The organism is Lysinibacillus sp. (assembly GCF_032093475.1).
Taxonomy (GTDB): domain Bacteria; phylum Bacillota; class Bacilli; order Bacillales_A; family Planococcaceae; genus Lysinibacillus; species Lysinibacillus irui.
Genome location: NZ_DAMDAY010000023.1, coordinates 1 through 41,817, shown reverse-complemented (window position 1 = coordinate 41,817; position 41,817 = coordinate 1). Strand labels below are relative to the sequence as shown.

Below are 41,817 nucleotides of genomic sequence, written 5' to 3'. Positions count from 1 at the left end.
CAGGAACAGCAAAGTTATGTAGCATCAAATTTGTATTCAATTGCGGAAAGTAAAATATTTCCTCATTTAAAAATTAAATCAATCTACTGCAATGAAAAGTTAATAGGTTTTGCAATGTATGGAATAGATTCAGACGATGGGAACTACTGGATTTATAGATTTATGATTGATGAACGTTTCCAAGGACATGGATATGGTAAGACCGCAATGAAATTAATTATTCAAGATATAGAAGGCAGAAATGATTGTACTGACGTAGTATGGCTTGGGTATCAACCGGAAAACGAACAGGGAAGAAGATTATATGCGAGTGTAGGATTTGAAGAAGTAGGAATTGCTCCATGGGGTGAAATGCTGGCTAAATTTAGCTTTTCTTCATGAAGCTGAAGCATGTAGGTAAAAAATAAAATATTATTTTTAGTTTCTTTCATTTTTCGAAGTTAATTTTGCAGGGAGTGAACCATCCTAATTAGATTTTAGCCAAAAAGCCCGAACTATTTACAAAACATTAATTTAATGTTCTGTAAATTGTTTGGGTTTTCAATTTATAGGGATAACTTTTACTTCAACATTTTCTTGTGATATTTATAAGTCAATTGTTTATTTACCGTATATTGGCTGAATCTTTTATTAATTAAATGAATATTGACGTGAAGTAACAAAAAACGCAATATTATTTCTTTGCGTGAACACGCAAAAAGAATGCGTAAGTAAACTTAATTTTGACGGAAAATACGGATTCTGTAGACACCAAATTCCGCTATGCTCAATGAGTACTTTAAGAAATTAAAGTTCATTTTGAGAATAACAGGAGGGGTTTTGTCATGTCTGAGGTTTACCGTAAACTTGTAGATTTTTTCAACTTGTCTGATCCGAACTATATCCGTTTCGTCCGTAAATATGAAGCCAAAACAAAAAAAGAAATTGCTTTTTACTTGTTTATTGGTTTGTTACCCGGTCTGATAGCATATGTTTTCATCTATCCGCTTCGAGAAATGATAATGGCATGGACCGACTTATCAGCTCATTATGTGCAGTTATATGTGCTTGTCCTAATGAGTGCCGGCTGGCATATGCTCGTTCCTTTCCTAATGCTACGATACAAGGACAGACTTTCATTCAAGGAATCACTCGTATACTTAGGCTTCACCAGACTTGATCTGAAAGGGCTGGTATTCGTCTTTCCGATTTTGACGATTCTATTCACGCTTTTATCGTTACCTTATGTAAAATATGTCTATCCACCATTTTTTGAATGGCTGAATGGATTCCCTGCTTTCCATATGGGGGAATGGCATGTTTTTTATCAAGGATACTATGATCCAGCTTTTCCGTTACCGTTATTGCTAATTGGCCTAATTGGAAATTTTATCGGTGAGGAAATTTATTTTAGGGGTTATTTGCTACGTAAAGTGGGACTTCTCAAGTTTGATTGGCTATGGATTGCCATCATTTTTCAACTCTATCACATGTGGCAAGTGCCAATTAACTGGGCGTACGTTCCGTTAGCCATAATGATTCCTGAAGAAATCTTAGTGAAGTTGCGCAAAAATATTTATGGCGCTATCCTGCTGCATTTATTTGTCAATTTTTTATGGGGGATGATTAACATGTATTTAGTGGGAGTTCGATAAGCTCTTAGCATGTCATTCACCTTTACTTTTATGCTCGACTAAGTGATTTATTAGAGTAATATACTTAAAGAGAGGTGAGTGGATTTGCAAAAAATAGCCCGTAAATATAATTTAGCTGTATACAGTTCAGCCTTGTTATTTTTACTTGTTGCAGGTTATATTCATGCCATTACTTTAAAGAATCCATATACTGGTTTAATGTTCCTTGAAGACGGAAACACCTGGGTCGTTGCATCCATCGATCCAGCCGGTAAGGTTAGAGAATGGGACATCCATATCGGTGACAGACTTTTGACGGTTGATGGTCAAAAGCCAGAAATAATGAAATTAGGTAATCGTGCTTATCTGAAGAAATTGGGGGTACTTCAGTTCGAGCGCGAGGGCTTGGGTCGCTTCGAATTGCGTAGTGAATTAGCAATGTCAGAAGTTTATAAAAGTTTGTATGCAGCATGCGTGGAATTGGCGCTGCTCGTTATCGGACTGGCTGCCTATAGGAACAAGCCTGAGTCCTATATGGTGCGTCGTTTTTATGCATTAAATGTATTTATGGCGGCGACGCTGCTCTCGGTCTATTCAACAGAGACTGTGCTTACTGGACTAATATTGCCTGTCGTTGTTAGTTGGTTGCCTTACCTGCTATTTGCTTTCTTCGTTGCCTTCGTATTTCGCACGGTCCCAAGGTGGATTGGTTTAGTAATGGCTGTCTATCAGGTATTGGCAGCAATGTTCGCTGTATATGCTTTACTAGTTTTCTCGCTAGGGGTCATCCCAGGATGGACCAGGAGTGCTCTTCATGCAGCACTGATTGGTACATTACTTGCCCTATTCGTCATTACTATCATATATTGGCGTACGATGGATCGCGCTGAAAAAAATCAGCTTCTTACATTTGTTGCTGCATTGACATTTGGCCTGTTACCTTACCTGTTTTTATATGCGCTCCCTGATCTACTATGGGGGGAATACATAGTGTTGCCGGATATGACATTGGCCGGTCTTATTGTTTTCCCAGCTTCCATCCTAACGTTGTGGACCAGACAAAAGCTGCTAGATATCCGTTTTTATCTCCCTAGTTTAGTTATTAATGGATTATTTTTGGGGATTGCAACTATCCTGATAGCAGCGCTTATACGTTCTAGTGCATCTCTATTAACACTTATATTGTGTGGTGCGTTTATTATTCTCACATTGCTACACCGACTTGGACTTGATAGTTTCAAACGACAGCGGAAGAAACGGGAAAATCTATTGGATCAACAAAGGTTAGAGATGTCGATTAGGCTTGCTGAGCATCGTAATAGCCGTGATCTATTACGAATGCTTGCCGAGCTCGTCCATAGCGTGACAGATATTGAAGGGCTTTGCTTCGTCTGGAATCGGGGAAGTGAAGCTATTATCTATGGAACAGGCCAATTTACCGAGACGCATACCAATTTTAGCCAACCTTCACTAACTGTTTTTGCACAAGTGATGAATCTTGTACAGCCTGATGGAAAGGTCATAGGCTATTTGGGACTTGGTTCAAAAAAAAATAATACTTCTTTTACGCCTGAAGAACTAAGCTTAATCAACAAAGTAAGGCAAGAAACCGTTAGTCTCCTGATGGGTGCTGCTTTACTCGATGAACTAAGAGGAGCGAGAAGTGAATTACCAAAGGAAACCTCAGAATACAGATTGCTAGAAGCCCAGCAGGCAGAGCGAATTCGGTTGTCATATTACTTGCATGATCATGTGTTGCAGAATCTAATTTTTCTTGCTCGCGATTTGGAAGAGTTACACGATACCGAGCGAAGTGACAGGCAGTTAACCGCCGTTTGGTTAAAATGTTTGTACGATACGCAACGTGACATCCGAAAGCTATGCGATGATTTATATCCTCACATCATTGACCAGGCGGGATTAGATGCAGCACTGCTCTGGCTCGCACGCACAGTTAAAGAGAACGGAGGCCCTGCAATTAAGTTGGACAACAAATTGCCAGCTACGTTGCCTCCATTATACAAAATGACACTATTTCGAATTGTTAGGGAGCTTGCAAATAATACGGTTAAGCACGCGAAGGCACAAAAGTTGGAAATTCAGCTATGGGAAAATGATGACGCGTTCTGTGGAAAGGTAAGTGATGATGGCATCGGATTCGATCCAGTACAAGCTAAAGACAGTACTGACTCTAAAGGATTTGGGCTTGTCACAATCAGTAGTCAAGTAGCTCAATTTGGAGGAGGTATCGAGATTGAATCGGAAGCTGAACGAGGTACTATTGTCTTTATTAGACTGCCAAAACTGGGAGGTGAAGCAAATTATGGATCAACCAATCAAAGTTCTGTTACTCGATGATCATCCACTTGTCATGGAGGGATTGAAAAATCGACTAGAGCGTGAGCAGGATATGCAGGTCGTAGAGACATTCAGTGACCCGCTTGAGGTGATTAAACGTATCGGTACATTGAAGCCGGACGTCGCCGTAATTGACATTTCAATGCCAGGTATGACGGGATTTGACTTGGCAGTAGAAATAAAGCGGACTTACGATATGGCAATCAAAATGATCGTGCTGTCGGGTTATGTCTACGATGAATATGTGCAAAAAGCTTATGAGATAGGAATACATGCTTATTTATCGAAGCAGGCGACCTATCCACAAATAATAAATGCCATTCGGCAGAGTATGCTTGGTCTGCGGCTCGTACCGGAAAATATCACTACATTACCGAGAGCTGATCAATTAACACCAACAGAAAAGGCTGTACTAAAGCAAATAGCGCTTCAGAAGACAAATAAAGAAATTGCTAGGGAGCTAGCTATGAGTCAGCGGACGGTAGAATATCATATGGCGGCAATTAACCAAAAGCTTGAGGTGAAGACAAGGGTCGGGGCGGTAGCAAAAGGCTATGAAATGGGATTGCTAGAACGCTTATACGACAGAAGCTAGCATTAAAGTGTTAATTGCTGCTATAGCGATACTTTTTACATTAGATAGTGAATAGTGAAGTAGGAATGAGTATGAGTGCCAAACGGCCCATGGCAACATTAATATAAATTTGTAATAAAGCACATAGTTAGATTAATAATTGAAGAAACGGATTTGGATTAAGAAGAAATCTCCAACTCCGTTTCTCTAAAGAAAAAATTATAGAATTACTTCTTCTCTGTAGTAAAATAAAGTAAGGATATAATTGGAAATGTTATTCCAACCCATAATGCTGTACTCCATCCTCCCTCGGCATATGCCCACCCCCCTATTGCAGATCCAATTGCACCGCCAAAAAAGAAAATAGCCATGAATAACCCATTCAGCCGACTACGAATTTCGGAACTCAACGAGAAAATCTCGCGTTGTCCGAGCACAAGATTTGCGGATACTCCAGCATCCAACAATAACGATGAAACTACGAGAACAGCTATTCCGATGGGTGAACTTGTTTGGATGATAAGTGGCAATAAAAGAGAAATAACAACTGTAAGGAGTGCTATTCCTGTTGCAAGTCTAGTAAAGCCACGATCTGCAATTCGTCCGGCTATGGGTGCAGCTACTGCACCTGCAACTCCAACTAGCGCGAATAATGCAACTTCTTTCTGAGAAAAATGAAACATAGAGCTAGTTAACAGTTGAGGAACTGTAGTCCAAAATAAACTAAAAGATGCAAATACACATGCATGATATGCAGCCCGACGGCGTAATATTGGGGTTGTTCTTAGCAAATGCCACATAGAATAGAGCAGAGCTAAATAGTGAGTGTCAGTTGAAGGCTTTCTTGTAGGTAACACCTTCGCAAGTACGATAGCTAAAATAATAATAGCTATAGCAGATAAAATAAATATGGCATGCCAGCCAAAAAAATCAGCGACTAAGCTCGATAAAGGACGTGATAGCATAATTCCAAGTAACAAACCGCTCATCACATTGCCAACAACTCGCCCGCGTGAAGAATCGGATGCAAGATAAGAAGCAAAGGGGACGAGTACTTGGGTAGCTACCGAGCCTAAACCAATGACAAATGAAGCGGCTAGGAACAACCAAGTTTGTTTAGACAGTGCTGTAATGATGAGAGCAACTGCCGTGATAAGTAAAGATGAGACAACTAACTTCCGATTTTCTAAAATATCTCCTAAAGGCACGATAAATAACAAACCGACTACGTAACCGATTTGTGTTAACGTAACGATAAAGCCAGAACTGTTTGCTGACAACCCGATTGATGAGCTAATTACTCCGACTAAGGGCTGTGCATAATACAGATTAGCAACAATGATACCGCATGCTGTTGCCAACAGGAAAGTTAACCAAGAAGGGATGTTTTTTTCAAATGTTTGTTTAGTTATATTAGGCATACTGAACAACTCCTTATGTGAAAATTTATTGTTTAAACACTAATAATTACAACGCCATGTTGTTTCCTCCCTTAAGTTTTGTTCAATTATAAATACTAAACGTATAGTATATAAAATGATTAACAACATAATATACTGAACGTACAGTTTTGTAAATAGGCAATTCCAACTTTCTGTTTTTCTATATAATTGATATACTGAACTTATAGTTTTTAAATTCCGGAAGAAAGGTGATACTTATAATGGATGGTAAAAGAGGGAGACCACGTAATTTAGAAGCACAAAACTCAATCCTATCAGCATCGTATGATTTATTATTAGAAAACGGGTTTCAGGCTGTAACTGTTGATAAAATTGCAGAATGTGCCCAAGTTAGCAAAGCAACTATTTATAAATGGTGGCCAAACAAGGCTGCTGTAATAATGGATGGTTTTCTTTATGCTGCCTCAGAAAGATTGCCTGTGCCTGACACTGGTTCGGCATACGATGATATACTTATTCACGCCACAAATTTAACGAAGTTTTTGACGAGTCGAGAGGGGACAATAATTAAGCAATTATTAGGAGAAGGACAATTTGATTCCGGATTGGCAGATGCCTATCGTGATCGATATTTTCGCCCTCGCCGACTTGAAGCAGGCAGTCTTTTAGAAAAAGGGGTAGAACGTGGTGAATTGAAAAAAAATATCGACATTGATATATGTATTGATTTAATTTATGGTCCAATTTTCTATCGATTACTTGTGACCGGCGAACCATTAGATGAATCCTATGTACAACAATTAATAGTAAACGCTTTTGAGGGAATTCGTACTATCAAGCAGTAAAAATAGGTTTACTGGAATCTTATTTTCAAACCTTAAAATAGCCGGGGGCACATATATAGTGCAAAACCTTAGTGTGATTATAATAATGAGTGATACCTCTGTAAAACAAACATTTATCTTTACATAAGGGAAACTTCATGCTATGGTATCTATTACTATTATTTACAGAAAAGAGGTGAAAGCAATGATAACAGTTTTTAGAATTTTGTTCGGTAAAAATGCAAAACTTGGAAATCGTTTGGCGTATAAAGGGAGTGGTCTGTCCTTTTTTAAGCCAAATAACCAAACAAAATCAGTTATCGGAGCTTTTTCTCTACAGCAAATAAACTTTAATTCAATGACATAAATAATGTCCTTGATTATTTGTGTAAGATTTTTTAAGCGTAGTAACACCGATAATTGTGTCGGTGTTTTTTTGTGCTTAATTTTATAAAAAAGGTTAGATGATAACTCCCTCAAATTTTACTCAAGCAAAAAAGAGTTAAATTGAAGGGTGAGAAAATATGCAACAAAAAAACAAGTATGCAAGAATTCAAGAGTTCTTAAATCAGAATAATTTCCCTAATTTTAGAATGAACCAAATTACAAATGCTATATTCCAAGGTCGGATAAATAATTTCACTGACATAACGGTTCTTCCTAAATCCCTAAGAGAAATGTTAATAAAGGAGTTTGGAGAATCGATTTTAAATATTGAAGCGTTAAAAGTACAACATTCTGAACAAGTGACAAAAGTTCTATTTGAAATTGTAGGGGATGAAAAAATAGAGACAGTAAATATGAAATACAAAGCTGGTTGGGAGTCATTTTGCATATCCTCTCAGTGTGGCTGTAATTTTGGTTGTAAATTTTGTGCTACTGGAGATATAGGATTAAAACGCAACCTCACATCAGATGAAATTACAGACCAAATTTTGTATTTTCACTTGAAAGGACATTCAATTGATAGTATTTCTTTTATGGGAATGGGGGAAGCATTAGCTAATGTACAAATTTTTGATGCTTTAAATGTTCTTACAAATCCGAGGTTATTTGCTTTAAGTCCTCGCAGATTATCAATTTCGACTATAGGCATTATTCCAAGCATTAAAAAGTTGACTCAAAATTATCCGCAGGTTAATTTGACTTTTTCATTACATTCTCCATTCAATGACCAGCGAAGCAAGTTAATGCCAATTAATGATCAATTCCCTTTATTGGATGTAATGGACACTTTAGATGAGCATATACGGGTGACCTCAAGAAAGGTTTATATTGCGTATGTTTTGTTAGCTGGAGTGAATGATTCTATTGAACATGCAAAAGAAATAGTAAATCTTTTAAAAAGTAGATATAAGAAAGGGAACTTGTACCATGTAAACATCATCAGATATAACCCAACTTTTAGTTCACCTATGAGATTTGAAGAAGTAGGTGAAAATCGTGTTGAAAACTTCTATAAAGAATTAAAGTCAGCAGGAATTAACGTTACGATAAGAAGTCAATTTGGCATAGATATAGATGCGGCTTGCGGGCAATTATATGGAAACTATCAAAAAACAATTACCGAATAAATAAAGGTGAAGGTAATGGTCAGAACTTGGGAAGTGCCATAAAAGCTAATGATCAAGAAGAAAATAGGAATGTTACAGTAGAAAAAAAGTGGATTATAAAAGATACGATGTAATCCAAATTGGATGACCAATAAAAAAACAAGGTGAACTTGGGGGGATATGTTATATAGGTTCATTGCGCTAAACTCCTTCTTATATAACTGTAAAGGAATAAGCTCATTCCTTCTAAAGTATTGAATACGTTTTTTCCTAGAAGATATACTACTTATGCAAGCAGAAATAAAAAGCAATAGGAGGCAATATCAAATTTTTTAGGGTTGTAAGTTCATTTTGATATTGGCCGTGTAACAGCACTTGCGTTAGCGTGTCAGGTTCATCAGGTGCGATTGAAACGTAACCTGAATCAAATCTGGGATATATTTTAGAACATTACGTAGGAGGAACTTACTATGAGATTTCAAGATAAAGTTGTCATTGTAACAGGAGGGGCAAGTGGTCTTGGAGAAGCTACAGCACTTGAATTTGCAAAAGAAGGAGCGAAAGTAGCTATCGCCGATGTTGCAGATAAGGGACAAGCATACTCTGATGAATTGAATTCAAAAGGCTACGATACAATCTTTGTAAAGACTGATGTATCAAAAGAAGACGAAATTAAAAATTTAGTTTCTACAACGGTTGAAAAGTTTGGGAAATTAGATGTTATGTTTGCAAATGCTGGCATTAACATTGAGGCTGATGTACACGATCTAGATTTAGCATCTTGGCAAAAAGTAATTGATATTAATTTAACAAGTGTCTTTCTTTCAGATAAATATGCAATTGAACAATTCCAAAAACAAGGTACTGGTGGAGTTATAATTAATACTGGTTCTATTCATAGTCTAGTTGCACGTGATGGTCTTGCCCCATATTCAGCTTCAAAAGGTGGCATTAAAATGCTAACTCAACAAGTAGCTGCTAGATATAGTAAAGAAGGAATACGTGCAAATGCTATAGCTCCAGGCTATATTGAAACACCGCTTATGAACACATTATCACAAAATGTCATTGATAGCTTGGTAGGTCTTCACCCAATGGGACGTTTAGGTAAACCTGTAGAAGTAGCCAAAACAGTATTATTCCTAGCTAGTGATGATTCATCATTTATTTCAGGCGTAACTTTACCAATTGATGGTGGTTACACAGCTGTTTAATCTTTATAATTAAATACACATTTATCATGAACTGCATCCTACTTGTTAGCTATTAACTAACAATTGGAGATGCAGTTTTTTATTTTCACTTATGATTTAATAGACTCATTGCTAAAAGAAATATTATAGAAAACATCGATTCTAATAAAGGTTTGGGGAAAATTCCTAATTGTTTTTCGAGTCTTTTTTGTACACTAAAATAAAACTAGCATCGATACAAAAAAATTGACGGGTAAAAATTAAATAGATATTATGGATATATTAAGTCCTTAATATGGTGGTGATAAGATGAAGCTAACAAAAGCAACTAATTATGCTCTCCACACAATGCTATTTTTAGCTATTAATCCACCCAATGAGCATATTGGGGTGGCAAAATTAGCTGAACGACAAGAAGTTTCAACGACCTATCTATCTAAAATACTAACAAAGTTAGTAAAGTCAGGAATGATTGAATCTGTCTCAGGTGCAAATGGAGGCTATAAATTAAAAAGGGGATGGGAAAAACTTTCATTACTCGATGTTATAAAGGCCGTTGAAGGTTTGACCCCTATTTTTGATTATTGTTTGAATCATAATCCTGATTGTTTAATTCAAAAGGCGATTGAATCAGCTGAGGAAAAGCTGTTGGATGAATTGGATCACACACTAATTGTCGATCTAGCTAAAAAAATGAAGGAGGCATCACCTATGTAATGGTGATGTTTTTCACCCTAATTGTAGATATTAAAGGTCTTTAATATATTTTATGAAAATGGAGGAAAGCAGATGTATCAATACGATTGTATTATTATAGGCGGTGGGCCAGCTGGTTTAAGTGCCGCTTTAACTTTGGGTAGAGCACGAAGGAAAATACTTTTATTTGATAATGGAACAAATCGAAATCGTGTAACACAGGAGTCCCATGGATATGTAACAAGAGATGGAATAAAACCTCATGAATTTAAAGAAATTGCTATTACAGAATTGCAGTCTTATCCATCTATTTCAATTTCAGATCAGACAGTTATTGAGATAAAAAAAGATGATCAACAATTTGTAGTGAATACATCAAATAATATTTCATATCTGACTGAAAAAATATTATTAGCTACTGGTATACAAGAGGAGTTTCCCATACCACAAATCAGACAATATTATGGTAAGAGTTTATTCAGCTGTCCATATTGTGATGGTTGGGAGCTAAAAGATAAGCCATTAGCTATAATAGCAGAAAGCGAAGCACACATTAATCATATGACCAAGTTGCTGTATAATTGGTCACAGGACTTAATTGTATTTACAAATGGTCATCAACTTTCCGATATCATACAAAATGAATTTCAACGTAAAAAGATAATGGTATATACGGCTATTATAAAAAATTTACATGGAGACGAAGGTAATTTATACAGTATTGAATTGGAAACAGGTGAAAACATTGTAAGAAGTGGTGGTTTCGTAGTTCCAAGTTTTTATCGTCCAAATAATTTGGCTATACAGTTAAACTGTCAAGTTGATGAAAACGGAGGAATTATAACAGACAATGCAGGAAGAACAACAGTGAGTGGAGTATATGTTGCAGGTGAAACTGAAAAAGCAGGACCCTCTTCCTTGATGATTGCCGCGGCTGATGGCTTTAAAGCTGCTACAAGCATAAACTTAGATCTAACATTATTGAGATTTTAAATTAAAAGCTGATGAGTTGAAAATACAAACTCATCAGCTTTTGTTATAAAAGAGGTTTACATTTCTGATCGAAAGTTGTTACCTAGCTCGTTACCCAGACCAAAATAATGTCGGAAATTATAAATAAGAGGACTCCATTTATTGGGGTCGATATGATGATCTTTTATAATAATGTCCGTATGTGCATGTACATGTATCGTTTGAGTTTCAACGATTGCAAAATCCGGAGAATAATTAGGAATGCGTATATGTTTTACCTTTGCCTCAATTTGTATGGGGCACTCCATAATACGAGTAGGAATGACTGTTGTAGACTCAATAGGTGTTAATCCACTAATTGCAAACTTATCTTTTCTATAAGTAAAGCCAATCTGTTTCTTAAAATCTGGCACTATATTTTTTCCTGTATATGGGGCTAACTGTTCTACATTCTCCCATAGAGAGGGATCAGGAATATTAATAACACATTCGGGATGTCGTTCTAAATTTTCGATTGCTTTTCCACCAAGCCCTATACCTAAGACAATACAATCTCCTAATGCCCATGACGAGGATAATGGACTAATATTTACTGTTCCATCCTCATTCAACGTAGTCAGTAAAATTACTGGAAATCCATAATATAAAATTTTTGGGTTAATCATTTTTGTGTTTGGATTCGTTATTTGCATCTTTAGGTCCCCCTACAATCTGTTTTTATTTGCTAACTCATTGTAAAATAGAAATATTTCCATTTGCATCGAAGTGTCGATTACATAAATAACTATATTCTTTAAAGAATCTTAAGAATATGATGAAATTAATAAATCCAGCTACACTGGTGGGGCAGGGTTGCTAGAAAAAATGACTGCTAAAATAATAAATCTGTATTCTGAAGAGTAGTTAAAAAAATTTATGTTAATAATAGTACTAAAAGGACGTTAGTCAAATGTTCTTCAATTTTCTAATTGCATTTGTTCTTCCATGGCTTATTGCTTCCATGCATTTATTTAAAAAAGATAGTTTATTAATCGTATTAGTCGCCCCTTTTTCTAGTGTCCTAGCTTATTTTATAAATACCATGGCTTACAATTTTGGTTTTTGGGAGGTAGCCCCTTTTCCAGAGCAAAAAAATCTTGCTTCATTGCCTTCAGAGTTGGGGATTTACCCTGTATTAGCTTGTTACTTAGTTTTTCTTATAAGAAAGTTTAAAAGGACTTATATGGTTGTTGTAATAATGACCGTAATTACAACATGTTTAGAACAAATTTTTGTTCTTTTCGGGTGGATCATTTATGAAAATGGATGGAATATAGTGTATACATTATTCTCCTATCTGTTGCCCTATCTTGTCGTATATTGTTATTACAGATACTTAACAAAATTATCTATGTTTGAATAAAATTGAACCTATTGTTAACCTGTTTGTTTTTATTTAGAGAATGGTCATCTATTTATAGGATAAAGCCAGGGAGCTCATAGAATGAAGTGAGTTACCTGGCTTTTTCATATGTAGTAATTGATTGGTCGGTTTTCTGTGTAAGGAATAAGAATCTCGTGTTTTCTATTTTTGAGACTTATGACCTGGGTATATTATAACTTTTTTACATATCCAAGTACAAAACCGTTGTTATAAATAGGATAAGAACTATTTACCTACCTATGAAAATGCTACACGAAAAAGAAAATGTAATAATTTGTATTACATTAAATGATATCGGATTACTAAAGTGTTAATTATTGGTATGCCTTTGTTGCGATAGTATAATTTTTACCAAAAAATGTTGTTTCATTACAAAATGTGGATTAAAATGGGTATCAGCTCAAAATGGTTTATTGTGAAACTATTTTAAAATTGAGTTTGAAGTTTCTGATTATTGAAATTATGGAGGAAGAAATGAAAAAGAACTTATTATTATTACTGTCACTTACTTTCGCTATCGCTGTTATTCTTAGTGGATGTGGAAAAAGTGAGGAAGAAGCGAAGAAAGACAATGATGCGAAAAATACGCAAGAGGAACAAGGACAGGAAAAAGAACATTCAGATAAAAATGAGGAAGATAAGAAAGAAGAAGAACCAACTAAGGAATCAGCAGATATTACTTCTTTAATCTCTTATATGGAAGAGGAAACACAAGGGACAGCAAAAGTTCTTTATGAAAATAAAGAGCCACAAGTCCATAAAATGGAGGATGTTTCAATTTCTCTTGATAGCTACTCGTTAGTTGAATTAAAGGACTTCCACACTGATTTTGCTATTCCATTTAACGATGAAACAAATGGTGGGGTTATTTTAGCAAAATATACAGTGAAAAATGACATGGATAAAGATGTCTACTATATGCCAAGCTTAGATATTACTTATACAGGAGCACCTAAATACTATACTAATTATAAGGATTTAATTCCAGAGGATCAGCAATTGCCTACAAAATTAAACTATCAAACAGGTTATGAGCTGAAAGCTGGTGAAGAGGTAACTGGCTACATTGCATATCCATTCGGAGAAAGTCATTTAGCGAAAATCAATGAGTTAGGTTCAGTTACAGTAATGGTTCCACTACCAATTACAGAGAAAGATAAATATGATACGTCTATTGGTTCAGAAGGCCGATTTAATTTAGCAATTAATGCACAAGGTTCTGAGAAGGTTTCTAGTAACGCTGCGTTCTATCAAGATAAAGCAACGATGGACAACATGGGTGAAAAGAAAATGCTGAAGGAAAAAAGTAATATCAACGACAGCAAACCAATTGGTGATGTCAATGCAGTGTTAGAAGGGTATCAATTTACTGCATTTACCCCAAATGAAGTGGAAGCACCACGTTTTTCTAATTTCACAAATGGCGTAACATTATTAACAGTTAAATTTAAATTAGACAATAAAACGACAAGTGAAATTGGTTTATCGTCTTTGTCCTCAAAATTAACAGTGAATGATGGCACTCAATATTTATTGGATGAAGGAATGCTATTAAATTATGGCTATAAAGATGTCATTAAAGCTGGTGAAACGGGTGAACTATTACAAATCTATGTGCTAGATCAAGAGCAGTATGAAAAGATTTGGAAAGATAAAGCCTTTGAAATTGAATTAGGTCCAATTCGTAACCAAGGAGCAGAGGATATTTCTAAAGGGAAAAAAGCAACGTTTATTCTACCAAAATAAAAAACAAAGAGGAAGGCATGAGTCCATTACAGGGCTTAAGCCTTTTTTTGTTTAAAAGATCGTTGAAAAAAATAGAACCTTTAATTAATACAATTAGGACCCTATCAAACATATAGTAGACAGTTTGTTGTTATATTAAGAAAGTATTGAACGTAAATACTTTTTCTACATGAAATCTCTTAAACATGTAAATATTATCTAACTTTTGTCATCAAGTAATCAAACACTCCTGTATTTTGGAATTTTTTAATGAAGAAATTACCTACATAACCAATACAGTATTAATATTACCTTATTTTTAGCATTTATTTATTGGTAATGTAGTTATAATATTGTCTTGTAAAGCAAATTACAGTTGGATTGGGATATTTAATCTTGGAAACTTAGGAAGATTGCTTTACATATAATTGGTTGTAATTATTATTTGCGAGAACAAATTATACATATTTTAAAAACTAAATAGAGCGATAATATTGTTTTCACAGAATAATATAATTTATTAAAATTCTGGAGGAATATACTATGACAAAACAAAACAAAGGTCGTAAATTTTTCGTAACTACTGCTACTGCAGCATTAGTAGCATCAGCAATCGTGCCAGTAGCATCAGCTGCTGAATTTAACGATGCAGATAGCATTTCATCTTGGGCTAAAGAAGCAGTTCAATTTTTAACTGACAAAGGCTTCATCCAAGGCGATGAAAAGGGGAACTTCAACCCAGCTGGTACTCTAACTCGTGCAGAAGCTGCTGAAATCTTATCAAAAGCATTAGACTTAAAAGCAACAGGAACTGAAGATTTTTCTGATGTAGATGAAAATGACTGGTTCTATAATGCAGTACTTGCAACTTCACCTGAATTATTTGACGGTATGGGCAATGGTAAATTTGAACCGAAAGCTCAATTAACAAGAGAACAAGCTGCGAAAGTAATCGTAGAAGGATACCAATTAACAGGTAAAGCGGATTTAAGCCAATTCGCGGATGCTTCTAAAGCTTCTAAATGGGCTGTATCTTACTTAGAAACAGCTGTAGAAAACGGCGTAATCAACGGTAAAGGTTCATTATTAGCTCCACAAGATAAAATTAGCCGTGAAGAATTCGCTACAATGGTAAAACGTACAATTGATGCAACAGTAAAAGAGGTAACTCCAGCTGTAGCTTCTGTACAAGGACTTAATGCAAAAGAGCTTGAAGTAAAATTCAACACAGCTGTTGATGCAAAAGATGCTGCTGTGACAGGTAAATATGCGATTGAAGGTGTAGCGATCACAAAAGCAGAAGTATCTGAAGATGGCATGTCTGTTATTTTAACAACTAATAAAGAATTAAAATTAACAAATGGTAAAGTAACTGTTAAACCAATCCAAACAAAAGCAGATACTAAAGTTTTAACTGAAGAGTTTAACAAATTAATCACATTTGCAGACACAACACCTGTTAACGTTAACTCTGTAGAAGCAAAAGGCACTACAGCAGTAATCACTTTCGATGAGCCTGTACAAAGTGAAGGAACAGTAAGCTTAAATGGTGCTGAACTTTCTAAAGATCGTTATACTTTATCTGGTAAAACTTTAACTATCAAAGGTTTAACTGCTGAGCAAGCTTATAAAGTAGATATCGTAGGTGCAACTGACTTCGCGAATAATATTGCAAATCCAATTGCTGTGAATTTCACAGTTCTAAAAGCAGACGCTGATAATTCAAAACCAACTGTTTCTACAGCAGTAAACGGTACAGAAATTACGTTTGATTTCTCAGAAGAATTAAAGAAACATGATTTTGTTGTTGATAAAGAGACAACTATTAAAGGGTATGCAAAAGTAACTGTTGGATCAACTGTTTTCTATTTAACAGATGCTGATATTAAAGATACAGAGGATAAAACTGTATTCACGATTGATGCAAAATCTGCATTAGGTACAGCTACATTCATTAATACAAACATTAAAGTAGAGGGACAAAAAGATTTAGCTGGTAATGCTGGAGATGCATTTGAGTTTAATGCTATTCTATCAAAAGATTTAACACCTGCTTCACTTGTATCTGCTTCTACTAAAATGTTAGTAGCTGATGATGTAAATGCTACTACAGATGTTGATGCACTATACCTTACATTTAGTGAGCCAGTAAAAGTAGATGGCACTTTAACAGTTAAAACGCAAAACGGTATTGCTTACACTACTGGAAAAGAAACAGCAGTAAAAGCAGACGCTGGTTTCGATGTAGATGGTAACGGTAAAATTGAGGGTGCAGAGAAAAACACTGTAAAAGTTGACATTGATTTAGATAGCAATTCATCTTATACATTTGAATTATCTGCAAAAGCAGTGACAGATTTAGCTGGCAACGTGACTGCAGATACAGTTACTTTCAATGTAACAACAGGCGTGTTTGAAGCTACACCTGAAACACCTACAGATTCATTAGTATTTGGAGCTACACCAGTTGTTGTAACAGATAACAATGTATTCACTGTTGAATATGCTGCAGATGTAACTGCAACAGCAACAAATGCTGCTAACTACACACTTGGAGGAAAAGAACTTCCTGCTGGTACTCAACTTCAGTTTGTAGATGGTACTAAAAAAGTAAGATTCACTTTACCTGAAGGTTCTATCACTGCTAATGGTAATTATGTACTTGAAGCTATCAATGTAGTAGATACAAAAGGTAATACTCTTAAAGGTGGAAAAGTGACAACTCTAGTAGCACTTAAAGAAAATGTTGTACCTGTTGCTACTAAAGTAACTGCAGTAGATAGCAAAACATTTACAGTAGACTTCTCTGAAAATATTGCTGACCAAGCTGCACCAACAGGAGTAACAGTTAAAATTGCTGGTTCAACTGTAGAACTTGCTTCTGCTAAAGTAGAAGGTGGTAAACTTACTGTAACAACTAAAGCTGACTATACATTAACAGACAGCATTGTAGTTGAATTCAAATCAACAAACTTAGTTGACGCTAATAACAACAAAGTGAAAGACGGATCTATTGCTAAATAATTAAACCGTTCAAATTTTGAAACCCCTGTAGAGAATAATTCTACAGGGGTATTATTATTAGTTTCTTCTATAATATAGGGGGTTAATTCAAACGATAGCTTTCAATTATTCATGTGAATGACCGTATATTTAATAAATTATTTGTAAGGAAACTTCTTCGGAATTGGTCCAAACGCAATCCAATGATAGTTAAAAAATCTGCCTATCAATAGCACAAGAATCCATGGGATAAATAGGGCAAAGATAAAGCCCCCAATACTCCATAAATGAAAGATAATACTATTGCCACTTAAATTGATTTGTCTATAAAGGAAAAGGAAAAGTGGATGCAAGAGATAGACACCAAATGAAACTGTTCCTAGATTAATTAAGACATTTACAAAGCCTTGGTTCCATTTATCATAGATCCAGAAGGATATTTGTAATAAGACAATACAAGCAGTCAAAGATTGTAGCTGAAAAACTAGTTCAAAGATGATGCTGTTCGTTAAATAGGTTTGAGACGAAAAGACAAAGTAATATAAATAAACATTATATATAGTAGAAAAAAGCCAGATTGCCCATATAAAAAGGGTTGGTATTGGGAAATTTTCTTTCTTTAAATGGAGCCATTTTTTATATTGTTCAAAATAGATGCCTAAAAATGCACCGGCTAAGAAATAAAGAATATACGAGAAAGAGATACTGCCTCTATAGGGATACTGCCAAAACTCAGCATTTAATAGAATAAAGACCCATTGAAGGGCAAAGCCAATCCAAATTAAATGAGGAGATAGGGCTGGTTTTTTCTTTAACATATACAGGAAGAGTGGGAACATGAGATAGAACTGCACAATAATAAAAATATAGTATAAATGTGTGTACGCTTTCCCAATCAAAAGCTTCTTAAGAAATTCCACACTAAATAGAGCATTCCATGTTACTACTAAATCACGTGACACAAAAAATTGCGAAGCTGCATAGTAGAAAATAGAAAAAAAGAGGTAAGGAATGAGTATTTGTGTTACTCTCTTCTGATAAAAACGAACGATAAGCTCTTTTGTTAAATCTTTTTGTATATAATTGTAAAATAAAACAAAGCCACTTAAGAAAATAAAAACTGGCACAGCGAATTTCGGGAAAATATTAAAAAATACATAAAGTGGATAAAGTTTCGAATCACTTGATAAAACTGTAACAGGTGTACTGGTTGAATGAATGAGAAGTACAGCTAGAATGGCTAATGCTCTTGTGATATTTAATTCATTAATATGTGCTCGCTTCATACGATCATCTCCAAATATTGATTATAGTGTTGACTTCCCATATTGCTACATACATACTCTATTGTTATGCGAATAAGTGCTAAATTAGACAATCTTAATCATTAGTATTTGAAATAGATGGGCATCTATGACTAACTATAGGGAGCTATTATGTCAGGCAGATGTCAGCAATAAAAAAAGTTACCACGCTCTTTATGCGCAGTAACTTCCGTGTCATAAAACTATAATGTTTGGAAATGGAATGGAGAGCAGTTCATATACCTAATTACATTGTAACCAGGAATCTCCCTCTCGCTTGCCCTTTCAGTAAAACTGGTAAAACATCAGGTAGTTGTTGCAACGTTACCTCTCGCTGAATGAAATTAGCAATATTAGCAGGTTTAAAATCAGTTGCTAAACGATCCCAAATCTTTAATCGAATGTCCATTGGGCAATAAACAGAATCAATTCCAAGTAAATTTACCCCTCTTAAAATGAAGGGGAATACGCTTGTCGGAAGCTGTGTACCTGCTGTTAAACCGCTACTTGCAACGGCTCCTCCATATTGAATTTGGCTTAATAATGAAGCTAGTGGCTCTCCTCCAACAGAATCGACAGCAGCAGCCCATTTTTGTTTGCCTAATGCTCTAATCTTTCCATCAAAAACTTCTTCACGATTCACGATAGTGGTAGCTCCAAGTTTATGCAAATAATCATGTTCATCTTCTTTTCCTGTACTTGCTTCCACCTGATAGCCTAACGTAGAAAGAATAGCAACAGCGAAGCTTCCTACACCGCCTGTTGCACCCGTTACTAGGATTTTTCCTTTTTCAGGATGAATAGCATTGTCCTCTAATTTTTGGATAGACAATGCGGCTGTAAATCCTGCAGTACCAATCACCATTGCCTCTTTAAGGGAAAGGCCTTTTGGAAGGGGCACTATCCATTTTGCTGGGATACGGGCATACTCACTGAAGCCTCCAAAATGAGATACACCTATTTCATAGCTAGTAGCAATGACTTCATCGCCTTCGTTAAAGCGAGGATCTTCAGAGGAAACAACAACTCCTGCTAAATCAATACCAGGTACAAATGGATAGGAAGTAACGATTTTACCATCAGGGATGGAAGCAAGACTATCTTTATAATTAATACCGGAATAACTAACTTTAATTAATACCTCACCTTGGGGTAAATCTTCAAAAGTTAAATTGTTCACTTTCACTGTAAAATCGTGGTCTTTATTGACTACTAATGCCTGAAAATTTTCTACTGTCATTGTAACGTCCTCCTACAATTAAATTCCATTAAACAGTATCAAAATTATTCTGACCGGTCAATATAAAATTGGATTTTATCTATTAATCCTGTATAATGGCTTTTATTACGTCATCGGAGGCTCGTATGAAAAAGAAAGAGGAAGAACGAAAAAAACAGATTATGAATGCAGCCTTTCATGCTGTTTCAAATTTAGGCTATGATAAAGTCACACTACAGGACATAGCAAACCATGCTAATGTTTCTAAAGGGGTAGTACACTACTACTTTACAAGCAAACAAAACATTTTATTAGAATTACTAGAATCCACTACAAGCAAAATTTATCGCTTTGAAATACAAGAAATAGGCAAGTACCATTCCGCGATTGAAAAGCTTCAAGCCTATGTAAACGCTGTTTTTGTGTCGCCCCAAGATAATAAAAAATTTTACAGAGTATATTTAGATTTTTTGGCCCAGGCAAACGGTAATGAAGACTATAAAAGAATTAACTTGAAATTTTATGAAAATTGCTGGGGAATTGGCCAAGAAATCATTGAACTAGGAAAAGGTGAGGGTGTATTTAGGGAAGACATCGATCCATTAACATATGCTAAAGTGATAAGGGCGATAATTGATGGATCATTAATTCAATGGTTGACATGTGATATAGAAGAACAACATACGTTTTATAAAGATATATGTTTTAATAGTATTTTAAAATTATTGAAGTAGAAAATGAAAGTAACTTTTAAAGCCTTACTAACTATATTGTAAGGCTTTTTTTCTGTCTCAAAACGATAATTTGTTAATCGGTGCTTTCCCACTCAGTATACAAAATTGGATATAGTTTCAATATTTTTCTAGTATATAGTACTTAACCCTTAAATTACTGAGCTAATTTTCTTAAAAATCTATAAAAATAGAACAGTTTTAATTTTTTATTTTGAAATTTCTAACAAAAAAACGCATTAATTTGGTAAAAAAAGTATCCTTATTCACTGAAACCGTTTTTATACATTCATTTATACAAGAAAATATCTATGTTTTTAATAATTTAAACTGTATAAAAATTTAAAATAATGTCGAGTTGAGTCAAAATCCCATTTTCTTTATACTGTGAAAGTAATTATCGGAGAGGAGAAAACATCATGAACAAAGAAGTGACAATTATTGGGGTACCCATGGATTTTGGCCAAACTAGAAGAGGGGTAGACATGGGACCAAGTGCTATTAGATATGCTGGATTAACAGATCGACTTGAAGGCCTTGGTTATTCGATTTATGACGAAGGGGATTTAAATATTGAAATAGTAAATGAAGATAAAGAAGCCGAAGAAAAGACAAACTTAAAAAATTTAAAAACTGTAGCAGATAGTAATGAAAAGCTAGGTCAAAAAGTAGATCGCGAAATTTCTTTAAATCGTTTTCCTTTAGTTTTAGGTGGAGATCACAGTATTGCTATTGGAACATTAGCAGGTGTTTCAAAGCATTATGAGAATTTAGGTGTCATTTGGTACGATGCCCATGGAGATCTCAACACTGGTGAAACATCTCCTTCAGGAAATATTCACGGGATGTCTTTAGCTGTAAGTTTAGGACTTGGTCATCCTGCACTGACAAATATCGGGGGTTATGCACCAAAAGTTAAACCTGAAAATGTTGTCATTATTGGTGCCCGTGATTTAGATCCAGGTGAGAAAAAGCTAATTAAGGAAATTGGTATTAAAGTATATACGATGCACGAAATTGATCGTTTAGGTATGACAACAGTAATTTCAGAGACGATTGAATATTTAAAGGAACGTACAGACGGTGTCCACCTTTCATTAGATTTAGATGGGCTTGATCCAAACGATGCACCAGGAGTAGGGACGCCAGTTGCGGGTGGAATTAGTTACCGTGAAAGCCATTTAGCTATGGAAATGCTATCAGAGGCAAATATTATTACTTCTGCAGAGTTTGTTGAGACAAATCCTGTATTAGATCAATATAATAAAACGGCAGTCGCTGCTGTAGCTTTAATCAGCTCTTTATTCGGAGATACACTACTCTAAACAAAATCTTAAAGAGGAAGAACTTTTCTTAGATTAATAGTCACCACAACCAAATGTAAGAAAGTAGCTCTCCCTAAATTAAGTTTACAATAGAAACGGCGAATGCTCTAGCTATTCAATGGTATTTATTTTGTCAGAAAATTGACAGTTCGTAAAATATACTAAATTAATATCCTATTAATTATTAAAATTTCTATTAGTTATCTTTCTTGCACGAAAAAAAGAAAGTGCTTACAAGATAATTAGTGTAAGGAGCTTCTTATGGCATCAGAACAATATGAATTAAAAAGAAGTATGAAAGCAAGACATTTATTTATGATCTCACTTGGAGGATGTATTGGAACTGGTTTCTTTCTTGGATCAGGCTACACAATTAACCAAGCTGGACCATTAGGTGCCATTTTAGCCTACTTAGTAGGTGGAGCAGTTATGTATTTAACTATGCTATGTTTGGGTGAATTGTCTGTTGCGATGCCAGTATCCGGTTCATTCCAAACATATACGACGAAGTTTATTGGCCCTGCAACTGGTTTTGCTGTTGGATGGTTGTATTGGTTAGGCTGGGCAGTAACTGTGGCTCTTGAATTTTTAGGTGCTGGACAACTTATGCAAAGGTGGTTTCCTGAATCACCAGTATGGATGTGGTGTCTACTATTTGCTGCCCTGCTCTTTGTATTAAATGGATTATCAGCAAAAGCATTTGGTGAAGCAGAATTTGTCTTCTCAAGTATTAAAATATTGGCCATCCTAATGTTCCTTGGGGTTGGCGGAGCGGCAATGTTTGGTCTAATCGATATGAAAGATGGATCAAATGCCCCATTCCTTTCTCATTTTTATGAGGGTGGACTTTTTCCAAATGGTGTAACAGCACTGTTAATTACAATGATTACAGTGAATTTCTCATTCCAAGGACGGAGTTAATTGGTATTGCGGCTGGGGAAAGTGAAAATCCTGAAAAGACAATCCCTAAATCGATTAAACAAACAGTTTGGCGCACGCTATTCTTCTTTGTTTTATCAGTCGTTGTGCTTGCTGGAATGATTCCTATGGATAAAGCTGGTGTTGTTGAAAGTCCATTTGTTGTTGTACTGGATAGTATAGGTATTCCTTATGCAGCAGATATTATGAACTTTGTTATTTTGACAGCCTTATTATCTGTTGCGAACTCTGGTCTCTATGCAGCAACGCGTATGCTTTTCTCTCTTTCTGTTGAAAAGATGGCAAGCCCTTTATTAGGGAAGGTTAATAAAAGAGGGATTCCAATGAATGCCTTATTGATTACACTTGCTGTGGCTGGTTTATCACTACTTTCAAGTGTATTCGCCGCAAAAACAGTATTTGTTTGGCTACTCTCCCTAGCAGGGTTAGGTGCACAAATTGGTTGGATTGCTATTACTGCTTCGCAAATTGCTTTTAGAAGATCCTATATCCGTCAGGGAGGAAAAGTAGAAGATTTAAAATTCAAAGCACCATTATACCCAGTAATTCCTATTTTAGGTTTGTTGGCAAACTGTATAGTTATGGCAAGCTTGGCTTTTGATCCTGCTCAACGATTAGCTCTTTATTGTGGAGGAGCATTCTTTGTTGGCTGTTATATCGTCTATTATTTAAAAGTGAAGAAAGTTGTGAACTTACAAATAAACCAACAAGAAGTACAACTAAAATTAGATCAAAAAATGTATCTTTAATGACAAGAGTGGCTGCATGTTGCGGCTACTCTTTTTTATTTGTTAAACCCATTTCCTTGCTAATCAGGAACAAGAAAGACGTAATTTGCAAAGAATAGTTGCAAAATAAAAAGAAAAAAATTATCGTTTTTCGATAAAAAAATATTGAAATAGAATAATTAATCGTTTATTCTTCATACAAGAAGAAATTAAATTCTGACCAAGTTCATTGAGGTGGGTGCATGTTAAAGAAGCTTTTTAAAGATCTAGGAGTCTTTACTTATCATCAAGCATTATCTTGTATTTTTCCTGTTGTCATATTTATGACACTTGCACTTTCTAAAGCTATTCAAATTCCTGGCGTAGCAAGATACGACTTCATTCTGATCATCTGTCTTGTGACCCAATATTTAATGTATAAATCTGGCTTAGAAACAAAGGATGAAATAAAAGTAATCTGTCTGTTTCATATTATTGGCCTTGTGCTAGAGCTCTATAAAGTGAATTTTAATTCGTGGTCCTATCCTGAAGAAGCATGGACAAAAATAGCAGGTGTGCCATTATACAGTGGTTTCATGTATGCCAGTGTAGCCAGTTACATTTGCCAGGCATGGCGTCGCTTTGATTTGAAAATCGTCAGATGGCCCAAAAGTTATGTAGCCATTCCTCTTGGTGCCATGATCTACTTAAATTTTTTTACCCATCATTTTATATATGATTTTAGGTGGGTATTAATGGCTTTACTTTTTATAGTGTTTTATCGAACAGCTGTCAAATTTACAGTACGAGACTCTATCTATAAAATGCCTATCGTTGGGTCATTCTTTTTGATTGGTTTTTTCATTTGGATTGCAGAAAATATCGCCACTTTCTTTGGGGCATGGTCCTATCCTAACCAAGAAGTATCGTGGAAGATCGTTCATTTTGGTAAAATCAGCTCTTGGTTTCTGCTGGTAGTCATTAGCATTATGATTGTTGCACAGCTTAAATTATTTTATCGCGATGCAGGTGAGGATGAAAAAAAGACAAAAAGAAAGGCTTGAGAAATTTTTAACTAAAGACTTCTAAAAGAGCACAATTAAATAGAAGAAATTTCTATGGTTTTTAGTTGTACCCATTCCTTTTCATTAAACTGTCTCTTTTTTAGTGATAACACCTACTGTAGACTCCTTTTATAAGATATAAGGGGGACATAAGGATGGACAAAGACATTCGAATGAAGAACAGAGCTTGTATAGATGAACATCACATAAAACAATTTTTAGAGCACGCACAAACCGCTTTTCTAGGTTTAGTGGATCAACATATCCCATATGTTATTCCGTTAAATTATATCTTCAAAGATGGTAGTTTCTATTTCCATGGTGCCAATGAAGGAAGAAAAGTAGCCATACTGACGACCAATCCGAATGCTTGTATTACCATATGTGAAAGCTATGGAACAATGGTAGATCCCATTCCAGCTAAGACGGATACAGCTTATATGAGTGTCATCGCCAATGGTGAGGTCGAAATTGTCACAGATATCAATGAGGCAACAGTTGCTATGCAGGCAATGCTTGATAAATATGTGCCAGACTATTACCAAGCCCCATTGTCAAAATCACATATAGAAAAGTATCAATCATCTTTAGGTAGCAAAACGCTTGTATTAAAAGTGAGACCAAACAATCTAACTGCAAAAGAACATAAACTTAATGAACAAATGCAATATTATCCTGGGAGAGTTGTGACACAGGACCTGAACAGAAAATCCTCTCCTCTAGCAATCAATTAAATTTAAAAGTAGATTTAGGGAAAACATATTTTTCTAAATCTACTTTTTTATTTGTCCACAAGACATTTTCTTATTAATAGATATAACTACTAGTAAATGCTATAATGCCTGTGAAAAATCCATTAGCATCAGGGTGGTAGAAGGAGAGGGGCATTTATTGAATATTTTAGTTGTAGATGATGAAAAAGAAATTGCAGATTTAATTGAGCTTTATTTAAAAAATGAAAATTACCATGTGTTTAAGTATTATAATGCCCAAGAGGCTTTGGCATGTATTGAGCGCGAAAATGTGGATTTAGCTGTTTTAGATATTATGATGCCAGATATCGACGGCTTTACTATTTTACAAAAAATACGAGAAAGATTTAATTTTCCAGTGATTATGCTTACGGCAAAGGAAGAAGAGATCGATAAAATAAATGGATTTTCTTTAGGGGCAGATGATTATATAACAAAGCCTTTTCGTCCATTGGAAATGGTTGCTCGTGTAAAGGCACAAATACGGAGATTTACATTGTATAACCAAGGTTCAAAGCAAAACGAGGATATCATTGATTTCGCAGGTTTGATGATCAACAAGAATACAAGACAAGTCTTTTTAAATGAAAGACCATTATCCCTCACACCTACGGAATTCGCGATTTTATGGTACTTATCTGCAAATCGAGGGAAGGTTATTAGTTCAGAGCAATTATTTCAAGAAATTTGGGGAGAAAAGTACTTTAATAGCAATAACACTGTAATGGTTCACATTCGGCATTTACGAGAAAAAATGAAAGATTCTGTGGACAACCCAAAATTTATTAAAACCGTATGGGGAGTGGGGTATACCATTGAAAAATGAGTTTGGCAGACTGAAGAGAAAAATGGTAGTACAAATTATTATTATCCTTCTCTTAGCGATCATCATAGGTTTATTTATAAATTTTGCATTCATTGATGGAGTCTTGCAAGCTCCTTTTGCAGATGCCTTTGTTGACTTTTGTGAAAAAGTCTTGCAGCTCGATTATTTTGCTGCACAAAATGCCTACAATGTGTTATTCCAACAAAATAAACCCCTTTGGCTTGCTATCGGTTTTATTGTATTATTATTAATCATTTTTTATATTGCCTTATCTCGCTTTACTCGTTATTTTCATCAAATTAGTACGAGTATCACAATGCTTGCCGATGAGTCAGATAAGGAAATTCAACTTCCCGAAGAGCTTGATTTCTTGGAGAAAAAACTAAATGATGTGAAAAATAAATTAGAAAAACGTGCGAGAGATGCTCAAGAAGCGGAACAACGTAAAAATGATCTAGTTGTCTATTTAGCGCATGATATTAAAACACCCTTAACATCCATTATTGGCTACTTAAGCCTTTTAGATGAGGCAAGGGATATGCCTATTGAGCAAAAAGAGAAATATGTTGCGATTACGCTAGAAAAGTCAAATAGACTAGAACAATTAATTAACGAGTTTTTTGACATAACAAGATTTAATTTACAATCCATCGTTTTAGAAAAAGACCTTATTCCTCTAAATTATATGCTAATGCAAGTAGCTGATGAATTTTACCCATTGCTAGCACCAAAAGGGCAAAAAGCGGTTGTCAAAATAGATGAAGAAATTAATATATATGCAGATGGTCATAAATTAGCAAGGGTATTTAATAATATTTTAAAAAATGCCATTGCCTATAGTGATTCAAATAGTACAATTGAAATTAGTGCAAAAAGCGAAAACAATCAAACGTATATTTCGTTTACTAATACAGGAAAGACAATTCCTCCTGAAAAATTGAACATGATATTTGAAAAGTTTTACCGTTTAGATAATGCTAGGTCTACACAAACAGGTGGAGCTGGTCTTGGTTTAGCCATTTCAAATGAAATTGTCCAAGCCCATGGCGGGACCATTACGGCAACTTCTAATAATGGGAAAACAGTTTTTACTGTGATGATTCCAACGAATTCTTAAGAAACCTTAAGAATTCACTAATAGTTAATTAAAAAAAAGCTCCTTTTTTTATGGTTGAATAAAACTATAAGAGAAGGAGTTGTTTTTATGACGAGAAAAGGTGTTTTAAGTATATTGTTCCTTATCATCATGCTACTTGGTTATTTACTAGTAAAAGAAACACCCGTGTCACTACGTCAGGAAATTGTCGAATCACCTAACGTAGTGCAAACAATGGGTAGTAATATGCTCAATATCGATTTATACAGTGCTAATGCAATATTAGTGAATTTAGATGAAAATCAAGTGCTACTAGAAAAAAATAGTGAGGAAATGATTTATCCTGCATCCTTGACAAAAATGATGACGGTTTTAGTCGCGATTGAACAGATTTCAAATTTACAAGAAGAAATCGTGTTACAAAAAAATATCTTTAATGATTTATTCGAGGAAAATGCGTCTGTGGCGGGTTTTCTCCCGAATGAGAAGGTAACTTTAGAGGATTTATTATATGGTTCCATGTTACCCTCAGGTGCAGAAGCATCCATTGGTTTAGCTGAATATGTTGCTGGATCAGAAAAGGAGTTCGTAAAACTTATGAACGATAAGGCACAGCAGCTAGGAATGAAAAATACACATTTTATGAATACAACGGGATTGCATCATCCTAAACATTATACGACAGTAAAGGATATGTCTTTACTCTTACAATATGCATTAACCAATCATGAGTTTCGCAATGTTTACACAGCAGAACGATATTCTATTAAGCAAACAAACCTTCACCCCGAAGGCATTACATTTACAAGCCGCATGTTTCAGCATATGACTACATCTGCATTGCCAGGAGGAGAAATTGTAGGTGGTAAGACAGGCTATACAGATGAAGCTGGTTTGTGTTTAGCAAGTCTAGCCGTTGTAAATGGACAAGAATACGTGTTAGTAACAGTAGGGGCAGAAGGAAATCCTCGAACGGAGCAATACAATATCACCGATGCACTTTCGGTATATAGTCAATTATAGGCTGGATAAAAGTGAGGAAAATACTTCAATGTGATGGAGCTTTTGATCAAAAATGTGTGGCTCCCGCTCCAAGTTGAGGAGAGGGCGCTCATAAAAGGATGGCCCCCGCTCCAAATTTGGGAGTAGCCCGCTCATAAAAGAGAGAACCGCTCAAAGTTCAGGAGAAGCCGCTCATAAAGTGAAGAAAAGCGCTCCAATAAGGTGAGAAGTCGCTCATAAAGTGAAGAAAACCCGCTCCAAAGTGGTGAGTAATCGCTCACAAAGGTAAGGAAAGCGCTCCAAAGTGAAGGGTATCCGCTCATAAAGGTAGGGAAAGCGCTCCAAAGTGAAGGGTATCCGCTCATAAAGTGAAGAAAAGCGCTCCAAAGTGAAGGGTATCCGCTCATAAAGTGAAGAAAAGCGCTCCAAGGTGAAAGCTAACCGCTCATAAAGTGAAGGAAAGCGCTCCAAGAAGGTGAGTACCCGCTCATAAAGTGAAGAAAACCGCTCCAAGGTGAAGGGTATCCGCTCATAAAGGTAAGGAAAGCGTTCCAAGAAGGTGAGTAGCCGCTAAAAAAGGTAAGAAAACCGCTCCAAGTAAAGGTAGCCGCTCATAAAGGTAAGGAAACCGCTCCAAGAAGGTGAGTAGCCGCTCCAAGTTGAGGAGAGGTTGCTCATAAAAGGATGACCCCCGCTCGAAAGGTGAGGAGTACTCGCTCAAACAAGAAAGGCAACTGCTCTAAGTGATTGACCCTATGACGAGGGACATCCTATATTAATCAGATACTCTATTAAAGATCAATGTTCATTTTTCTTGAGCATTGATCTTTCTTTTGTGATTGACCTTGTATAGAATGGTGAGATTTATTAATTTATAATGTTTTATTTTGGAAAATTTGGTATGGTTAAGTTATAGGAATAAACAATTATTACATAATCGTCAAGGAGTAATCGTAATGAGGAAAAGGCGAATGTTATTTTTAATTGCACCAATATTGTTAGTAGCCTCTTGTAGTAGTGATGTTGAGGGTGTTCCTACTAATGAGAAAATGTATACTTCATCTATACAAAAAAAGGAAGTTTATGAATTTCAACAGCCTGCAAAGTCCACTATTGCTAGAGGCTTAATCACCAAAAATATGAATAATGCCTTGAATATAAATGAGATAGAAAATGGATTAATGAATTTATCTGTGAAGCATTTTCCAACAGAAAAGTTTTACATGCAGGAAGGTCAATATTTGGATGAAAAAATGATTAGTCAATGGTTAGAAAGAAAAACAGAAGAAGGTATAGGTTTAAACCCTGCCATTGAAAATAGGACGGGTAATGTTTTAGAGGATGAAAAAAAGTATCCTTTGATACTCTCTCATGTTTTAGAACATAATTTTATAAATAAAAAAACTAACAAAATAGAAGGTATGTCGATCGCAATATCTCTTAATGAATTTTATGATATACGAGTAACGGATGACAACGGTTTAATTTACACTGGCCAAGTGAAAGTTGATGAAAATGATGATGATATTCATGATGTGAAAAGGTATGGGAAAGAAGTAGCTGAAAAGATTATTAAAGACCTTAGAAAAAATGAAAAAGTACCTCGTGTTCCCATTTATTTAACTTTATATCAGGAATCTAATATCAATGATATTATTCCAGGCGTATTTTTAGCTGAAACATTTATGACACAAGGGGAAGATACCATAACAAAGTGGTCTGAAGTTGATAAAAAGTATTATTTATTCCCATCAGATGCGTTATATAGTTTAGACCAAAATATGTATAATAAATTATTAAATTTTAAAGAAGAAATACAAGATGGATTTAAACATTTAAACCCGAAAATTATAGGGAAACTTCGATATGAGGATGACCAATTAACTGATATTAAAATCGATGTAAATGTTCCTCTTATTAATGATACAGAATTGGTAGGGCTATTACAGCTGATTAGTACTAAACTAAATTTTGATTACATTCCCATTACAGTTCGAGTTATCGATCAGGGAGCGGATGTGGGCATTGTTCTTTGGGACCCAATAGAAAAACAAATTTTTGCAACCCCTTTGTGAGTAGTTAATCATTTCAAACATAAAAAATCTAAAGGCTCAGCTACCTATTGTTAATTTCGTAACTTGTATTTACAGCTATGCTCTTTTATGAATTTGGTGCTCGTTAATAGAGTACCTATCTTATGGATACATGGCATGGATGTTACGCCAAATTGATAACTATTCCCGGTTATTGTAAAAATGAAAAGACACTTTTTTTATGGGTAGGCATTTAGCTGTTCCTGGGATTAAATGATGAAAAAGGGCAAATTATTCGCTTTGCCCTTTTATTGCTAGAAGCTCATTCGGATGTTAATAGGATAAAGGTAAGGTGATTCGGGTTGTTCTATTGTTACCCAATCTTCAATATGGATAACAGGTAAGCTAGTTCCCTCATAGGTTGTTTGACTAATTGTACCAACCACTTCAATCCATGTATCTTCTGTGAGAGAGGGAGCCTCAGGAAATTCTGTTAGGAAGCCTACGATACTTGCATCAGCTACACAATGGGTAATAAGAAATCTTGAAATAACGAGTTGCTTTTCTGTAAAGCTTTCTTCTTTTAAAACAAAGCCCTTCAGCTGTATTTTCTTCCCTAAATAGTTGACCAAATTTTGATTAATCTCTTCATAATAAATCGTATAGTCCTTATCAGTCATTTTCAGTATAGGTTTTTGTGAGAGTTGTTGCTTTAATCGCTCATATTGCTTTTTTGTCATCTCCTGTTTTTCCTCCAACAGTCGGGGATCAGCCTCATGTTCATCGTAAATATTTTCATCAATCGTTTCATTTGAAGTGAGGTAATCCTCTATTTTAGATGATTGACTTTGTTGGGTGAGAATAAAGGCACCACCTTTTTTATCAGCAATGGCAGCATCTAAAATTTTAGCTGGTACGAAGAAGCCTGTCAGTATGGGGGTCATGATAATGAGATAGGCTATCCATGAGTAACCATGGTGGTGATGAGAGCAACAAGCTTGTCCAGCATGATCACAGTGATGGGGAGACTTTGAAAAAGATATAACTCTAGTCAATTGAACAAGAAAGAGTACAAAAAATAAAATGGCAGCTGTTTTACTGAGGCTTTCATATTTAGGGTTTATGAATTTTGTTAGTTCCCCGGTCCAATGCAGGCTGGCAATCATAGCTGAAAAGGCGAGTAACATCAAGGCTTTTAACGCTTGTTGAAAGTGAAATTTCATGGCTTTCCCCCTTAGAGATACGCTGAAAGAATCCATATACTAATGTAGACAACTGTAGCCACTAAGGCGATTAACCATAAGACAAATTTAATACGAAATACGCTCATCAACATAATAGTATTTTTTAAATCAATCATAGGGCCAAAAATGAGAAATGCCAGAATGGATGGAGTGGAGAAAATAGCACTAAAGGATGCACCAATAAAGGCATCGGCTTCCGAGCAAAGTGATAAAATGAAGGCCAAGCCCATCATAACTAAAATAGAAGAGGGGACACCTTCTCCAATTTCTACGAGTGTTTTGGTAGATACATATGTTTGTACAAAGGCAGCTAAAAATGCTCCGATAATTAAGTATTTGCCCATATCAAAAAATTCATCAATGGCATGTTTGAACATATTTATTAGCTTTGTGACAAAGGATGGTTGTTGATTAGTTGTTGTCAATGAAATGGGTTGTACAGAGCTCTTAAATTGTGAACCTTGAAAAAACAAGCTACTGAGTAATGCGATAATAATAGCAATGACAAAGCCAACTAGCATCCGAAGGCCAGCTATTTTTAAATTATTTCCAAATGCCATGTAGGTGGAGAGAATAACAATGGGATTAATGAGTGGACCAGTTAACATAAATCCTATAGCAGCATGTATTGGTACGCCTTTGGCAATCAATCTTCTAACAATAGGAACAATCCCACATTCGCAGGCAGGAAATAAGGCTCCTACAAAACAACTCATGACAACAGCCATCAACGTATTGCGAGGAATCCATCTTTGGATATGTTCCTCTTTAATGAAAATTTGAATAAAACCGGCAATCAGTATCCCAATTAAGACAAACGGTAATGCTTCAATTAAAATACTTAAAAATATAGTGTGTAGACTGAGTAAAGAAGAACTTAGATCTTTGAGTGCTGAGAAGTTGAATAAGATTAGTGGTAGCAGACTTACGAATAGAATAAAGAGGAACCAAAAATTCAATACATATCTAGTAATAGGGAGACGTTCCACATATACCTCCTTAAAGTGTAATGATTACGTTTTAATGTAAGGTATGTTTTAGGAGATACAGGTATTACTTCAAATCAGGAAAGAGAAAGTAAAAGTAGGTGGCTACAGTGCTTCACTTTCTCTTTTTTTACATCATTTACGAGAATACTCATTTCTATATTGCTTAGGGGTGATATCCGTAAATTTTTTAAAAACTTTAATAAAATAACTTTGGTCTGTGAAGTTCAGTAATGAGCCGATATCAAGGATTGGATAGTTTGTAAAGGTTAATAGTTTTTTCGCCCCCTCAATTTTTTGTTGCTGAATATATTCGCTTAAGGAAATTCCTACTTCTTTTTTAAATAAAGAAGAAAGATAATTTGGGCTTAAGTGGCAAATGGCTGAAAGTTGATCAAGTGTGATTTCACCATATAGTTGATTTTCGATCGTGTGGATGCAAGTTGTAATGGGTGCTGAATATTTCTGTTTATTTGTCTTTGACACACGACGCGTAAAATCGTAAATAGCTTCCTCCATTAATGAAAGAATGTCGATTAAGCTATTTTGATCCTCAAGCTTTTGTATGTAGAAATCATTTAATGTAAAGGCTGTTTCTTCATTTAAACCACCTTCAATCGCTGCACGACATATAAGGGCAACTCCTGTAATCATCAAGTACTGTACACTTCTTAAATTATTACGTTTGGAAAGTACTCCTAGTTCTGCTTGCTCCATAATGGAATAGTTTAAAACTTCATTTAGATTTTCCATACGTCCATTTTTCACATAGTCTAACAGTATTTTTTCGTAGTAAAGATTTGTATGAACAATAGCATTTCTTCTAGCATGTGAAAGTTCTATCGCAGTATTTTCCTCATGACGAATTAGGGGCTTTAATGCTTGGTTGTGTTGAATAACAGCCATTTTAGTTAATTTCTTTTGATAGATTGAAAAATAAACAAATAAACTAATAGCTAAACATTGCTGATAATGAAGATGAGGAATCATCTCGTGATCATGATAAGTAGATGGGTTTTCAGTGTCTTCCATTTCTGGTGAAAGGGAAGGGCCAACGACAATGGCTCCTAAATATTGTTCATCGATTTTTAGGTTGATATAGAAAAAATTAAATTCAGCATGAGAGAAAAAAATTGGATAATCATTTGAAGCTCTATGATATGGATATGCTGTTAACTGTTCCTTTAAAGAATGATAGGAAGGATTATTTTGATAGTCAGCTGATGAATAGTCAAAAATAACTTCTCCTAATGCATTGATATAAGAAACAGGAAGGTGATGGGTTTCATAGATGAGTTGACTTATGTATTGAAGATCAATTGTCGATATTTTCACGTTTCTCCCCCCGTTTATAATAGTAATGAAAGCAATTACAATTTTTATTGTATAGACAATGAGAAAGTACTATTTTGTGTAGAATAATACAATAAATTAAGGAGAAGTAGCAATAAAATAGATACTGAATTCAAGATGTTAGGGAGGAATAGAAGATGGATCTTTTGAATAAAATTGCAGTTGTAACAGGTGGAGGAAGTGGTATTGGAAGAGCCAGCAGTTTGAAACTTGCTAGCAATGGTGCAAAAGTGGTAGTTGTTGATTTCAACAAGGAAACAGGGGAAGAAACATTAAACTTAATTAAAGAGCAAGGCGGAGAAGGCATTTTCGTTCAGGCTGATGTTTCAAAAAGTGAAGATGTTCAGAAATATGTCAATGCGGCAGTAGATACTTATGGACGTATCGATGTATTTTTCAATAATGCTGGAGTTATTCAAAAAATTTCTCCATTAACAGAGATCGATGATTCAGAATATGATCGTATTATGGCAATCAATGTGAAGGGTGTATTCCTTGGCTTAAAACATGTTTTAAAAGTAATGGAAGGACAAGGTAGCGGCTCTATTATTAATACGGCTTCAACAGCTGGCGTTCGTAGTGAGCATAGTATGGCTGTCTATTCTGCAAGTAAGCATGCAGTAGTAGGTTTAACAAAGTCAGCTTCCTTAGAATATGTAAAAAAAGGCATCCGTATCAATGGTATTTGTCCAGGTGGAGTAGAGACAGCGTTAACAAACAGCGTAACAAATATGTTTGAAACAGGTGGCTATATTCCTGAGGAACTTCCGAATATGAGAATGGGACGCTATGCGAAACCAGAGGAACTTGCTGAAATGGTTGTGTTCCTAGCATCAGATAAAGCAAGCTATATGACAGGCTCAATCGTGCTAGTAGACGGTGGCTTAACTTTATAACATTCAGAAATCCAGTGAAAGTCTTCACTGGATTTCTTTAGGTATTGCCTCTAATGGCTATAATGTAAATTTTTTTAGCTCATTCATCAATGTATCTGTCATTTCTTGAAGGTCGATTATTTTTGTATTAATTTTTTCGAAGGCTAGTAGCTGTTCCTGTGTCGATGCAGATATTTCTTCTGTACCAGCCGCTGTTTCTTCAGTAATGGCTGAAATATTTTCAATAGTACGATTTACTTGTTGGCTCATGTCATTCGTATGACCCATTTCTTTTATAAGATGTTGTAAATCATGATGGATATTTGCAATTTGGGTCGCAATCACTGCGAAAGATTTTTCTGTTTCTTCCATAGATTGTGCTTGCTCATTTGAAAGCTGATAGCCACGTTCAGCGGTAGTTAGTATATGGGTAATGCCATCTTGAATTTGCGTTACCATTGAAGATATTAAAGTCGTTGCATGCTCTGTTTCTGTTGAGAGCTTTTTAACTTCATCTGCGACAATGGCAAACCCTTTACCCGCTTCTCCCGCGCGTGCAGCCTCGATAGCGGCATTTAAGGCAAGTAAATTCGTTTGGCTTGCAATCGTGTGGACAGCATTAGCTGCTCCTTCAATTTCTGAGGTAAATTGGGAAAACTGCGTAACAGCCTCTTTAATATCAAGTGATGTGGTTGAAATATCCTTCACAATAGTAGCTTGCTTTTCTAATGAGTACTGCCCATTATGAACGGCTTCCAATGCCTGTTTACCTGTTGTAGCTGATTGCTCGCTTGTTAGCATGACACCTTTGAATTGATCAGCCATACCATTCATCAGAATCGCAACAGATTGGATGTCCTCTGACATTGTGTAGCTTCCTTTTGCTAATTCATCAGTAGATGTAGCGATTTGGTTACTGCTTTCATGAATATTTTTCATATGGCTCGTAACATCTTGTGTAAATAAATTAACATCCTGTCCGATATGATCAATCGATTGAACTGTACCTTTTAGATTATTCATCATCTGTGAAAAGCTTTCTGTTAATCGATCGATTTCGTTTCGACTGTTTGGTTGATAGGAAAGGGTAGCGGTATCAATCGTTAGATCCCCTGTAGCTGCGGCCTGTGCACATTCTACAATTTGATTAATCGGTTTGGTAATTCTTTTCGCAGCCAAATAGGAGTAAATAATTGTTGCGATAATTAATAACACACTACCTATGATTGTCGAAGTTGTAATGAATCCTATTTTTTGCTTTGTGACTTGTATCATCTCCTGATACCATTCGTTCGTTTCTTTTTTCAGCAAATACATATCATTTAAAATACCTTTGATTCTGATGGACTGCTTTTTAATTTCAGAACGGTTGTTTTCTTGAAAGCCGCTTTCTGTAGCTTGTTCCAGATCTTTAAATTTACTAGCTATTTTCTCGATGATTGCTTGATGCTCTGGTATTTTTGAGAGAGCGGCTAATTCGTCTACATTACTTTTTGTTTCTTGTAATATAGCAAGTGCTTCGTTTTTATTGGCTTCACTTTCTAAATAGGTGTAATTATTTAATGATTGGCTGGCAACCACCAGACTTTGTTCAAGTTCCTTTACTACAAGTAAAAGTTCAGTGTCATCCTGTGCTGTTGTTTGAATCGTAAATGTTTGCATGATAATGAAACCAATCATAGCCATTGCCAGTACGATTGGGATCAGTGTATTCATAAATAATTTTTTACGTAATGTCACTGGCCATCCCTCTTTTCTGCAGTTACTTTTATCGTACCTGCAACAATGGCTTCTCTTGCTTTTTCAATGGCAGCTTGTTGCTCGGTTGTCAGTTGAATAACGCGAATATCGGCTAGTCCCACGCCTTGATCGGCGAGACCTAAGGCAAACGATTTTTCCGTTATTTTTCCGTCTTCTACTAATGTCTTCGCAAGTTGATAGACGGCAAGGTCAACATTTTTTAGCATGGATGTAACCACCGTTTTTTCAGCAACAAAAAATTGATCAATATCAACACCGGCTGCATAAATGCCTTTTTCTTCGGCCTTTTTAATTGCCCCAAAGCCAGTAAAACCAGCGGCATGGTAAATAAAATCAACGTTATTTTTAATATATTGATCAGCTATTGCTGCGCCTGCCTGAGTATCATCAAAAGTACCAGCATATTTACTCAAAATTTCAATAGTAGGTTTTACGTAACGAGCTCCCTCAATAAATCCATTCTCAAAGTGATGGATAACAGGAGCATCTGCCCCACCAATAAAGCCTATTTTTCCTGTTTTGCTTGTCATAGCTGCCACCATACCAACTAAAAAGCTACCTTCCTGTTCTTTAAAGGTAATGGAAATTATGTTGTCGACCTCGGATTGTCCATCAATCAGTATAAATTGCTGCTCTGGAAATTGTTTTGCTGTCTTTTCTAGCGCTTCTTGTACTGAAAAACCTAGGCCGATGATGATATCGTATTTTTCAGCAACAAGCTCGTTCAGCTTTTCCTCGTAATTACCATCAGGTGCCTCTTTATAATCAAATAAAATGCCAAGCTCATCTCGGGCCTTTTCTAGCCCCTTAAAAGCAGAATCATTAAATGACTCATCACCAAGTCCTGCATCTGAAAGTAAAATACCTATTTTATATTCCTCAGTTGATGATTCTGTCTGAGCTGTCGAGCAACCTGCTGCTAACAGAGCAATCAAAAGAAAAATAACCATTAATTTTTTCAAATTTTGTACCTCCTGTTGTTTATAGAGTATATATCGGCAAAATGTGAAGTTTTTTAGTCTGATGTCAGACATCGAGAAAAAATAAATATTAGTTTTCTGCTATATATCCATACTAAGTGACACATATAAAGGAGGATTATAAATAAAGTAATCGTTTTATTAAAGTTTCCGCAGCAAAAAGCCTACCGCTAATAGCGCTAGGCATTCATAATATAATTTTTGTGAAAATTGATAGACTTTCCGTGCCAGAATTGCTTGGTGATGAATTCCTGGTGGCATGCAATGAGCCGCGCGATGCCACTAGAAAAGAACGCTGGCATAACCGAAATCAACTCCACGTCAATCGTTCTTTTTTAACAATATGAAAGCTAATTACATCAGCTTTAAACCGCTCCAAATAATTTTAATAAATTAATAATAATAATACCGATAACACCGAAGTCTGAATCGCCAAAGGTTGTTCCTTCATAGCCAATGTCTCCCATAAAGATAAGAAGGATAGCTGGGATAAAACTAATTAATAAACCGTTAGCAAAAGCTCCTGCCATGGCACCAATTCTGCCGCCTGTGGCATTACCAAAGACGCCTGCTGCAGCACCTGTGAAGAAATGCGGAACAAGCCCTGGAACAATAACCTTTAGTCCGATGAAGGGGAGGATAAACATAGAAACCACCCCTGCTAAAAAACTAAAGATGAAACCAATGATGACGGCATTCGGTGCAAAGGGGAAGATGGTTGGGCAATCTAGTGCTGGCTTTGTATTTGGTACGAGTTTATCAGCAATTCCTTTAAAGGCTGGAATAATTTCTGCAATTAACATCCGAACGCCTGCTAAAATAATATAGACGCCTGCAGCAAATGTAATCGCTTGCATAATCGCGAAAATAATAAAGTTAGACCCATTAGACAATTGTGCCTCGATATAAGAAGGTCCTGCGAAAAGGGCAACAATGACAAAGAATATAGCCATTGTTAAAGAAATAGCGACAGAAGTATCACGTAAAAAGCCAAGTGATTTTGGTACTTGTATGTCCTCTGTTGTTCTCGCTTTATTACCAACTAACTTGCCGATTTTGGCAGAAACATAATAGCCAACACTGCCAAAATGACCGACGGCAAAATCGTCACTACCAGTGATTTGTCGGACTGTTGGTTGTAAAATAGCAGGGAACACGACCATACAAAGACCGAGGATAATAGATCCGACAATAATAAGTGGTATACCACTCATCCCACCTACAGACAATGAAGCAGCGATTAAACAAGCCATAAATAATGTATGATGCCCAGTTAAAAAGATATATTTTAATGGCGTAAATCGCGCTAATAATAGGTTCATAATCATTCCGAATACCATAATCAGTGCAGTAGCTGTACCAAAATTAGTCTGAGCAGCTGCCACAATGGCTTCATTGTTAGGAATGACCCCCTGTACTTGAAAGGCATGGTCGAACATTTTACTAAAATGATCTAAAGAGCCAATTAGGACAGTTGCTCCTGCACCAAGGATGACAAAGCCCATTATGGTTTTTAAAGTACCTGAAAGAACTGTAGAACTTGATTTCTTTTGAATCAGTAAACCAATCAATGCGAATAGGCCGACTAATATAGCTGGTGTTCCTAAAATGTCATACATGATAACATCTAACATATTCAACACCTCATCCTATCCAATTTTTTAAGTGCCTAAAGAAATGGTTCTAGCTTTTCTTTAATTTCCGCAATGCTCATCATATTAACGATGCTCACAATGATTCCTTTGTCTTTTGCTAGTTCATTTACAATGTCGGCGGCGCCTAAATAAATATCTGCTGTCTCCGCCTTTGCGGATGCTAAATCCGTATGTGATACCTCAGCTTCTTTCCCTAATGCCTCTAATGCTTTTTTGACATTTAACTCTAAAATAAAACTACTGCCTAAGCCGCTCCCACATACAACTAAAATTTTCATTCTGTTGACTCCTTTGTTGTATATTGTTTGATTTTCTCCCATAGCGTGTCTTGATGCTGACAGGCAATAAGGTCGTCAATCTGGTCAGGATTTTGTAATACTACTATCAAATCTGCCAAGGCTTGTAAATGTGACATATTATCGATGGCCGCTAACACAAAAATTAAGTAAACAGGCTGATTGGGACTGAAAAATACAGGCTTTTCTAAGCATAGCAAACTCATTCCTTGTTCATAAACGCCATCAGTTGGTCGCGCATGTGGAATGGCCACTTTCGGAGTGATAACGACGTAGGGACCATATTGCTCAATGGATTGAATCATAGCTTCGATGTAACGTTGTTCAATCTTGTTGTACTGTAATAATGGGCTTGCAGCTAAATGAATGGCTTCCTGCCACGAATGGACAAAATTTGCAAGCTGTATACAATCCTTTGTCAACAGCTTGGTTAGCAAGGACAACCCTCCTTTCTAAAAGAATAAAATGTCCCCATTTCATGTTATTACGGCTACCTGTGGAATTATGTCATGACGGAAGACTTTTTTAATTGTTGTGCAACTTCATCAATCGACTGTTTGACAAATTTATCAATCGTGTGATCTAAGCGCGTTTTAGGATAAATAAATTGAATTTTTCTCTTAAGTGTCACATCATGTAAATCCTTTTTTACTAGTAATCCGGATTTTAATTCTTCCTCTATTAAAGCAACAGATAAAAAAGCAACATTTTTTTCAAAGGTCAGCATCTTTTTAATCGTGCTTACAGAATCCAATTCAATCGTATACATAGAGGGCTGAAAAGGATTCATCCATTTTTCAATAAAGTGATTCGTGGAGCTAGAGGACGTGTGCAATAATAGTTTGTTTTTAAGAACATCTTCTTTTGTGATGTTCTTTTTTGTTGCTAGCTCGTGTGTAGGACTGCATGCCAAAACGAGTGCATCTTCACCAATAGTCTCGTAATGAAGTAAAGGATTTTCCTGTTTAGTTTCCATAATAAGTCCGTAATCTAACTCTTGCAGTGCAACTTTTTCTTCAATTTCAGGTGCTGTTTTTACTTCCAATGAAATGCGAATCTCTGGATAAGCTGTTGAAACTTGATGGATTAAATCAGGCATGAAAATATGCGCAGGCAATCCACTTGCCCCAAGTCGCAATGAGCCAATATGTCCTGCCAAAAGGGTTTCGACAAAACGATTCATATCCTTTTGGAGTTGAACGATTTGACGGGCATAATGATAAACACCCTCGCCAGCCTCTGTTAAACGATATCCTCCTGCATTTGTTCGAAACAAGCGAATGCCGTATTCCTCTTCAATAGAGCGGATATGAAAGGACACTGTAGGGGCTGTAATGCCAAGTTCTTTGGCAACAGGGGCTAATTTTTTTAATTCTACGAGTAAGCAAAATGCCTTTAGTTTACTATTATTCATTTTATCCTCCTAAAGCAAATTAGAAAAAATCTTGCATTTACTTTAGTTTATTAGATTTATTTTAACGAGTTATTAATAGTAGATTAATATTTTCTAAATATCTGGAATTTATAGTTGTACATAACGAGGAGGATATGTATGAAAATCTCATTAACCAATATCGAGAAAAAATATGGGCAATCCCAAGCATTATGGCCTATCGATGTGGAGTTAGATCAACAATTTATTACCATTCTTGGACAATCAGGCTGTGGTAAAACAACCTTACTAAAATTGCTTGCAGGCCTTGAACAACCAACGAAAGGGGAAATTCGATTTGATGACACCGTAATTTATTCTTCGGAATCTCGCAAAAATGTCAAACCGAATAAACGCAATATTGCCATGGTTTTTCAGGATTTTGCACTGTGGCCACATATGACCATCTATCAAAATATTGCCTTTGGCTTAAAGGGGATTGTTCCTAAGTCAGACATTCCGGCTCGAGTGGAACATGTCATACAAATGGTTAAAATGCAAGGCTATGAGCTACGGAAGCCTGGTGAATTATCGGGCGGCCAACAGCAACGGGTAGCATTAGCGAGGGCTTTAGCAACCAATCCTAAATTGATTTTATTTGATGAGCCATTGTCAGCTCTTGATGCTGTCCTCAGAGAGCAAATGCAAGACGAAATCATGCATCTTATTCATGAGCTTGATTGCCAGGCTATTTTTGTCACACACGATCAAACAGAGGCCATGACCATGTCTGATCAAATTATTGTCATGGAGGCAGGGAGGATTGCTCAAATCGGCTCACCAGAGGAAATTTATCGGGCACCAGCAACAGCGTACGTAGCAGATTTTATTGGCAAAGTGAATTGGCTACAAAATGGACATTCCATTGTACGTCCTGAAGGCGTTTCGAGTATCCAACGT

At 35.8% G+C, this 41,817-nt stretch carries 36 protein-coding genes and 1 pseudogene; 24 read left to right on the top strand and 13 right to left on the bottom strand.

What is annotated here, in order from left to right:
* The 4 genes from RT445_RS07535 to RT445_RS07520 all read left to right on the top strand — a co-directional run.
* The coding region (locus RT445_RS07535) for a GNAT family N-acetyltransferase (protein ID WP_313470329.1) at nucleotides 1-381 on the top strand (381 nt) is incomplete at its 5' end.
* Between the two features lie 443 nt (nucleotides 382-824).
* Nucleotides 825-1,634: a CPBP family intramembrane glutamic endopeptidase gene (locus RT445_RS07530; protein ID WP_274796262.1), complete on the top strand. Its 810-nt coding sequence runs from the start codon at nucleotides 825-827 to the stop codon at nucleotides 1,632-1,634.
* 84 nt (nucleotides 1,635-1,718) lie between these two features.
* On the top strand, nucleotides 1,719-3,971 hold the full coding sequence (locus RT445_RS07525) for a sensor histidine kinase (RefSeq protein WP_313470326.1): 2,253 nt from the start codon (nucleotides 1,719-1,721) through the stop codon (nucleotides 3,969-3,971).
* A complete protein-coding gene (locus tag RT445_RS07520; RefSeq protein WP_274796264.1) occupies nucleotides 3,937-4,566 on the top strand; it encodes a response regulator transcription factor in 630 nt (209 codons plus the stop codon). The genes RT445_RS07525 and RT445_RS07520 overlap by 35 nt, the downstream gene beginning before the upstream one ends.
* Before the next feature lie 206 nt (nucleotides 4,567-4,772).
* Here the strand turns inward: RT445_RS07520 and RT445_RS07515 are convergent, their stop codons facing one another.
* Nucleotides 4,773-5,966 (bottom strand): MFS transporter, encoded by a 1,194-nt coding sequence (locus RT445_RS07515; protein WP_274796265.1) that lies wholly within the window; start codon nucleotides 5,964-5,966, stop codon nucleotides 4,773-4,775.
* Nucleotides 5,967-6,208: 242 nt separating this feature from the next.
* Here RT445_RS07515 and RT445_RS07510 point away from each other — a divergent pair, with 242 nt between their 5' ends.
* The 6 genes from RT445_RS07510 to RT445_RS07485 all read left to right on the top strand — a co-directional run bounded on the left by RT445_RS07510 (nucleotide 6,209) and on the right by RT445_RS07485 (nucleotide 11,207).
* Nucleotides 6,209-6,793 carry a TetR/AcrR family transcriptional regulator gene (locus RT445_RS07510; RefSeq protein ID WP_274796266.1) on the top strand — a complete coding sequence of 195 codons (585 nt, stop codon included), beginning with the start codon at nucleotides 6,209-6,211 and terminating at the stop codon, nucleotides 6,791-6,793.
* Between the two features lie 184 nt (nucleotides 6,794-6,977).
* Entirely contained in the window at nucleotides 6,978-7,139 is a 162-nt protein-coding gene (locus tag RT445_RS07505; protein WP_274796267.1) for a hypothetical protein, read from the top strand.
* A gap of 157 nt (nucleotides 7,140-7,296) precedes the next feature.
* Complete coding sequence (locus RT445_RS07500) at nucleotides 7,297-8,346, top strand: Cfr family 23S rRNA (adenine(2503)-C(8))-methyltransferase (RefSeq protein WP_312505736.1); 1,050 nt, start codon at nucleotides 7,297-7,299, stop codon at nucleotides 8,344-8,346.
* A 449-nt stretch (nucleotides 8,347-8,795) separates the two neighbouring features.
* Nucleotides 8,796-9,539 carry an SDR family NAD(P)-dependent oxidoreductase gene (locus tag RT445_RS07495; RefSeq protein ID WP_274796269.1) on the top strand — a complete coding sequence of 248 codons (744 nt, stop codon included), beginning with the start codon at nucleotides 8,796-8,798 and terminating at the stop codon, nucleotides 9,537-9,539.
* 288 nt (nucleotides 9,540-9,827) lie between these two features.
* On the top strand, nucleotides 9,828-10,235 hold the full coding sequence (locus tag RT445_RS07490; protein ID WP_312505733.1) for an Rrf2 family transcriptional regulator: 408 nt from the start codon (nucleotides 9,828-9,830) through the stop codon (nucleotides 10,233-10,235).
* 72 nt (nucleotides 10,236-10,307) lie between these two features.
* Entirely contained in the window at nucleotides 10,308-11,207 is a 900-nt protein-coding gene (locus RT445_RS07485; RefSeq protein ID WP_313470318.1) for an NAD(P)/FAD-dependent oxidoreductase, read from the top strand.
* A 56-nt stretch (nucleotides 11,208-11,263) separates the two neighbouring features.
* Here RT445_RS07485 and RT445_RS07480 read toward each other — a convergent pair whose 3' ends face one another.
* A complete protein-coding gene (locus RT445_RS07480; RefSeq protein ID WP_312505729.1) occupies nucleotides 11,264-11,878 on the bottom strand; it encodes a flavin reductase family protein in 615 nt (204 codons plus the stop codon).
* A gap of 257 nt (nucleotides 11,879-12,135) precedes the next feature.
* Between RT445_RS07480 and RT445_RS07475 the strand changes: the two genes are divergently transcribed.
* The 3 genes from RT445_RS07475 (at nucleotide 12,136) to RT445_RS07465 (ending at nucleotide 17,358) form a co-directional block, all read left to right on the top strand.
* Entirely contained in the window at nucleotides 12,136-12,588 is a 453-nt protein-coding gene (locus RT445_RS07475; RefSeq protein ID WP_313470315.1) for a CBO0543 family protein, read from the top strand.
* 495 nt (nucleotides 12,589-13,083) lie between these two features.
* A complete protein-coding gene (locus RT445_RS07470) occupies nucleotides 13,084-14,355 on the top strand; it encodes a DUF5068 domain-containing protein (RefSeq protein WP_313470312.1) in 1,272 nt (423 codons plus the stop codon).
* A 522-nt stretch (nucleotides 14,356-14,877) separates the two neighbouring features.
* A complete protein-coding gene (locus tag RT445_RS07465; RefSeq protein ID WP_274796276.1) occupies nucleotides 14,878-17,358 on the top strand; it encodes an S-layer homology domain-containing protein in 2,481 nt (826 codons plus the stop codon).
* 137 nt (nucleotides 17,359-17,495) lie between these two features.
* Here RT445_RS07465 and RT445_RS07460 read toward each other — a convergent pair whose 3' ends face one another.
* Together RT445_RS07460 and RT445_RS07455 are read right to left on the bottom strand one after the other, a co-directional pair.
* Nucleotides 17,496-18,623 (bottom strand): acyltransferase, encoded by a 1,128-nt coding sequence (locus tag RT445_RS07460; protein WP_313470308.1) that lies wholly within the window; start codon nucleotides 18,621-18,623, stop codon nucleotides 17,496-17,498.
* Between the two features lie 265 nt (nucleotides 18,624-18,888).
* Entirely contained in the window at nucleotides 18,889-19,881 is a 993-nt protein-coding gene (locus tag RT445_RS07455; RefSeq protein WP_274796278.1) for an NADPH:quinone oxidoreductase family protein, read from the bottom strand.
* A gap of 125 nt (nucleotides 19,882-20,006) precedes the next feature.
* Here RT445_RS07455 and RT445_RS07450 point away from each other — a divergent pair, with 125 nt between their 5' ends.
* The 9 genes and pseudogenes from RT445_RS07450 to RT445_RS07410 all read left to right on the top strand — a co-directional run bounded on the left by RT445_RS07450 (nucleotide 20,007) and on the right by RT445_RS07410 (nucleotide 30,377).
* Nucleotides 20,007-20,594, top strand: a complete 588-nt coding sequence (locus RT445_RS07450) for a TetR/AcrR family transcriptional regulator (protein ID WP_274796279.1) — start codon at nucleotides 20,007-20,009, stop codon at nucleotides 20,592-20,594.
* 416 nt (nucleotides 20,595-21,010) lie between these two features.
* Entirely contained in the window at nucleotides 21,011-21,916 is a 906-nt protein-coding gene (gene rocF, locus RT445_RS07445) for an arginase (protein WP_274796280.1), read from the top strand.
* 261 nt (nucleotides 21,917-22,177) lie between these two features.
* A pseudogene (locus RT445_RS07440) lies at nucleotides 22,178-23,604 on the top strand (amino acid permease).
* Between the two features lie 221 nt (nucleotides 23,605-23,825).
* On the top strand, nucleotides 23,826-24,626 hold the full coding sequence (locus tag RT445_RS07435; protein ID WP_313470303.1) for a DUF817 domain-containing protein: 801 nt from the start codon (nucleotides 23,826-23,828) through the stop codon (nucleotides 24,624-24,626).
* Between the two features lie 155 nt (nucleotides 24,627-24,781).
* Nucleotides 24,782-25,360: a pyridoxamine 5'-phosphate oxidase family protein gene (locus RT445_RS07430; protein WP_274796283.1), complete on the top strand. Its 579-nt coding sequence runs from the start codon at nucleotides 24,782-24,784 to the stop codon at nucleotides 25,358-25,360.
* 157 nt (nucleotides 25,361-25,517) lie between these two features.
* On the top strand, nucleotides 25,518-26,204 hold the full coding sequence (gene vanR, locus RT445_RS07425) for a VanR-ABDEGLN family response regulator transcription factor (RefSeq protein WP_274796284.1): 687 nt from the start codon (nucleotides 25,518-25,520) through the stop codon (nucleotides 26,202-26,204).
* A 22-nt stretch (nucleotides 26,205-26,226) separates the two neighbouring features.
* Nucleotides 26,227-27,321 (top strand): sensor histidine kinase, encoded by a 1,095-nt coding sequence (locus RT445_RS07420; RefSeq protein WP_313470332.1) that lies wholly within the window; start codon nucleotides 26,227-26,229, stop codon nucleotides 27,319-27,321.
* 87 nt (nucleotides 27,322-27,408) lie between these two features.
* The gene (locus RT445_RS07415) at nucleotides 27,409-28,323 is read left to right on the top strand and encodes a D-alanyl-D-alanine carboxypeptidase family protein (RefSeq protein ID WP_312505717.1); all 915 of its coding nucleotides are present in this window, start codon (nucleotides 27,409-27,411) and stop codon (nucleotides 28,321-28,323) included.
* 950 nt (nucleotides 28,324-29,273) lie between these two features.
* On the top strand, nucleotides 29,274-30,377 hold the full coding sequence (locus tag RT445_RS07410) for a CamS family sex pheromone protein (protein WP_274796286.1): 1,104 nt from the start codon (nucleotides 29,274-29,276) through the stop codon (nucleotides 30,375-30,377).
* A 272-nt stretch (nucleotides 30,378-30,649) separates the two neighbouring features.
* Here RT445_RS07410 and RT445_RS07405 read toward each other — a convergent pair whose 3' ends face one another.
* From RT445_RS07405 to RT445_RS07395, 3 genes are all read right to left on the bottom strand, one after another.
* Nucleotides 30,650-31,558, bottom strand: coding sequence for a TIGR03943 family putative permease subunit (locus RT445_RS07405; RefSeq protein WP_274796287.1), 909 nt, complete (start codon nucleotides 31,556-31,558; stop codon nucleotides 30,650-30,652).
* A gap of 11 nt (nucleotides 31,559-31,569) precedes the next feature.
* On the bottom strand, nucleotides 31,570-32,568 hold the full coding sequence (locus tag RT445_RS07400) for a permease (protein ID WP_313470298.1): 999 nt from the start codon (nucleotides 32,566-32,568) through the stop codon (nucleotides 31,570-31,572).
* A gap of 132 nt (nucleotides 32,569-32,700) precedes the next feature.
* Nucleotides 32,701-33,900, bottom strand: coding sequence for an AraC family transcriptional regulator (locus tag RT445_RS07395; protein WP_313470296.1), 1,200 nt, complete (start codon nucleotides 33,898-33,900; stop codon nucleotides 32,701-32,703).
* A 155-nt stretch (nucleotides 33,901-34,055) separates the two neighbouring features.
* Here RT445_RS07395 and RT445_RS07390 point away from each other — a divergent pair, with 155 nt between their 5' ends.
* On the top strand, nucleotides 34,056-34,814 hold the full coding sequence (locus tag RT445_RS07390) for an SDR family NAD(P)-dependent oxidoreductase (protein WP_274796290.1): 759 nt from the start codon (nucleotides 34,056-34,058) through the stop codon (nucleotides 34,812-34,814).
* Between the two features lie 57 nt (nucleotides 34,815-34,871).
* Here RT445_RS07390 and RT445_RS07385 read toward each other — a convergent pair whose 3' ends face one another.
* From RT445_RS07385 to RT445_RS07360, 6 genes are all read right to left on the bottom strand, one after another.
* Nucleotides 34,872-36,533, bottom strand: a complete 1,662-nt coding sequence (locus RT445_RS07385; RefSeq protein WP_313470293.1) for a methyl-accepting chemotaxis protein — start codon at nucleotides 36,531-36,533, stop codon at nucleotides 34,872-34,874.
* On the bottom strand, nucleotides 36,530-37,516 hold the full coding sequence (locus RT445_RS07380) for a BMP family lipoprotein (protein ID WP_312505708.1): 987 nt from the start codon (nucleotides 37,514-37,516) through the stop codon (nucleotides 36,530-36,532). The genes RT445_RS07385 and RT445_RS07380 overlap by 4 nt, the downstream gene beginning before the upstream one ends.
* 383 nt (nucleotides 37,517-37,899) lie before the next feature.
* Nucleotides 37,900-39,168, bottom strand: a complete 1,269-nt coding sequence (locus RT445_RS07375) for a PTS ascorbate transporter subunit IIC (protein WP_274796295.1) — start codon at nucleotides 39,166-39,168, stop codon at nucleotides 37,900-37,902.
* 35 nt (nucleotides 39,169-39,203) lie between these two features.
* Entirely contained in the window at nucleotides 39,204-39,467 is a 264-nt protein-coding gene (locus RT445_RS07370; protein WP_274796296.1) for a PTS sugar transporter subunit IIB, read from the bottom strand.
* Nucleotides 39,464-39,922 carry a PTS sugar transporter subunit IIA gene (locus tag RT445_RS07365; protein ID WP_274796297.1) on the bottom strand — a complete coding sequence of 153 codons (459 nt, stop codon included), beginning with the start codon at nucleotides 39,920-39,922 and terminating at the stop codon, nucleotides 39,464-39,466. Before RT445_RS07365 ends, RT445_RS07370 begins: the two co-directional genes overlap by 4 nt.
* Nucleotides 39,923-39,987: 65 nt before the next feature.
* Complete coding sequence (locus tag RT445_RS07360) at nucleotides 39,988-40,899, bottom strand: LysR family transcriptional regulator (protein ID WP_313470290.1); 912 nt, start codon at nucleotides 40,897-40,899, stop codon at nucleotides 39,988-39,990.
* 138 nt (nucleotides 40,900-41,037) lie between these two features.
* Between RT445_RS07360 and RT445_RS07355 the strand changes: the two genes are divergently transcribed.
* On the top strand, nucleotides 41,038-41,817 hold a 780-nt coding region (locus tag RT445_RS07355; RefSeq protein WP_313470288.1), incomplete at its 3' end, for an ABC transporter ATP-binding protein.

Excerpts from the sequence above, each read along its gene's own strand:
- RT445_RS07530 (WP_274796262.1), top strand. The coding sequence starts at position 825 with ATGTCTGAGGTTTACCGTAAACTTGTAGATTTTTTCAACTTGTCTGAT.
- RT445_RS07520 (WP_274796264.1), top strand. The coding sequence starts at position 3,937 with ATGGATCAACCAATCAAAGTTCTGTTACTCGATGATCATCCACTTGTC.
- RT445_RS07515 (WP_274796265.1), bottom strand. The coding sequence starts at position 5,966 with ATGCCTAATATAACTAAACAAACATTTGAAAAAAACATCCCTTCTTGG.
- RT445_RS07510 (WP_274796266.1), top strand. The coding sequence starts at position 6,209 with ATGGATGGTAAAAGAGGGAGACCACGTAATTTAGAAGCACAAAACTCA.
- RT445_RS07505 (WP_274796267.1), top strand. The coding sequence starts at position 6,978 with ATGATAACAGTTTTTAGAATTTTGTTCGGTAAAAATGCAAAACTTGGA.
- RT445_RS07500 (WP_312505736.1), top strand. The coding sequence starts at position 7,297 with ATGCAACAAAAAAACAAGTATGCAAGAATTCAAGAGTTCTTAAATCAG.
- RT445_RS07495 (WP_274796269.1), top strand. The coding sequence starts at position 8,796 with ATGAGATTTCAAGATAAAGTTGTCATTGTAACAGGAGGGGCAAGTGGT.
- RT445_RS07490 (WP_312505733.1), top strand. The coding sequence starts at position 9,828 with ATGAAGCTAACAAAAGCAACTAATTATGCTCTCCACACAATGCTATTT.
- RT445_RS07485 (WP_313470318.1), top strand. The coding sequence starts at position 10,308 with ATGTATCAATACGATTGTATTATTATAGGCGGTGGGCCAGCTGGTTTA.
- RT445_RS07480 (WP_312505729.1), bottom strand. The coding sequence starts at position 11,878 with ATGCAAATAACGAATCCAAACACAAAAATGATTAACCCAAAAATTTTA.
- RT445_RS07475 (WP_313470315.1), top strand. The coding sequence starts at position 12,136 with ATGTTCTTCAATTTTCTAATTGCATTTGTTCTTCCATGGCTTATTGCT.
- RT445_RS07470 (WP_313470312.1), top strand. The coding sequence starts at position 13,084 with ATGAAAAAGAACTTATTATTATTACTGTCACTTACTTTCGCTATCGCT.
- RT445_RS07465 (WP_274796276.1), top strand. The coding sequence starts at position 14,878 with ATGACAAAACAAAACAAAGGTCGTAAATTTTTCGTAACTACTGCTACT.
- RT445_RS07460 (WP_313470308.1), bottom strand. The coding sequence starts at position 18,623 with ATGAAGCGAGCACATATTAATGAATTAAATATCACAAGAGCATTAGCC.
- RT445_RS07455 (WP_274796278.1), bottom strand. The coding sequence starts at position 19,881 with ATGACAGTAGAAAATTTTCAGGCATTAGTAGTCAATAAAGACCACGAT.
- RT445_RS07450 (WP_274796279.1), top strand. The coding sequence starts at position 20,007 with ATGAAAAAGAAAGAGGAAGAACGAAAAAAACAGATTATGAATGCAGCC.
- rocF (WP_274796280.1), top strand. The coding sequence starts at position 21,011 with ATGAACAAAGAAGTGACAATTATTGGGGTACCCATGGATTTTGGCCAA.
- RT445_RS07435 (WP_313470303.1), top strand. The coding sequence starts at position 23,826 with ATGTTAAAGAAGCTTTTTAAAGATCTAGGAGTCTTTACTTATCATCAA.
- RT445_RS07430 (WP_274796283.1), top strand. The coding sequence starts at position 24,782 with ATGGACAAAGACATTCGAATGAAGAACAGAGCTTGTATAGATGAACAT.
- RT445_RS07420 (WP_313470332.1), top strand. The coding sequence starts at position 26,227 with ATGGTAGTACAAATTATTATTATCCTTCTCTTAGCGATCATCATAGGT.
- RT445_RS07415 (WP_312505717.1), top strand. The coding sequence starts at position 27,409 with ATGACGAGAAAAGGTGTTTTAAGTATATTGTTCCTTATCATCATGCTA.
- RT445_RS07410 (WP_274796286.1), top strand. The coding sequence starts at position 29,274 with ATGTTATTTTTAATTGCACCAATATTGTTAGTAGCCTCTTGTAGTAGT.
- RT445_RS07405 (WP_274796287.1), bottom strand. The coding sequence starts at position 31,558 with ATGAAATTTCACTTTCAACAAGCGTTAAAAGCCTTGATGTTACTCGCC.
- RT445_RS07390 (WP_274796290.1), top strand. The coding sequence starts at position 34,056 with ATGGATCTTTTGAATAAAATTGCAGTTGTAACAGGTGGAGGAAGTGGT.
- RT445_RS07375 (WP_274796295.1), bottom strand. The coding sequence starts at position 39,168 with ATGTTAGATGTTATCATGTATGACATTTTAGGAACACCAGCTATATTA.
- RT445_RS07370 (WP_274796296.1), bottom strand. The coding sequence starts at position 39,467 with ATGAAAATTTTAGTTGTATGTGGGAGCGGCTTAGGCAGTAGTTTTATT.
- RT445_RS07360 (WP_313470290.1), bottom strand. The coding sequence starts at position 40,899 with ATGAATAATAGTAAACTAAAGGCATTTTGCTTACTCGTAGAATTAAAA.